This is a genomic window from Falsiroseomonas tokyonensis, from assembly GCF_019024325.1.
Classification (GTDB): domain Bacteria; phylum Pseudomonadota; class Alphaproteobacteria; order Acetobacterales; family Acetobacteraceae; genus Falsiroseomonas; species Falsiroseomonas tokyonensis.
In genome coordinates this window covers 559,873-614,615 of the sequence record NZ_JAFNJS010000004.1, presented here as the reverse complement: position 1 = coordinate 614,615, position 54,743 = coordinate 559,873, and the positions used below count along the sequence as shown (strand labels likewise).

53 protein-coding genes and 2 tRNA genes (2 of these 55 only partly in view) are annotated in these 54,743 nt (G+C 71.1%); 33 read left to right on the top strand and 22 right to left on the bottom strand.

Going from position 1 to position 54,743, the window contains the following annotated elements:
• The 4 genes from J3S20_RS16575 to J3S20_RS16560 all read left to right on the top strand — a co-directional run.
• Nucleotides 1-909, top strand: the 3' portion of a protein-coding gene (locus J3S20_RS16575) for a thioredoxin family protein (protein WP_216837590.1). Its footprint begins 42 nt before the window's first position; 909 of the gene's 951 nt are visible here — the last part of the coding sequence; the start codon falls outside the window, past its left edge; it ends in the stop codon at nt 907-909.
• A gap of 86 nt (nt 910-995) precedes the next feature.
• A complete protein-coding gene (locus J3S20_RS16570; protein ID WP_216837589.1) occupies nt 996-1,655 on the top strand; it encodes an LON peptidase substrate-binding domain-containing protein in 660 nt (219 codons plus the stop codon).
• A gap of 30 nt (nt 1,656-1,685) precedes the next feature.
• Nucleotides 1,686-1,889: a Trm112 family protein gene (locus J3S20_RS16565; protein ID WP_216837588.1), complete on the top strand. Its 204-nt coding sequence runs from the start codon at nt 1,686-1,688 to the stop codon at nt 1,887-1,889.
• Between the two features lie 14 nt (nt 1,890-1,903).
• On the top strand, nt 1,904-2,269 hold the full coding sequence (locus J3S20_RS16560) for a gamma-butyrobetaine hydroxylase-like domain-containing protein (RefSeq protein ID WP_216837587.1): 366 nt from the start codon (nt 1,904-1,906) through the stop codon (nt 2,267-2,269).
• Between the two features lie 187 nt (nt 2,270-2,456).
• On the opposite strand, the gene J3S20_RS16555 is transcribed toward J3S20_RS16560, so the two are convergent.
• Nucleotides 2,457-3,737: a UbiH/UbiF/VisC/COQ6 family ubiquinone biosynthesis hydroxylase gene (locus tag J3S20_RS16555; RefSeq protein ID WP_216837586.1), complete on the bottom strand. Its 1,281-nt coding sequence runs from the start codon at nt 3,735-3,737 to the stop codon at nt 2,457-2,459.
• A gap of 197 nt (nt 3,738-3,934) precedes the next feature.
• Here J3S20_RS16555 and J3S20_RS16550 point away from each other — a divergent pair, with 197 nt between their 5' ends.
• The 4 genes from J3S20_RS16550 to J3S20_RS16535 all read left to right on the top strand — a co-directional run bounded on the left by J3S20_RS16550 (nt 3,935) and on the right by J3S20_RS16535 (nt 6,560).
• Nucleotides 3,935-4,273: a P-II family nitrogen regulator gene (locus J3S20_RS16550; RefSeq protein WP_216837585.1), complete on the top strand. Its 339-nt coding sequence runs from the start codon at nt 3,935-3,937 to the stop codon at nt 4,271-4,273.
• 43 nt (nt 4,274-4,316) lie between these two features.
• Nucleotides 4,317-5,645: an ammonium transporter gene (locus J3S20_RS16545; RefSeq protein WP_379793690.1), complete on the top strand. Its 1,329-nt coding sequence runs from the start codon at nt 4,317-4,319 to the stop codon at nt 5,643-5,645.
• 93 nt (nt 5,646-5,738) lie between these two features.
• The gene (gene arfB / locus J3S20_RS16540; protein WP_216837584.1) at nt 5,739-6,152 is read left to right on the top strand and encodes an alternative ribosome rescue aminoacyl-tRNA hydrolase ArfB; all 414 of its coding nucleotides are present in this window, start codon (nt 5,739-5,741) and stop codon (nt 6,150-6,152) included.
• Between the two features lie 63 nt (nt 6,153-6,215).
• Nucleotides 6,216-6,560 (top strand): hypothetical protein, encoded by a 345-nt coding sequence (locus J3S20_RS16535; protein ID WP_216837583.1) that lies wholly within the window; start codon nt 6,216-6,218, stop codon nt 6,558-6,560.
• A gap of 53 nt (nt 6,561-6,613) precedes the next feature.
• Here the strand turns inward: J3S20_RS16535 and J3S20_RS16530 are convergent, their stop codons facing one another.
• On the bottom strand, nt 6,614-9,175 hold the full coding sequence (locus J3S20_RS16530; protein WP_379793689.1) for an FtsK/SpoIIIE family DNA translocase: 2,562 nt from the start codon (nt 9,173-9,175) through the stop codon (nt 6,614-6,616).
• A 294-nt stretch (nt 9,176-9,469) separates the two neighbouring features.
• Here J3S20_RS16530 and J3S20_RS16525 point away from each other — a divergent pair, with 294 nt between their 5' ends.
• Nucleotides 9,470-10,252, top strand: coding sequence for a glycosyltransferase family 2 protein (locus tag J3S20_RS16525; RefSeq protein ID WP_216837582.1), 783 nt, complete (start codon nt 9,470-9,472; stop codon nt 10,250-10,252).
• The gene (locus J3S20_RS16520; RefSeq protein WP_216837581.1) at nt 10,249-11,463 is read left to right on the top strand and encodes an O-antigen ligase family protein; all 1,215 of its coding nucleotides are present in this window, start codon (nt 10,249-10,251) and stop codon (nt 11,461-11,463) included. Before J3S20_RS16525 ends, J3S20_RS16520 begins: the two co-directional genes overlap by 4 nt.
• On the opposite strand, the gene J3S20_RS16515 is transcribed toward J3S20_RS16520, so the two are convergent.
• The 5 genes from J3S20_RS16515 to J3S20_RS16495 form a co-directional block, all read right to left on the bottom strand.
• Nucleotides 11,460-12,308, bottom strand: coding sequence for a S1C family serine protease (locus J3S20_RS16515; RefSeq protein WP_216837580.1), 849 nt, complete (start codon nt 12,306-12,308; stop codon nt 11,460-11,462). The genes J3S20_RS16520 and J3S20_RS16515 overlap by 4 nt on opposite strands.
• Nucleotides 12,309-12,362: 54 nt before the next feature.
• A complete protein-coding gene (radC, locus tag J3S20_RS16510; RefSeq protein WP_246602949.1) occupies nt 12,363-13,052 on the bottom strand; it encodes a RadC family protein in 690 nt (229 codons plus the stop codon).
• A 140-nt stretch (nt 13,053-13,192) separates the two neighbouring features.
• The gene (locus J3S20_RS16505; RefSeq protein ID WP_216837578.1) at nt 13,193-13,582 is read right to left on the bottom strand and encodes a DUF2306 domain-containing protein; all 390 of its coding nucleotides are present in this window, start codon (nt 13,580-13,582) and stop codon (nt 13,193-13,195) included.
• Between the two features lie 94 nt (nt 13,583-13,676).
• On the bottom strand, nt 13,677-14,480 hold the full coding sequence (gene map, locus J3S20_RS16500) for a type I methionyl aminopeptidase (protein ID WP_216837577.1): 804 nt from the start codon (nt 14,478-14,480) through the stop codon (nt 13,677-13,679).
• Nucleotides 14,481-14,575: 95 nt separating this feature from the next.
• Nucleotides 14,576-15,448 carry a methyltransferase domain-containing protein gene (locus tag J3S20_RS16495; protein ID WP_246602875.1) on the bottom strand — a complete coding sequence of 291 codons (873 nt, stop codon included), beginning with the start codon at nt 15,446-15,448 and terminating at the stop codon, nt 14,576-14,578.
• An 86-nt stretch (nt 15,449-15,534) separates the two neighbouring features.
• Here J3S20_RS16495 and J3S20_RS16490 point away from each other — a divergent pair, with 86 nt between their 5' ends.
• The 5 genes from J3S20_RS16490 to J3S20_RS16470 are packed head-to-tail and all read left to right on the top strand — an operon-like array spanning nt 15,535 to nt 19,409.
• Complete coding sequence (locus J3S20_RS16490; RefSeq protein WP_216837575.1) at nt 15,535-17,109, top strand: rhodanese-like domain-containing protein; 1,575 nt, start codon at nt 15,535-15,537, stop codon at nt 17,107-17,109.
• On the top strand, nt 17,081-17,863 hold the full coding sequence (locus J3S20_RS16485; protein WP_216837574.1) for a double zinc ribbon domain-containing protein: 783 nt from the start codon (nt 17,081-17,083) through the stop codon (nt 17,861-17,863). The genes J3S20_RS16490 and J3S20_RS16485 overlap by 29 nt, the downstream gene beginning before the upstream one ends.
• A 31-nt stretch (nt 17,864-17,894) precedes the next feature.
• The gene (grxC, locus tag J3S20_RS16480; protein ID WP_216837573.1) at nt 17,895-18,152 is read left to right on the top strand and encodes a glutaredoxin 3; all 258 of its coding nucleotides are present in this window, start codon (nt 17,895-17,897) and stop codon (nt 18,150-18,152) included.
• Between the two features lie 25 nt (nt 18,153-18,177).
• On the top strand, nt 18,178-18,696 hold the full coding sequence (locus J3S20_RS16475) for a DUF1178 family protein (protein ID WP_216837572.1): 519 nt from the start codon (nt 18,178-18,180) through the stop codon (nt 18,694-18,696).
• Nucleotides 18,697-18,713: 17 nt separating this feature from the next.
• On the top strand, nt 18,714-19,409 hold the full coding sequence (locus J3S20_RS16470; RefSeq protein ID WP_216837571.1) for a hypothetical protein: 696 nt from the start codon (nt 18,714-18,716) through the stop codon (nt 19,407-19,409).
• 505 nt (nt 19,410-19,914) lie between these two features.
• Here J3S20_RS16470 and ubiG read toward each other — a convergent pair.
• Nucleotides 19,915-20,616, bottom strand: coding sequence for a bifunctional 2-polyprenyl-6-hydroxyphenol methylase/3-demethylubiquinol 3-O-methyltransferase UbiG (gene ubiG, locus J3S20_RS16465; RefSeq protein WP_216837570.1), 702 nt, complete (start codon nt 20,614-20,616; stop codon nt 19,915-19,917).
• Between the two features lie 133 nt (nt 20,617-20,749).
• Between ubiG and J3S20_RS16460 the strand changes: the two genes are divergently transcribed.
• The 9 genes from J3S20_RS16460 to J3S20_RS31250 all read left to right on the top strand — a co-directional run bounded on the left by J3S20_RS16460 (nt 20,750) and on the right by J3S20_RS31250 (nt 30,239).
• Nucleotides 20,750-21,991 (top strand): aspartate kinase, encoded by a 1,242-nt coding sequence (locus J3S20_RS16460; RefSeq protein ID WP_216837569.1) that lies wholly within the window; start codon nt 20,750-20,752, stop codon nt 21,989-21,991.
• A gap of 4 nt (nt 21,992-21,995) precedes the next feature.
• Nucleotides 21,996-23,045 (top strand): NAD(P)H-dependent flavin oxidoreductase, encoded by a 1,050-nt coding sequence (locus J3S20_RS16455; RefSeq protein ID WP_216837568.1) that lies wholly within the window; start codon nt 21,996-21,998, stop codon nt 23,043-23,045.
• A 117-nt stretch (nt 23,046-23,162) separates the two neighbouring features.
• Complete coding sequence (locus J3S20_RS16450) at nt 23,163-24,209, top strand: helix-turn-helix domain-containing protein (RefSeq protein WP_216837567.1); 1,047 nt, start codon at nt 23,163-23,165, stop codon at nt 24,207-24,209.
• A 78-nt stretch (nt 24,210-24,287) separates the two neighbouring features.
• Entirely contained in the window at nt 24,288-25,433 is a 1,146-nt protein-coding gene (gene ispG / locus J3S20_RS16445; protein ID WP_216837566.1) for a flavodoxin-dependent (E)-4-hydroxy-3-methylbut-2-enyl-diphosphate synthase, read from the top strand.
• Between the two features lie 19 nt (nt 25,434-25,452).
• Nucleotides 25,453-26,130 (top strand): haloacid dehalogenase type II, encoded by a 678-nt coding sequence (locus tag J3S20_RS16440; protein WP_216837565.1) that lies wholly within the window; start codon nt 25,453-25,455, stop codon nt 26,128-26,130.
• A gap of 81 nt (nt 26,131-26,211) precedes the next feature.
• Nucleotides 26,212-27,459, top strand: coding sequence for a histidine--tRNA ligase (gene hisS / locus J3S20_RS16435; RefSeq protein ID WP_216837564.1), 1,248 nt, complete (start codon nt 26,212-26,214; stop codon nt 27,457-27,459).
• Nucleotides 27,456-28,511: a peptide chain release factor 1 gene (gene prfA, locus J3S20_RS16430; RefSeq protein WP_216837563.1), complete on the top strand. Its 1,056-nt coding sequence runs from the start codon at nt 27,456-27,458 to the stop codon at nt 28,509-28,511. Before hisS ends, prfA begins: the two co-directional genes overlap by 4 nt.
• The gene (gene prmC, locus J3S20_RS16425) at nt 28,508-29,401 is read left to right on the top strand and encodes a peptide chain release factor N(5)-glutamine methyltransferase (RefSeq protein WP_216837562.1); all 894 of its coding nucleotides are present in this window, start codon (nt 28,508-28,510) and stop codon (nt 29,399-29,401) included. The genes prfA and prmC overlap by 4 nt, the downstream gene beginning before the upstream one ends.
• A 322-nt stretch (nt 29,402-29,723) precedes the next feature.
• On the top strand, nt 29,724-30,239 hold the full coding sequence (locus J3S20_RS31250) for a DUF4167 domain-containing protein (protein ID WP_379793688.1): 516 nt from the start codon (nt 29,724-29,726) through the stop codon (nt 30,237-30,239).
• A 106-nt stretch (nt 30,240-30,345) separates the two neighbouring features.
• Here the strand turns inward: J3S20_RS31250 and J3S20_RS16415 are convergent, their stop codons facing one another.
• From J3S20_RS16415 to J3S20_RS16405, 3 genes are read right to left on the bottom strand one after another with little or no spacing between them, the layout of a single operon-like run.
• Nucleotides 30,346-31,035: an ABC transporter ATP-binding protein gene (locus tag J3S20_RS16415; RefSeq protein WP_216837561.1), complete on the bottom strand. Its 690-nt coding sequence runs from the start codon at nt 31,033-31,035 to the stop codon at nt 30,346-30,348.
• On the bottom strand, nt 31,032-32,276 hold the full coding sequence (locus J3S20_RS16410) for an ABC transporter permease (protein ID WP_216837560.1): 1,245 nt from the start codon (nt 32,274-32,276) through the stop codon (nt 31,032-31,034). The genes J3S20_RS16415 and J3S20_RS16410 overlap by 4 nt, the downstream gene beginning before the upstream one ends.
• Nucleotides 32,277-32,286: 10 nt before the next feature.
• The gene (locus J3S20_RS16405) at nt 32,287-33,357 is read right to left on the bottom strand and encodes an efflux RND transporter periplasmic adaptor subunit (RefSeq protein ID WP_216837559.1); all 1,071 of its coding nucleotides are present in this window, start codon (nt 33,355-33,357) and stop codon (nt 32,287-32,289) included.
• A 101-nt stretch (nt 33,358-33,458) separates the two neighbouring features.
• Between J3S20_RS16405 and J3S20_RS16400 the strand changes: the two genes are divergently transcribed.
• Nucleotides 33,459-33,533 (top strand) — tRNA-Thr (locus J3S20_RS16400).
• Between the two features lie 99 nt (nt 33,534-33,632).
• Here J3S20_RS16400 and J3S20_RS16395 read toward each other — a convergent pair.
• Nucleotides 33,633-34,529, bottom strand: a complete 897-nt coding sequence (locus J3S20_RS16395) for a LysR substrate-binding domain-containing protein (protein ID WP_216837558.1) — start codon at nt 34,527-34,529, stop codon at nt 33,633-33,635.
• A gap of 117 nt (nt 34,530-34,646) precedes the next feature.
• Here J3S20_RS16395 and J3S20_RS16390 point away from each other — a divergent pair, with 117 nt between their 5' ends.
• Nucleotides 34,647-38,216: an ABC transporter ATP-binding protein gene (locus tag J3S20_RS16390; protein ID WP_216837557.1), complete on the top strand. Its 3,570-nt coding sequence runs from the start codon at nt 34,647-34,649 to the stop codon at nt 38,214-38,216.
• Nucleotides 38,217-38,468: 252 nt separating this feature from the next.
• Nucleotides 38,469-38,846: a PH domain-containing protein gene (locus tag J3S20_RS16385; protein ID WP_216837556.1), complete on the top strand. Its 378-nt coding sequence runs from the start codon at nt 38,469-38,471 to the stop codon at nt 38,844-38,846.
• 44 nt (nt 38,847-38,890) lie between these two features.
• Here the strand turns inward: J3S20_RS16385 and J3S20_RS16380 are convergent, their stop codons facing one another.
• From J3S20_RS16380 to J3S20_RS16355, 6 genes are all read right to left on the bottom strand, one after another.
• Nucleotides 38,891-39,700 (bottom strand): aspartate dehydrogenase, encoded by an 810-nt coding sequence (locus J3S20_RS16380; protein WP_216837555.1) that lies wholly within the window; start codon nt 39,698-39,700, stop codon nt 38,891-38,893.
• Between the two features lie 79 nt (nt 39,701-39,779).
• Nucleotides 39,780-40,460 (bottom strand): zinc metallopeptidase, encoded by a 681-nt coding sequence (locus tag J3S20_RS16375; RefSeq protein ID WP_216837554.1) that lies wholly within the window; start codon nt 40,458-40,460, stop codon nt 39,780-39,782.
• A gap of 6 nt (nt 40,461-40,466) precedes the next feature.
• A complete protein-coding gene (locus J3S20_RS16370; protein WP_216837553.1) occupies nt 40,467-41,252 on the bottom strand; it encodes an SDR family NAD(P)-dependent oxidoreductase in 786 nt (261 codons plus the stop codon).
• Between the two features lie 29 nt (nt 41,253-41,281).
• Nucleotides 41,282-41,354 (bottom strand) — tRNA-His (locus J3S20_RS16365).
• Between the two features lie 61 nt (nt 41,355-41,415).
• Complete coding sequence (locus J3S20_RS16360; protein ID WP_216837552.1) at nt 41,416-41,820, bottom strand: cytidine deaminase; 405 nt, start codon at nt 41,818-41,820, stop codon at nt 41,416-41,418.
• Complete coding sequence (locus tag J3S20_RS16355; RefSeq protein ID WP_343215240.1) at nt 41,821-43,014, bottom strand: aminotransferase; 1,194 nt, start codon at nt 43,012-43,014, stop codon at nt 41,821-41,823.
• A 333-nt stretch (nt 43,015-43,347) separates the two neighbouring features.
• Between J3S20_RS16355 and J3S20_RS16350 the strand changes: the two genes are divergently transcribed.
• Both J3S20_RS16350 and glnA read left to right on the top strand, forming a co-directional pair.
• The gene (locus tag J3S20_RS16350; RefSeq protein ID WP_168045998.1) at nt 43,348-43,686 is read left to right on the top strand and encodes a P-II family nitrogen regulator; all 339 of its coding nucleotides are present in this window, start codon (nt 43,348-43,350) and stop codon (nt 43,684-43,686) included.
• Between the two features lie 242 nt (nt 43,687-43,928).
• Nucleotides 43,929-45,368 carry a type I glutamate--ammonia ligase gene (glnA, locus tag J3S20_RS16345; protein WP_216837550.1) on the top strand — a complete coding sequence of 480 codons (1,440 nt, stop codon included), beginning with the start codon at nt 43,929-43,931 and terminating at the stop codon, nt 45,366-45,368.
• Between the two features lie 96 nt (nt 45,369-45,464).
• Here the strand turns inward: glnA and J3S20_RS16340 are convergent, their stop codons facing one another.
• Genes J3S20_RS16340 through J3S20_RS16330 form a run of 3 tightly spaced genes read right to left on the bottom strand, consistent with a single transcriptional unit; the run spans nt 45,465 to nt 48,350 of the window.
• On the bottom strand, nt 45,465-46,445 hold the full coding sequence (locus J3S20_RS16340; RefSeq protein WP_216837549.1) for a Bug family tripartite tricarboxylate transporter substrate binding protein: 981 nt from the start codon (nt 46,443-46,445) through the stop codon (nt 45,465-45,467).
• A 29-nt stretch (nt 46,446-46,474) separates the two neighbouring features.
• Complete coding sequence (locus J3S20_RS16335; RefSeq protein WP_216837548.1) at nt 46,475-47,320, bottom strand: fumarylacetoacetate hydrolase family protein; 846 nt, start codon at nt 47,318-47,320, stop codon at nt 46,475-46,477.
• 31 nt (nt 47,321-47,351) lie between these two features.
• Complete coding sequence (locus tag J3S20_RS16330; protein ID WP_216837547.1) at nt 47,352-48,350, bottom strand: substrate-binding domain-containing protein; 999 nt, start codon at nt 48,348-48,350, stop codon at nt 47,352-47,354.
• Nucleotides 48,351-48,525: 175 nt separating this feature from the next.
• Between J3S20_RS16330 and J3S20_RS16325 the strand changes: the two genes are divergently transcribed.
• The 4 genes from J3S20_RS16325 (at nt 48,526) to J3S20_RS16310 (ending at nt 53,800) form a co-directional block, all read left to right on the top strand.
• Entirely contained in the window at nt 48,526-49,629 is a 1,104-nt protein-coding gene (locus tag J3S20_RS16325; protein ID WP_216837546.1) for a LacI family DNA-binding transcriptional regulator, read from the top strand.
• Nucleotides 49,630-49,651: 22 nt separating this feature from the next.
• Nucleotides 49,652-52,066 carry an ATP-binding protein gene (locus J3S20_RS16320; protein ID WP_216837545.1) on the top strand — a complete coding sequence of 805 codons (2,415 nt, stop codon included), beginning with the start codon at nt 49,652-49,654 and terminating at the stop codon, nt 52,064-52,066.
• Between the two features lie 94 nt (nt 52,067-52,160).
• Nucleotides 52,161-53,306, top strand: coding sequence for an Acg family FMN-binding oxidoreductase (locus J3S20_RS16315; protein WP_216837544.1), 1,146 nt, complete (start codon nt 52,161-52,163; stop codon nt 53,304-53,306).
• Nucleotides 53,303-53,800, top strand: a complete 498-nt coding sequence (locus J3S20_RS16310; RefSeq protein ID WP_216837543.1) for a MarR family winged helix-turn-helix transcriptional regulator — start codon at nt 53,303-53,305, stop codon at nt 53,798-53,800. Before J3S20_RS16315 ends, J3S20_RS16310 begins: the two co-directional genes overlap by 4 nt.
• Here the strand turns inward: J3S20_RS16310 and J3S20_RS16305 are convergent.
• A protein-coding gene (locus J3S20_RS16305) for an amidohydrolase family protein (protein WP_216837542.1) crosses the window boundary here: on the bottom strand, nt 53,791-54,743 show its 3' portion. Its footprint extends 481 nt past the window's final position; only the last 953 of its 1,434 coding nucleotides appear in the window; the start codon falls outside the window, past its right edge — the gene reads right to left on this strand; the stop codon is at nt 53,791-53,793. The genes J3S20_RS16310 and J3S20_RS16305 overlap by 10 nt on opposite strands.

The following is a 54,743-nucleotide window of genomic DNA, read 5'->3' as shown; positions in this document are numbered from 1 at the left end:
GGCCTTCCCGCCGGCACGCCGGACCCCGTGAAGGACGGCGACCAGCGCACCTTCATGGCCGATGTCATCGAGGCCAGCCGCGAAACCCCCGTGCTGGTGGACTTCTGGGCCACCTGGTGCGGCCCCTGCAAGACGCTGACGCCCACGCTGGAGAAGGTGGTGCGCGCCGCCGGCGGCCGGGTGAAGCTGGTGAAGATCGACATCGACAAGAACCGCCAGCTGGTCCAGCAGCTGGCGCAGATGGGCCTGCCGCTGCAATCCGTCCCCACCGTGGTCGGCTTCGCGCAAGGCCAGATCGCGGACCTGTTCCAGGGCGCCCTGCCGGAAGGCGAGGTGAAGAAGTTCATCGAGAACCTGCTGAAGGTCTCCGGCGGCCAGCTGCCCGGCGCCGACCTGCTGGCCGAGGCCAAGGCCCTGGTCGAGGCCGGCGACCATGCCGGCGCGGTGGAGCTGTTCGCCGCCCTCGCCCAGGCCGAGCCGGAGAACCCCGAGGCGATGGCCGGCCTCGCCCGCTGCCTGATGGCCCTCGGCGAGGAGGAGCAGGCGCAGGAGGTGCTGGATCAGGTGCCGGAGAAGATCGCGGGCCATGCCGAGATCGCCTCCGTCCGCAGCCAGCTGCAACTGGCGCGGGAGGGCCGGGAGGCGCGGGAGAAGCTGGGCGAATTCGAACGCCGACTGGAAGCCGACCCCGATGACCACGCCGCCCGCATCGACCTGGCCGTCGCGCTGAACGCCATGGACAAGCGGGCGGAGGCGGTGGACGCGCTGATGGTCGCCATCAAGCGCGACCGCACCTGGAACGAGGAGGCGGCGCGCAAGCAATTGCTGAAGTTCTTCGAGGCCTGGGGATTCGACGACCCCGCCACCCTTGCGGGACGCCGGAAGCTCTCCACCCTTCTGTTCCGATAAGCCGACCCGGCCGGAGGCGCGAGCCGCGCGGGGGTAACACGGTCCATCGGGCGCGCCCCTCGCGCCCGGTGGCTGAAACGGAGCCGATGCCCGCCTTTCACCCTGCCTTCGACGCCTTGCCATCGGAAATTCCGATCTTCCCGCTCGGCGGCGCGCTGCTGCTGCCGGGCGGCCGGCTGCCGCTGAACATCTTCGAGCCTCGCTACCTGGCGATGACCGAGGATGCGCTGGCGGCGGGACGCTTCCTGGGCATGGTGCAGCCTGACCCGGGCCTGCCGCGCACGGAACTCGGCAGCCAGACCTATCGCATCGGCTGTCTCGGGCGCATCTCCTCCTTCGCCGAGACGGAGGATGGGCGCTACCTGATCAGCCTGACCGGCGTGATCCGCTACCGCATCCTGGAGGAAGTGGAGCTGCGCCGCGGCTATCGGCGCGCGCGGGTGGAATATGGCGACTACGGCCCGGACTTGGTGCAGGAAGGCCCGCCGCCTTCCATCGACCGCGCCGGCCTGCTGGGCGCGCTCCGCCCCTATTTCCGCGCCCGCGGGATCGAGGCGAATTGGGAGGCGGTGGAGAATACCGGCGACGCCATGCTGGTGACCACGCTGTCCATGCTCTGCCCCTTCGAGGTGCGGGAGAAGCAGGCGCTGCTGGAGGCGGCCTCGGTGGAGGACCGGGCGGCGATGCTGGTGGCGCTGATGCAGATGGACAGCCATGGCATGGCGCCGGAGGGCCGGCCGAGCTAGATTTTCCCGGACGGATAAGGGATTTCGGCCATGGCGAGTGAGACGAATACGGGCGTTCCGGGCGCGGTGGACCCGCGGCTGCTGGAAATCCTGGTCTGCCCGGTGAGCAAGGGCCCGCTGCGCTACGACCGGGAGGCCGGCGAGCTGGTCAGTGAGAAGGCGGGCCTCGCCTATCCGGTGCGCGACGGCATCCCCATTATGCTGCCGGACGAGGCGCGCAAGCTGCCGGCCTGAAGGACAGGCGCCCGATGCCGAAGCTGACGGAAATCCGCCTCGCCCGGGCGGAGCAGGTTCTACACCTGGCCTGGGACGACGGCGTGACCTTCGCCCTGCCCGCCGAATACCTTCGCGTCGAAAGCCCCTCCGCCGAGGTGCAGGGGCATGGGCCGGGTCAGCGCGTGACGGTGCCGGGGCGGCGCCATGTCGGCATCATGCGGATCGAGCCGGTGGGGCACTACGCCGTGCGCCTGATCTTCGACGACCTGCATGACAGCGGCATCTACAGCTGGGACTTTTTCCGGGTGCTTGGCGAGCAACAGGCCGAGCGATGGGCGGCCTACGAGGCCGCGCTGGCCGCGAAGGGGCTTAGCCGGGATCCGCCGAAGCGGGGCTGAAAAGCCCTCCCCCGCTCTTCCGCGGGGGAGGGTTGGGTGGGGGCCGATCTCCCGCTTCGTAGAGCTTTCGCCCCCTATTCACCCCTGCGCCGCCGCCCGTTCCAGATTTCAGCGCCAGCAGCCGGGCAAGCGCATCATGCCGCCAGGGTGCCGAAGCGGCGCTTCGGCGTCCATGGGGCGTGCCGCCTCACCCCGGCGGCGTCATCAGCCCCTGGCCGCCCAGCAGCCCGCTGGCCCCCACCATGCCCATGGCCCGCTGCGCGAAGGCGCGCTTCAGCCGCGGCATGCGGTCCACCGCCGCGATGCCGAGCCGCCGCGCCAGGCGCACCGGGCCGAAGTCATTCCCAAAAAGCTTTTCCAGCACATGGGTCGCGCCCAGCATGATGGCCGCATCCGGCCGCGCCCGGCGGTCGTAGCGGCGCAGCACGGCCTGGCTGCCGGGATCCTCGCCGGCGGCGACCGCGGTGATGATCTCCTCCGCCAGCGCGGCGACATCGCGAAAACCGAGGTTCAGGCCCTGGCCGGCGATGGGGTGGATGCCGTGCGCGGCATCGCCCACCAAAGCCAGGCGCGTATCCACCTGCCGCTGCGCCCAGAGCGCGGTCAGCGGATAGGACCAGCGCCGCCCGATCGGCCGGATTTTTCCGAGATGGTCGCCGAGCCGGCGGGTCAGCTCGCGGCCGAAGGCGGCATCGTCCATGGCGAGAAAACGCTGCGCCAAATCGCGCCGGTCGGACCAGACGAAGGCGGAGGCATGCGGCATCTCCGCGCTGCCGAAGCCGCCGGGCCCGGCCAGCGGCAGCTGGGCGAAGGGGCCGTTGGGCAGGAACATCTCGAGCGCGGTGCCGTCATGCGGCCGCTCATGCGCGAAGGCGCCGACCATGCCGGTCTGGCCATAGTCATAGCGCGTCACGCCGATGCCGGCCTGCTGGCGCAGCGCGCTGTTGCGGCCCTCCGCTGCCACCACCAGGCGGGCGGTCAGCATCGTGCCGGCCTCCGGGCCGGAGGTGATGCGGATGCGGGCGCCTTCTGGCCCGCGCTCCACCGCGGCCTCGGCGGGCGCGAAGACGCGCAGGTTCGGCAGGTGCGGCAGGCGGGCATTCAGCGCGACGCGCAGCGCGCGGGCCTCCACCATCCAGCCGAAGGGGTCGGGGCCGACCTCGGCGCTGCGGAAATCCAGCTGCAGCGGGGAGGGGGGGTGGCCCGGCCGGCCATCCGCGACGCGGATATGGTGGATGGCCTGCGGCGTATCGGGCAGCCGGTCCCAGATGCCGGCCGCGGCCAGCAGGCGCTGGCTGGTGAGCGCGATGGCATAGGCCCTGCCGTCGAAATCCGGCAGTTCCATCGGCGGCAGCGGCGCGCGGTCCAGCACCGCGGTGGGGATGCCGGCGGCGGCCAGCGTGGCGGCGAGCGTCGCGCCGACGGGGCCGGCGCCGACGATGCAGATGGTGGTGGGGATCTCGGTCATGCGCTGAAAGTCGCCCCGGTGCGGGCTTTCAGCAAGTGCGAGGCAATTGCCCAGAAAACAGGCAGAGTTTTTGCAGCGCACATGCGCAACGGTTGCGCGCTCGGGCGGAGTCCCTGGCAGAACGGTCTACAAAGCGCTTGGCACGTTCCTTGGATTGGCTTGCCCTATACCGCCTTGGGAAGGGGATCTGCGGCGCGATGAAGCTGGTCATGGCCATCATCAAGCCTTTCAAGCTGGACGAGGTGCGCGATGCGCTCACCCCGCTCGGCGTACAGGGGCTTACGGTTACCGAGGTCAAGGGTTTCGGTCGGCAGAAGGGCCAGACCGAGATCTATCGCGGGGCCGAATATCACGTGAGCTTCCTGCCGAAGCTCAAGATCGAAGTCGCCGTGGCCGCCGAGATGGTGGATGCGGTGGTCGAGGCGATCGCGGGTGCCGCGCGCACCGGCAAGATCGGCGACGGCAAGATCTTCGTCCTGGATGTGGAACGCGCCCTGCGCATCCGCACCGGCGAAACCGACGGCCAGGCGCTGTAGCCGCATGCCGGGCAATGACACACCCATGATGAGGACCGGGGGAATGACGAGGATTGCGCGCGCCGCTGCCATGGCGCTGCCGGCGCTGCTCGTGTCGGGCGCGGCCTTCGCGCAGGATGCGACCATCGATACCGGCGATACCGCCTGGATGCTGATCAGCTCCGCCATCGTGCTGATGATGACGGTGCCGGGCCTGGCGCTGTTCTATGCGGGCATGGTCCGCAAGAAGAACGTGCTGGCCACCCTGATGCAGTCCTTCGCGATCTGCGGCCTGGTCGGCGTGCTGTGGATGGTGCTGGGCTACAGCCTCGCCTTCGGCGAGGGGAACGCCTACATCGGCGACGTCTCCCGCCTGCTGCTGTCCGGCATGGCGGAAAACTGGGACAAGCCCTTCACCCTGGGCTCGGGCGATGCGGCGGTGGCGACGACCATCCCGGAAAGCGTCTTCGTGATGTTCCAGATGACCTTCGCCATCATCACCGCGGCGCTGATCACCGGCGCGGTGGCGGACCGCATGAAGTTCTCCGCCCTGATGGTCTTCGTCACACTCTGGACGCTGCTGGTCTATTCCCCGGTGGCGCACTGGGTCTGGCACCCGAACGGCTGGATCTTCGCCCTCGGCGCGCTGGACTTCGCCGGCGGCACGGTGGTGCACATCAATGCCGGCGTGGCCGGCCTGGTGGCGGCCGTGGTGCTGGGCAAGCGGGTCGGCTACGGGACGGAGAACATGTCCCCCTACAACCTGGGCTTCGCCGTGATCGGCGCCAGCATGCTGTGGGTGGGCTGGTTCGGCTTCAATGCGGGCTCCGCCGTGGGCGCCGGGGCGCGCGCCGGCATGGCCATGCTGGTGACGCAGATCGCGGCCGCCGGCGCGGTGCTGGCCTGGCTGGTCGCGGAATGGGCCACCAAGGGCAAGCCTTCGGTCCTGGGTGCCATCTCCGGCGCCGTGGCGGGGCTGGTCGCCATTACCCCGGCGGCGGGCTTCGTGCTGCCGGGCTCCGCGCTGGTCATCGGCGTGGTCGCGGGCCTCGCCGGCTTCTGGGGCGCGACCGCGCTGAAGCACTGGTGCGGCTATGACGACAGCCTGGACGCCTTCGGCGTGCATGGCGTCTGCGGCATCGCCGGTGCGCTGCTGACCGGCATCTTCGCCTATGGCCCGCTGTCCGCCACCCCGGCCTCCCCGGACGGCATCAGCGGGTCCTTCGACCAGTTCATGCTGCAGGTCTATGCGGTGGCGGCGGTCTTCGTCTTCACGGCGGTGGCCACCTTCATCCTGCTCAAGATCGTGGACGCCATCGTCGGCCTCCGCGTGACCGAGGAGGAAGAGCGCGAGGGCCTGGACGTGACGCTGCACGGCGAGCGCCTGGGCTGAGCCATCCGGCTTCGATGGGAAGGGGCGCCGGGGGGAGACCTCCGGCGCCCTTTTCATTTGCGCCGCCCCGCGCGCCGCGTCATGAGGCGCCGCATGGCCCGCATCCCGGAAATCCCCGATGGCGCGCTGGAGGAACGCTTCGTCCGTTCCTCCGGCCCCGGCGGGCAGAACGTCAACAAGGTGGAGACGGCGGTGGAGCTGCGGCTCGACCTGAACCGGCTCGACCTGGGCGAGTACATGGCCCGCCGCCTGATGACCCTGGCCGGGCGGCGCATCACCCAGGATGGCGTGCTGGTGATCCAGGCGCAGCGCTTCCGCACCCAGGACCGCAACCGCGCCGATGCTCGCGCAAGGCTGGACGAACTGCTGGCCAAGGCGGCCGAGCCGCCGCCACCCGTGCGCCGCGCCACCAAACCCAGCTACGGGTCGCAGCTGCGGCGGCTGGAGGGCAAGAAGCTGCGCTCCGGCGTGAAGAAGCTGCGCAACACCCGGCCACCGGCCGACTGAGCGGCTTACCCGGACGCAAGGCTGGGGGCGCAGACTGCGGCATCCGAGCCAAGGTCCCCGCCGGTGCCCGACCCCCTGCGCAACCTGCCGATCGCAGCCAAGATCCTGCTGCCCGCCCTGCTGACCGCCTTCGTCGCCCTGGCCGCGGCCATCGCCGGCGGCTGGCACCTGGCCGGGCTGCAGCGCGGCTATGACGACCTGCTGTTCCGCGACGCCAAGGCCGCGATCTTCAGCGCCCGCATGGCCACCGCCAGCGCCGATCTCGGCCGGCTGGTGCAGGCCACGGCCGAGCCCGGCGCGGCCGAGGCGCTGCGCCGCCTGGTCTGGGTAGCGAGCTCGGCGCCTATCTGGCCAGGCTGCGCACCTAGGCCGCCGGCGGGCCCGACGGGCGCAGGCCGACCGAGGTAGGGCCCGATGCCCTGCGCGGAGGCAGGCGCATCAGTGTCGCGGCGCGGCCTCGGCTAGTCGCGCGGCCCCGGCGCCAGCACCTCGCGCTTGCCGACATGGTTGGCAGCCCCCACCACGCCGTTCTTCTCCATCTGCTCGATCAGCTTGGCGGCACGGTTGTAGCCGATGTTCAGGTGGCGCTGGACGAAGCTGGTGCTGGCCTTGCCCTCTCGCGTCACCAGGTCCACCGCCTGGTCATAGAGCGAAGCCTCGCCATCGGTATTGCCGCCGAGCATGCCGGAGAGATCCGGCCCGGCCGCATCCTCGTCCACCTCCGTCACCTCCTCGATATAGGAAGGCTCGGCCTGCTCGCGCAGGAAGGCGACCACGGCCTCCACCTCGTCATCCGTGACGAAGGGGCCGTGCACGCGGCTGATGCGGCCGCCGCCGGCCATGTGCAGCATGTCGCCCTGGCCCAGCAGCTGCTCGGCGCCCATTTCGCCGAGGATGGTGCGGCTGTCGATCTTCGACGTGACCTGGAAGCTGATGCGGGTCGGGAAGTTCGCCTTGATGGTGCCGGTGATGACATCCACGGACGGGCGCTGGGTGGCCATGATCACATGGATGCCGGCGGCGCGCGCCATCTGCGCCAGGCGCTGCACCGCGGCCTCGATATCCTTGCCGGCGACGATCATCAGGTCGGCCATCTCGTCGATGACGACCACGATCATCGGCAGCGGCTCCAGCGCCAAAGGCTGGTCCTCGAAGAGCGGCTTGTTGGTCTCGGGGTCGAAGCCGACCTGCACGCGGCGCGTCAGCACCTCGCCGCGCGCGCGGGCCGCTTCCGCCTTCTCGTTGTAGCCGCCGATATTGCGGACGCCGAGCTGGGACATGGCGCGGTAGCGCTTCTCCATCTCCCGCACCGTCCACTTCAAGGCGCCAATGGCCTTGGCCGGTTCGGTGACGACCGGGGCGAGAAGATGCGGGATGCGGTCATAGACCGACAGTTCCAGCATCTTCGGGTCGATCATGATGAAGCGGCACTCATCCGGCGTGAAGCGGTAGAGCAGCGACAGGATCATAGTGTTGATGCCGACCGACTTGCCCGAGCCGGTGGTGCCCGCGATCAGCAGATGCGGCATGCGGGCGAGGTCGGCGATCACCGGCGCGCCGCCGATATCCTTGCCCAAGGCCAGGGGCAGCTTCGCCTGGTGGCGATGCCAGTCCTCCGCCATCATCATCTCGGAGAAATAGACCATCTCCCGCTTGCTGTTCGGCAGCTCGATGCCGATCACGTTGCGGCCCGGCACGGTCGCGATGCGCACGGCGGTGACGGACATGGATCGGGCAATATCGTCCGCCAGGCCGATGACACGGGCGGACTTGGTGCCGGGGGCGGGTTCCAGCTCATACAGCGTCACCACCGGGCCGGGGCGGATCTCGGCGATGCGGCCGCGCACGCCGTAATCCTCCAGCACCGTCTCCAGCATCCGCGCATTGCCCTGCAGCGCCTCCTCCGAAGGGCCGGTGGCGCGGCGGGCGGGTGGCGCGGCGAGCAGCGACAGCGGTGGGAAGCGCCAGCTGCCATCGGGCAGATCCAGCATGCCCTGGCGCGCATTGGCCACCGGCTTGGGCGGCGCGGCGCGGTCCGCCACGCGCGGCGCGGCGGGCTTGCCCCGCGTCGCGGCGGGGGCGGCCGGCGCGGCGGCGCGGGGTGCCGGCTGCGGGGCGGCCTCCGCGGCACCTCCCTCGAAGGAGGGTTCGCGCCGGCGCGGCGCGGCAGCCGGCGCATCCTCGACCAGCGCATCGGCATTGCGCAGCATCTCGGCCAGCGGTGTCTCCCGCTCCCGCCGCCGCCGCACGGCGCCGCCCACGGCCCGGCCTACTGCCAGGAAGGGCCAGGACAGGACGCGGGCGACCAGGCCGGGCGGCACATGCTCCCCCACCTGCCGGGCGCGGGCGGCCGCGGTCCGCGCGGTGGCGCTTGCGGCGCTGCCGGCCACCGATCCGGCGCGGCGCCATTCGCCCAGCGAAAGCCCCAGCGCGACGAAGGCGATCAGCCCGGTCAGCACAGCCAGCACGATATGCGCGATGCCGGCGCCGACCGGGCCCAGCAGGTCGCGCAGCAGCCCCAGAACCGCCTGCGCCACCACAGGGCCCGCGGCGCCGCCCGGCCCGGCCGCGGCCGGCGCTTCGCTGGGCAGCGGCAGCAGGATCAGCGTCGCCGCCAGCAGCGGCAGCGCCGCCAGCAGGCAGGCCAGCCGCAGCGCGAAGGGAGACAGGCCCCTATGCGTCGCCAGCCGCCAGGCCCAGGTCATCAGGCAAGCCACCAGCAGGAAGGCGGCATAGCCGAAGCCCTGCAGCAGCAGATCCGCCGCATGCGCGCCGATCGGCCCGGCCAGGTTGGTGGTCAGCTGGCTGGTGGCGGTGGAGAAGGAGGGATCGGCCGGGTCATAGCTGGCCAGCGCCAGGCCCAGCACCAGGCCGAACAGGACCAGCACCAGCGCCACCAGCTCCGCCAGCCGCCGCTTCATGGCGGCCTTGACGGCGGGCGAGGCGAAGCGGCGGCCGGCCGCGGCGATCCGGTCGCCCACGGCCGGATTGCTGCCGCCCGGATTGCTGACCATGCGGGCCATGGAGGTGCGTCCTGAAGCTTTGCCGCAACTCTACACCGGAAGCCGTTCGGATTGAAGCAGAAGGGCGGGGGCGGGAGGGGAAGGTGCGGGCCCTTGCAGGTTCCAGGGCTCGAAGCCCATGAGGTCCTGGGGGGGCAGCCGTCGCCATGGCCGCCATGCTGATCGGATGGATCTCGGTGAGGCTGCAGCCTCATGGGATTCCGGGAAACCCCCTTTCCCTTCGGCGGGGGTGCAGGGGGCAGCGCCGCCTGCCATAACCCGCGCCACCTTCACGCCCTGCCGAGGCCGACCCCGATGTCCCACCCCCGCCTGTCCGCGCTGATCGTCGCGCGGAATGAGGAGCAGCGACTGCCGGCGTGTCTGGCGTCGGTGGCCTTTGCGGATGAGGTGGTGGTGGTGCTGGATCGCAGCACGGATGGGTCTGCGGCATTGGCGCGAGCCGCGGGAGCGCGGGTCCTGGAGGGGGCCTGGGAGCTGGAGGGGGAGCGTCGCAATGCGGGGATTGCGGCGTGTGGCGGGGACTGGGTGCTGGAGGTGGATGCGGATGAGCGGGTCAGTCCGGATCTGGCGGAGGCGGTGCGGCGGGTGATCGGTGAGTCCCGCTTCGCCTGGCATCAGGTGATGGTCGACAACTATGTGGGTGACCGGCTGATCCGCCATGGTTGGGCCGGGAGTTTCGGCACGACCTCGGTGCCGCGGCTGTTCCTGCGGGGTGCCAAGCGGTGGCGGGCGCAGCGGGTGCATCCGGGGCTGGACTGGGTGGGGGAGCAGGGGCCGCGGATCGAGCAGGGGGCGCTGGTGCATCTGGTCGACCGGGATGTGTCGGACATGCTGCGGCGGCTGGACAAGTATTCCTCGGCCAAGGCGGCGGATCTGTTGGCGAGCGGAGAGATCGGGTCCCTGGCCGGCAATCTGCGGCGTTTCGTCTCCCGCGCCTTCAAGTCCTATGTCAGCCGCAAGGGGTATCGGGAGGGCGCCTGGGGCGTGCTGCTGGCCTTCTGCACGGGGGCCTTCCCCTTGCTGTCCTATCTGAAGGCGCGGCTGGAGCCGGAGCGGCATGGGGGGCGCCGTTCATGAAGGCTGAGGTGATGTCCTGGCGGCGGAGCGCGGCCACGCCGGTGGCGGTGCTGCTGGCGGTGGCGCCGGGCATTGCGGTGCTGCAGTTCCGGACGATGGCGCTGGCGGTGACGCTGGCGCTGGTGGCGGCGGTGGCGACGCATCGGCTGGTGCGCGGGGTGTGGCCCTGGCCGCGGATGGGGCTGGTGGCCTGGCTGGCAGTGGCCTTGCTGGGCTGGTGCGGCGTGGCGGCGCTGTGGTCGCCGGAGCCTGCGCGCGCCCTGCAGACGATCGGCGGTTTGGCGGCGCTGCTGGGCCTGGCACTGATGACGGCGCGCGCCTTGGCGGAGGAGCCCGCGGCCGGGCGACGGCTGGCCTTGGCGCTGGCGGGCGGGCTGGCGGTGGGGATCCTGCTGGCGGCGCTGGATCATGCGAGCGGCAATTGGCTGCGGCTGGCGGTGCGCGGCTTTCCGGACATGCCGGCCATTAGCTTCGGCTTGAAGCCGGCCGTGTCGCTGATGGTGCTGCTGCTGCCGCTGGTGCTGGCGGTGCCGATGGCCTGGGCGCTGCGGGCCGTGCTGGTGTCGGCGGGGCTGGCGGTGGCGCTGTGGCTGCCGGCGGATTCGGCGAAGATTGCAGCCGTGGCGGGGATCCTGGCGGCGGGCGCCGTGGCGCTGCTGCCGCGCGCGGCACCGCGCCTGGCCGCGCTGGCCTTTGCCGCCTTCAGCCTGGCGGCGCCGCTGGTCTTTGCCCTGGCGCTGGAGCGGGCGCCCTCGCTGGAGCCGATTCCGCGTTCCGCCGCGCATCGGGTGCTGATCTGGGATTTCGTGGTGGACCGCATCGCCGAGAAGCCGCTGCTCGGCTGGGGCATGGAATCCAGCCGGTCCATTCCCGGCGGCAGCGAGAATTTCCCGGCCGACAAGCTGGCGCAGTATGGGCTGAACTCGCCGGAGGCGCGCCAGTGGTTCGGCGTGCCGGCGGCGCGGCGCCTGCCGCTGCATACGCATAACGCGGCGCTGCAGATCTGGCTGGAGCTGGGCCTGGTGGGCGCGGTGCTGGCGGCGGCGCTGGGGGCGGCGGCGCTGCTGGCGGCCGGCGCCAGCCCGGCCGGCTTCGGCATGGCGATCTCGGCCGTGGTGACGGGGCAGCTGTCCTTCGGCGTCTGGCAGCCGTGGTGGGTGGCCTCGGTGCTGCTGGCTGCGGTGGTCGCGGGGGCGGTGCGGAAACGCTAGCCCATGCAGCGCATGAAGAGGGTGGAGGGATGGGCGATCTCGCCCACCTCCGCGGCCGTGCGCGGCGGGCCGTCGCGCAGCGTGGGCGTCACCCCGGCGCCCCGCAGGAATTCCACCGCCTCATTCCCCTTCACCGCGAAGTTCACGTTCTGCGGAATGTCGCCGGTGCGCTGCGCCACGCGGGCGGCGTTGAGCTTGGAGACGATCACCCCCACCACCTGGCCGGACAGGTCCAGCAGCGGCCCGCCCGAATTGCCGGGCTGCACGGGGGCGGAGATCTGGAACTGCCGCTGGTCGTCGGCCAGGCCGGCCAGGGCCGAGACCTCCCCGGTGGTCAGGGTGGGGCCGGAGGAGAGCATGCCGGCCAGCGGGAAGCCGTAGGTCACCACGCCCTCGCCGCGGCGGATGTTCATCTCCCGCCGGAAGGCCAGTGGCGGGCCGGCGTCGTTCGGCACCTCGATCAGCGCCAGGTCGCGCTGGCGGTCGGCGCGCAGCACGCGGGCGGTGACATCCTGGCCCGAGGCGGTGCGTACGCGGATGGCGCGGCAGCGCTCCACAACATGGGCATTGGTCAGTGCCCGCCCCTGCGCCACCACGAAGCCGGTGCCGGAGGAGACCATGCGCCCGGTGCCGGCGGCGGGCGGGCCGCCGGGCTTGCCGGAATTGCCAGCCTGCGGTCCTGGCGCCCCCACCGGCGGCAGGGCAGGCGGCTTGGTGGTGGGCAGCGGCGGGAAGCCGGACCTGGCGCCCGGTTGCCCCGGCGATGGCTTCCCCTGCCCGAGCGCGTCGCCGCCGACGAGCAGGCCGAGCAGCAGGGCGGGGATCAGCGTGAGGGAGCGGTGCATGTGCGTGCAGTGTGCCGAAGCCTGGCCCGGGCGGTCAATCGCGGGGGGCGTGCGCTACAGCAGCCCCTCCCGCCGGAAGGACAGGTGGCGGCCATTGCCGACGATCAGATGATCGTGCAGGGCGATGCCGAGCACGCTGGCGGCGGCCTTCACCTCCCGCGTCATCTCGATATCGGCGCGGGAGGGGGTGGGATCGCCGGAGGGGTGGTTGTGCACCAGGATCAGCGCCGTGGCCTGCAGCTCCAGCGCGCGCTTCACCACCTCCCGCGGGTAAACGGGCGTGTGGTTGACGGTGCCGCGCGCCTGCGCCTCGTCGGCGATCAGGCGGTTTTTCGAATCCAAGAAGAGCAGGCGGAACTGCTCGATGGAATCGCGGGCCAGGGCGGCGTTGAGGTAGGCGATCAGCCGGTCCCAGTTGTTCAGCACCGGCTGGTCGCGGATTTCCGCCCGCATCAGCCGCAGCGCCGCGCCGTGGACGGTCTTCAGCGCCGCCGCGCCGGCCTCCCCCATGCCTTCGACCTCAGTCAATTCGCGCACCGGCGCGGCGATGGCATTGGCAAAACTGCCGAAGCGGGTGAGCAGGGCGCGGGCGATGGGCTTGGTGTCGCGGCGCGGCAGGGCCTGGAACAGCAGCATTTCCAGCATCTCGTGGTCCAGCAGGCTGTCCGGCCCGGCATTCAACAGCCGGGCGCGCATGCGGGCGCGATGGCCGAGATGACCAGGCGGCGGCGCCTCCTCCGCCATGGGCGTGGGCGTGAAGAGCCCGGCGAAGCCGGCGCTGGCCTCGGAGAATTGCGGCGCGAATTGCGGCTTGCGGGCCATCCTGTCCCCCTGCACCCCGAGAGGATGGTGCAACGAGGGGGCGGGATATTCAACCGTTGCGGTCACCAGCCGAAGACCACGGCGCCCATGATGCGGCCGGGCAGCAGGGTGAAGCCGCCGGCGATGATGAGTCCGCCCAGGAAGAGCGAGGCCATGGCCCGCCGATGCGACCGGATCCGGCCGCGCCGGGCGGCCAGCACCGCGATCGGCAGCAGCAGCAGGACCCAGCCCGAGATGAGATGAATCCAGGAGAGATGCCCGCGCGTGGCGATCCAGAAGGAGGAGAGGGCGACGACGGCCATCAGCGCCACCCAGACCCAGCCCATGGCACGGTGGCGGCCGCCGCCCTTGGGCGCCAGCAGCTGGATGCCGCCGAGGGCCAGGGCGCCGAGGGCGGCGAAGGCATGCAGCTGGATGACGGGGGCGGCGGAGAGCAGGGGGGCAAGGGTCACGGCTGGCTATGCAAATGTGATGAACATTCACATACCGTCGACGCAACGGCGCCGTCAAGCCAGTTTCCTGGCCCGACGGCGCCTGGCAGGGGGTTCAGGCGTAGGGTGGGCGGTGCTGGCCGATGGGGGAGATGGTGAAGATCTCCACCCCGTCCTCGGTGACGCCGACCATGTGCTCGAACTGGGCCGAGAGGCTGCGGTCGCGGGTCACGGCGGTCCAGCCATCGTCCAGCACCTTCACCTCCGGCCGTCCGGCATTCACCATCGGCTCCACGGTGAAGAACATGCCGGGCCGCAGCACCGGGCCTTCGCCGGGGCGGCCGAAATGCAGCACGTTCGGCGGCTCATGGAAGCGCCGGCCGATGCCATGGCCGCAGAAATCCCGCACCACGGAGAAGCGGTTGCGCTCCACATAGGCCTGGATGGCGTGGCCGATATCGCCCAGCGTGGCGCCCGGCTTGATGGCGCCGATGCCGCGCATCATGGATTCGTAGGTGACATCCATCAGCAGCCGCGCCTTGGTGGACGGCGTGCCGGCGACGTACATGCGGCTGGTATCGCCGTGCCAGCCATCCAGGATGACGGTCACGTCGATATTGACGATGTCGCCCTCCAGCAGCACGCGCTCACCCGGGATGCCGTGGCAGACCACGTGGTTGATCGAGGTGCAGGAGGATTTGGTGTAGCCGCGATAGCCCAGCGTCGCCGGGATCGCGTCATGCGCCAGGATGAAGTCGTGGATCAGCCGGTCGATCGCCTCGGTGGTGATCCCCGGCTGCACATGCGGGGTGATCATGTCGAGGGTTTCGGCCGCCAGGCGGCCGGCGCGACGCATCCCCTCGAAATCCGCGGGGCTGTGGATCGTGATGCGACGGCTTTCGCCGCCCTGCTGCTCCATGATGCTTTGGACCGCCCGAGACTGCTGCAAACAAGGCCCTGAATGTGCGCTGCGCCCCCCGGGGATGCAAGGCGCGGCGCTGCAGGGCTGGGCTGCTAGTTGGGGACCTCGCCCGCCTTGCGCTCCACCGTGCCCAGCGCATCCGCCAGTCGATGCGTGGCGCTGCCGGGGCGGGCGGGCTTCTGCTGGCTGTCATGCGGCGCCCAGCCGGTCAGCATCAGCAGGCGCAGGCTGGGCGCGATGCCCTGCGGGCCATCCGGCATGGCCGCGGCCGCCATGGGGAACAGGGCCCGCGGCGGGGTGCGCTTGTCGCGCGCCAGCACGGCATTGCCCTCGCCGGCTGCGCGCAGATCGGCCAGCAGGGCGAAGGGGGTGCGATAGGCGATTGCCACCTCCTCCATATCCGCCACCGGCAGGGCGAAGCCGGCGCGCTGCAGCAGGCCGGCGGCATCGCGCAGCTCCGGGAAGGGTGAGATGCGGGGCGAAAGGCCGCCGCGCAGGGTGCTTTCCGCCTCTGCCAAGGCCTGGCGCAGCGGCTGCAAGGTACCGAGGCCGGGAAGGGAGGCCAGGAACAACCCATCCGGCGCCAGCGCCCGCCGGATTTGGATCAGCGCCCCCGGCAGATCGTTCACCCAATGCAGGGACAGGGAGGCCACGATCAGGTCGAAGCTTTCGGGGGCAAAGGGCAGGAATTCCTCATCCGACGCCACTGCCAGGCCGCCGGCCTTCGCCGCCATGGCGGGCGAGAGGTCGGCGGAGATCACCGAGGAAATGCCGCGCGCCTGCAGCATCGGCGCCACCACGCCGCGGCCACCGATCTCCAGCGCCCGGCTGAAGCGGCGCGTCGTATCGTCCAGCCGATCCAGCAGCCGCTCCGCGCAATCCGCCAGGATCGGCGCCACCTGATCCACCGTGGCCACCGCCCGGTCGCGCCGGCGGCGCACCAGCCGGCGGTCGAAAACCTGCATCGCATCCATCCCCGGCAGATGCGCCCGCTTCGCCCCGGCGGCAAGCGGGTCTAGCCTTTTGCCCAGGGATCAAGGACTCGCCGCGCATGACGCCAGACATCGCCCCCGCCACCCTGAAGGCCTGGCTGCGGGACGGGCAGGAACTCGCCATCCTGGATGCGCGGGAGGAAGGGGAGTTCGGCGCCTCCCACCTCTTCTGGGCGGTGCCTTGTCCGTTGTCCCAGGCGGAACTGCGTGCGCCCCTGCTGCTGCCGCGCCGCGATGTGCGCGTGGTCTGCACCGATGGCGGTGAGGGCCTGGCCGAGCGCCTGGCGGCCGTTCTGCAAAGCCTTGGCTGCACGGATGTCGCGGTGCTGGAGGGCGGCGCGCCCGGCTGGGCGGCGGCGGGCTACGAGCTGTTTTCCGGCGTCAACGTGCCCTCCAAGGCTTTTGGCGAGTGGGTGGAGCACCATTACGCAACCCCCTCGGTCGATGCGGCGGAACTCGCCGCCATGCAGGCGGCGGGCGCGGACCTGCTGGTGGTGGACAGCCGTCCGCTGGCGGAATTCCGCGCCATGTCCATCCCCGGCGCCACCTGCGTGCCGGGGGCGGAGCTGGCCTATCGGGTGCCCTCCATGCTGGCCCGGCCCGAAACCACCGTCGTGGTGAACTGCGCCGGCCGCACCCGCTCCATTTTGGGCGCCGAGACCCTGCGCCGCGCCGGCCTGCCGAACCGCGTGGTGGCGCTGCGCAACGGCACCATGGGCTGGGAGCTGGCCGGTTTTTCGTGCCGCCGCGGCCGCGAGGACCGCTACGCCGAGGGCACGCCCGCCGATGCCGCCGCGACTTTTGCGCGGGCCCAGATATTTGCCGAGGGGGTGGGGGTGCGCTGGACCGATCGCGCCGGCCTGGCGGCGATGCAGGCCGAGGCCGGGCGCAGCACCTACCTGCTGGATGTGCGCGACCCCGCCGAATTCGTGGCGGGACACCTGCCGGGCGCGGTCAGCGCGCCGGGCGGGCAGCTGGTGCAGGCGTCGGATGGCTTTGTCGCGGTGCGCGGCGCCCGCCTGGTACTGGTGGACGATACCGGCACCCGCGCCGCCATGACCGCCGGCTGGCTGCGCCAGCTGGGCGGTTGGGAGGTTTTTGTGCTGGCCGGCGGGCTGGAAGGACCGCTCGAGGCCGGCGCCATGGTGCCGCGCCTACCCGAACCCCTGCGACCCGAGATGCCGCGCGTGGCGCCGGATGCGGTGCGGGGCGGGCGGGTGGCGGTGGTCGATCTCGCCCGCTCGCTGGCTTTCCGGGCCGGGCATATTCCCGGCGCCCTCTGGGGCGTGCGGACCCGGCTCGCCGCCCTGCTGCCGCGGCTGCCGGCCGGGCGGCCCGTCGCCGTCGCGGCCCCCTCCGACGACCTCGCCGCGCTGGGGGCGGCGGAGCTGCGCGGGCTCGGCCTGGCGGAGGTCGCGGTGCTGGAAGGCGGCACGGCGGCCTGGCAGGCGGCCGGCTTCCCATTGGCCTCGGACCGCCAAACCCCGCCGGATGAGGCCTGCATCGACGCCCATCTGCGGCCCTATGACCGCAACAGCGGCATCGAGGCGGCCATGCGCGCCTACCTCGCCTGGGAAATCGACCTGGTCCATGCGGTGGAACGCGATGGCGATGCCCCCTTCGGCGCCTGGTAGCAGGCTGGTCCGGCGGCTCGGCCGCGGCGTGCTGGATGCGCTGCTGCCGCCGCATTGCCTGACCTGCGAACAACCGGTCGAGCGCCAGGGCACGCAATGCGGCGACTGCTTCCGCGGGCTGAACCGCATCACCGCCCCCTTCTGCCCGCGCTGCGGCGTGCCCTTCATCCATGCCGGCCAGGCGGGGCCCGGCGGGCTCTGCCCCGGCTGCCTGGCACGGCCGCCGGCCTTCGAAGCCGCCCGCGCGGCGCTGCGCTACGATGCGGGCGCGCAGCGGCTGATCCTGCCCTTCAAGCATGCGGACCGGCCGGAACTCGCCACCGCTTTGGCGGCCATGATGGCGCAATCCGGCGCCGCGCTGCTGGCCCGCGCCGATCTGCTGGCCCCCGTGCCGCTGCATTGGCGCCGGCTGCTGGCCCGCCGGTACAACCAATCGGCGCTGCTGGCCCGCCGGCTGGCGGCGCTGTCCCAGAAGCCCTGCATCCCGGACCTGCTGCGCCGGCCGCGCGCCACGCCGCCGCTCGGCGATCGCGGCGCGGCGGAGCGCGCGGCGCTGCTGGCCGGCGCCTTCCGCCTGACCGCCGCCGGGTCGCGGCTTGTGACGGGGCGCCGGGTGCTGCTGGTGGATGACGTGATGACCAGCGGCGCCACGGCGGAGGCCTGCGCCCGGGCCCTGTTGGAAGCCGGGGCCGCGGCCGTGGATGTGCTGGCCGCCGCCCGGGTGCCCGACCCCCGCCTGCAGGCAGAGGCTTGACCGCGGCCCCGCGCGGCCCGATTTCAGCACCATGGCCAAGATCGAGATCTACACCCAGGATTTCTGCCCCTACTGCGCCCGCGCGCTGGCCCTGCTGACGCGCAAGGGCGTGGAGTTCGAGGAGAAGTACGCCCCGAACGGCTCCGAGGCGCGGCGGGAGGCAAATGCCCGCTCCGGCGGGCGCACCTCCGTGCCGCAGATCTTCATCGACGGCCGGCATATCGGCGGCTGCGACGACCTGATGGCGCTGGACCGCCAGGGCGGGCTCGACCCGCTGCTGGCGCGCTGATGCCGGGCAGAAGGGGCGGCGCGGCATGATCCACTACCAGCTGCGCTGCAGCAGCCCCCACGAATTCGATGGCTGGTTCCAGGACAGTGCCGGCTTCGAGAAGCTGGCCGCCGCCGGCCTGGTGGAATGCCCGCATTGCGGCAATACCCAGGTGACGCGCGCCCTGATGGCGCCGGCCGTCCGCAAGTCCCGCCGCAAGGCGGCGCCCGTGCCGCAGGAAGCGCCGGAGGCCAAGCCCGCCGAGGCGCCGGCCGCCGCACCGTCCGCACCGCCGGCGGAGTCGGGCGGCGGCATGTCCCAGCGAGTCGCCGCCGGGCCGATCCCGGCCCAGCTTCTGGCGATGCTGCAGCGGATGCGGGCCGAGGTGGAGAAGTCCTGCGACTATGTCGGCGACGGTTTCGCCGAGGAAGCGCGCAAGATCCATAATGGCGAGGTCGAGGCCCGCGGCATCTATGGCGAGGCGACGGAGGCCGAGGCCGAGGCCCTGGCCGAGGACGGGATCGACATCGCCCGCCTGCCCTGGGTGCCGCGCGCCGACGGCTGAGGACGGGGGGGGGCGCCATGCTCGTCTTCAGCTACGGCATCCCCAAATCCGGCAGCACGCTCGCCTTCGAACTGGCCAAAGGCGTGGCGCGGCTCGGTGGGCATCGCCAGCCGAAGCTGCCGGCGGCGCTGCTGCCCGGCGGGCATAAGGTCAATTTCGCGCAGGAGCTGACGGCGGAGGCGCTGCGCGGGCTGGTCTCGGCGGCAGGGTCGCGCATCCTGGTGGTGAAGACCCATGCCTGCCCCGGGCCGGACTGGGTGGCGGAATACCGAGCGCTGGCGGCGCAGGGGCTGGTCTCGGCGCATGTGAACTGGCGCGACCCGCGCGATATCTGCCTCTCCCTGCTCGATGCCGGGCGGCTGGCCCGCAGCCGGGGCGAGCGGGCCTTTTCCGAATTCGAGACGCTGGAGGATGCGGCGGCAGGCGTCCGGCGCTACCTGGGCGAGCACGCAATCTGGGCCGGGCTGCCGGCCACCCTGAAGCTGGACTATGCCACCTGCGCCTTCCGCACCGATGCGGCCATTGCCGCCATCAAGGCCGATTTCGGCATCGCCTGCCCCAGCTGGCTGGTGCGGGTCTGGGTGCAGCGCTTCGCCTTCACCTATCGCAACAAGGCGGTGCCCGCCCGGCATGAGGCGGAGCTGATGCCTGAGCAGGCGGAGCAGCTGCGGCAGGCTTTTGCGGGATGGCTGCCCGGCCAAGAGACCGTTTGAGAACACCGGACGGGTCGGTTCCGTGGCGCTTTTCCGCCCCTGCGGCGTTGGGCGGCTTGCCGATGCACCCAGCATCGGCCGCACCGCCCGCCTTGCGGGGACGAAAAATCGCCTGCGGTCCCTCAGCCGCCGGCATTCTCGAACGGTCTCTCAGCGGCCCGCCCCTGCCATTGGCAGTTCGAAATATCACCGTGCCGTGGGATTGAACGCCGCGCAGGACGCCTTGGCGTTTCGGCAAGCTCTGCGAGTCAAGTCGCCGCGGCGTCAATCGAAGCTGAACTTTCCGGGCCCCTTCTCCACAGCTTTACCCCCGCGAATGGGGATAAGTCTCGCTGTTGCTTATTGGATACAGGGTGTGGCTGCTTTATATTTTCGCGGTGCGCGCGAACATTGGAAGAACCTCGCGGCGAGGGAAGCTGACGCCAGGGATCCCACAGCGCCATCCTCGACTTGTCCACAGCTCCATCCACCGCTTCGGGGGATAAGCGTGGCTTGACGCCACCCGTCAGGTCGGAAGGGCCATCGCCAGGTAGTTCACGGCGAGGTCCCGCGTCTCCCGCCACTGGCCGCCGGGGGTCATGGCCATGCCGGTCAGCTCCGTGATGCGGTAGCCGGCAGGGCGCAGCGCGGCGCCGAGCTCCCCGGGCGAGACGAACATCCGCCAGTCATGCGTGCCGATGGGCAGCAGCCGCAGCAGGTATTCGGCGCCGAGCTTGGCCATCAGGAAGGATTTCGCCGTGCGGTTGAGCGTCGAGAGGAAGATCGGCGCGCCCGGCTTGGCCAGGGTGGCCAGCGCGGCCAGGAACTGGGCGCGGTCCTCCACATGCTCGATCACCTCCAGCGCCACCACGGCATCGAAGCGCGCACCCTCGGCCAGCAGGTCCTCCGGCCCGCCCTGGCGGTAGTCGATGGTCAGCCCCCCGGCCACCGCATGGGCACGGGCGGCTGCCAGCGCCGCGCCGGCGGCGTCCAGCCCCGTCACGCTGGCGCCCATCCGGGCAAAGGCTTCGGAGGCGAGGCCGGCGCCGCAGCCGACATCCAGGATGGTTTTGCCCGCCAGGTTCCGCCCGCCCAGGCGGTCCGCGATCCAACCGGTGCGCAGCGGGTTCATCCGGTGCAGCGGCTTCATCGGGCCGTCCGGGTCCCACCAGCGGTCCGCCAGCGCGTCGAACTTGGCCCGCTCCGCCGCCAGCGTCGTGCCACTCATGGCTGCAATCCCCCGCCTGGAGGCCGGGACATGGTTGCCCGCCGGCCCTGCCCCCGTTATCTGTCCGCGCCCCGGCGAGGCGCAACAGGGGTTGCCTCGCCCGATCCCTTGGACCCACCCCCCGGACCCGAGCATGGCCCGCATCGTGATGAAGTTCGGCGGCACCTCCGTCGCCGATCTCGACCGTATCCGCAACGTGGCCGGCCGCGTGAAGCGCGAGGTGGAGGCCGGCCATGAGGTCGCCGTGGTGGTCTCCGCCATGTCCGGCGTGACCAACCAGCTGGTGAAATGGTGCCAGGAGCTGTCGCCGCTGCATGATGCGCGGGAATACGACACGGTGGTCGCCACGGGTGAGCAGGTGACCATCGGCCTGCTGGCCATCGCGCTGCAGACCATCGGCGTGGATGCGCGCTCCTGGCAGGGCTGGCAGGTGCCGATCCGCACCGACAATGCGCATGGCAAGGCCCGCGTCGACACCATCGAGGGTGCGCTGCTGATCGAGCGGATGAAGATGGGCCAGGTGCCGGTCGTCGCCGGCTTCCAGGGCATCGGCCCGGACAACCGCGTCACCACGCTGGGCCGCGGCGGGTCCGACCTTTCGGCGGTCGCCATCGCCGCGGCGGTCAAGGCCGACCGTTGCGACATCTACACCGATGTCGACGGGGTCTATACCACCGACCCGCGCATCGTCCCCCGCGCCCGCAAGCTGGAGAAGATTTCCTACGAGGAAATGCTGGAACTGGCCTCGGTGGGCGCCAAGGTGTTGCAGACCCGTTCCGTCGAACTCGCCATGAAGCAGCGGGTGCGGGTGCAGGTGCTGTCGAGCTTCGAGGACAAGCCAGGCTCGCTTGTCGTGGATGAGGATGAGATCGTGGAACAGCCCATCGTGTCCGGCATCGCCTATTCGCGGGACGAGGCCAAGGTGACGTTGCGCCGCGTGCCGGACCGGCCCGGCATCGCCGCCTCCGTCTTCGGCCCGCTTTCGGCAGCCAATGTGAATGTGGACATGATCGTCCAGAACCTGGGCGCCGATGGCACCACGGACATGACCTTCACCCTCGGCCGCACCGACCTGCCGCGGGCGCGCGACCTGCTGGAGAAGGAGCAGGCGCAGATCGGCTTCGAGGCGCTGGTCGCCGATCCGGATGTCGCCAAGATCTCCGTCGTCGGCATTGGCATGCGCACCCATGCGGGCGTGGCGTCGACCATGTTCAAGACGCTGTCGGAGAAGGGCATCAATATCCAGGTGATCTCCACCAGCGAGATCAAGGTCAGCGTGCTGGTGGCCGCCGACTATACGGAGCTGGCGGTGCGCGCCCTGCACACCGCCTATGGGCTGGACGGGCCCGAGCCCGCCCGCCGCGGCGAGGGCTGAGGCGATGGATGCGCTGACCCAGGCCACCGCCCCCCCGCCGGCCGAGGCGCTGGCCGCGATCGATGCGCTGATGGCGCGCGGTGCCGCCTTCTTCGGCAGCCGCTATGCCATCATGGGCGGCGCCATGTCCTGGGTCAGCGAGCGCAACCTGGTGGCGGCGCTGTCCAATGCCGGCGCCTTCGGCGTCATCGCCTGCGGCGCAATGGAGCCGCCGCGGTTGGCGGAGGAAATCGCCGCCACCCAGGCGCTGACCCAAAAACCTTTCGGCGTGAACCTGATCACGATGCACCCGCGGCTGGAACAACTCGTCCAGACCTGCATCGACCACAAGGTGGGTCACATCGTCTTCGCCGGCGGCATCCCGCCCGGTTCCGCCATCAAGGCGGCCAAGGATGGCGGCGCCAAGGTGGTCTGCTTCGCCCCGGCCCTGGCATTGGCGAAAAAGCTGGTGCGATCGGGCGCCGATGCGCTGGTGATCGAGGGCAGCGAGGCCGGCGGGCATATCGGCCCCGTCTCGCTGACCGTGCTGGCGCAGGAAATCCTGCCGCATATCCGCGATGTCCCGGTCTTCGTCGCCGGCGGCATCGGGCGGGGGGAGGCGATCCTCTCCTACCTGGAGATGGGGGCGGCAGGTGCGCAGCTCGGCACGCGCTTCGTCTGCGCCACCGAATCCATCGCCCATCCGAACTTCAAGAAGGCCTTCATCCGCGGCGCGGCGCGGGATGCGCTGCCCACGGTGCAGCTGGACGAACGCTTCCCCGTGATCCCGGTGCGCGCCTTGCAGAATGGCGGCACGCGCCGCTTCCTGGAGCATCAGGCGGAAACCATCCGCCGCTTCCTGGCGGGCGAGGTGGAGAAGGGCGCGGCGCAGCTCGAGATCGAGCATTTCTGGGCCGGCGCGCTGCGCCGCGCGGTGATCGACGGCGATGTCGAGAACGGGTCGCTGATGGCGGGCCAGAGCGTCGGGCTGGTGACGCGGGAACAGCCGGTGGCGGAGATCGTGCAGGAACTCGTCACACAAGCCGCCATGGCCTTGGCGGCCCGGCAAGGTTAAAACCCTCCGGTGGCAGACGGGTGCGGCGCCTGGCCGAAGGCAGGCGACTGAGATTCCGGACCGGGGCCACCGGAATCGCTTTGCGGGCCAAGTGGCCGCGCGGTAGGTGTCACAACCGTGGCTTATGACCTGAAACGCACCCCCCGTCAGAACGAGACAAGCGGCGCCGAGGCGGCCCGTGTGGGCGAGGAGCTGCGCGATTCGCGCCTCTCGCTCGGCCTTTCCGTCGAGGAGATGGCGCAGCGCCTGCGCATCCGAAGGCCGTATCTGGAGGCGCTGGAGGAAGGCCGCATCCGCGACCTGCCGGGGCCGGCCTATGCGGTGGGCTTCGTGCGCGCCTATTCGGTGGCGCTGGGCCTCGACGCGGATGAGATGGTGCGGCGCTTCCGCGACCTTTCGGGCGCCGCGGTGAACCGCAAGACCAACCTGGTCTTCCCCGAGCCGGTGCCGGAACGCGGCGTGCCGGCGGGTGCCGTGGTGGTGGTGGGCGCGGTGCTGGCGATCGGCGCCTATGTCGCCTGGTACAATGTCTCGGGATCGGGCAATCGCACGGTGGATGTGGTGCCGCCGGTGCCGCAGCGGCTGGAGGCCGCGGTGGAGCAGGGCCGCAGCCAGCTGCCGGGGCGCGAGCCCGCCCGTCCCTCCACCCCAACCGGTGCATCGCCTGTGGGCGCGCTGCCGATGGGCGCGCTGCCGCCGCCGGGCGGGCTGGCCGCGACGTCGTCGGGACCTGCCGCCAATACCTCCGCCCAGGCCGCCACCGTGCCGCCGCCGCCCGTGGTGCCGCCCGCGCCCGTGGCGGCCGCGCCGGCCCCGGCGGCGGAGCCGGCCGTCGTCATCCCCGGCCTGCCCGAAGGCACCCGCGTCGCGCTGCGCGCCCGGTCCGACAGTCCGGACGGGTCCTGGGTGCAGGTGCGGGATGCGCGCAGCGGCCAGGTGCTGCTGAACCGCGTGCTGCGCCCGGGCGAGGCCTGGGGCGTGCCGCTGCGGGACAATCTGCTGCTGGATACCGGCCGCGCCCAGGGGCTGGATATCGTGGTCGATGGCGTCGTCTCCGAGGTGCTGGAGGGGCAGGTGGGCGTCCGCCGCAACATCTCCCTGGCCCCGGACCGGCTGCGCCAGCGGCCGAACGGCGCCACCGCCGCCGTCACGCCGGCGCGATAGCTGGGCGCGCAACCCCTGTGAGAGGGGGCCTCGGCACCTTATGCTGAGGGGGAACACGGCAGAGATCAGGGAAAGCCCATGTCCTACCGCCCCTACCAGGAGATCACCCGCCGCAAGTCGCGGTTGATCCATGTCGGCCGGGTCCCGGTGGGCGGCGACAGCCCGATCACCGTGCAGACCATGACCAATACGCCGACCGAGGATGCGGCGGCGACCATCGCGCAGATCCGCAAGTCGGAGCTGGCGGGTGTGGACATCGTCCGCGTCTCCGTCCCGACCGAGGAGGCGACCGCGGCACTCGCCGAGATCGTGCGGGAGGTGAATGTCCCGGTCGTCGCCGATGTGCATTTCCACTACCGCCGCGCCATCGAGGCGGCGGAGGCCGGCGCCGCCTGCCTGCGCATCAACCCGGGCAATATCGGCAGCAAGGAACGGGTGAAGGAGGTGGTGAAGGCCGCCCGCGACCATGGCTGTTCCATCCGCATCGGCGTGAATGCCGGCAGCCTGGAAAAGCACCTGCTGGAGAAATACGGCGAGCCGAACCCGGAGGCGCTGGTGGAATCCGCCCTGTGGCACGCCGACCACCTGCTGCAGGAGGGGTTCGACGAGTTCAAGATCAGCGTGAAGGCCTCCGACGTCTTCCTGGCCGTGGCCGCCTATCAGCAGTTGGCCGAGGCCTGCGACCATCCGCTGCATATCGGCATCACCGAGGCTGGTGGGCGCCGGGCGGGGACTGTGAAATCCGCCATCGGGCTGGGCTCGCTGCTCTGGGCCGGGATTGGCGATACGCTGCGGGTTTCGCTGAGTGCCGAGCCCGAGGAAGAAGTCGCGGTGGGCTGGGACCTGCTGAAGTCGCTGCACATCCGGCATCGCGGGGTGAAGGTGATCTCCTGCCCCTCCTGCGCCCGGCAGGGGTTCGACGTGATCCGCACGGTGGAGAAGCTGGAGGACCGGCTGGCCCATATCGACCAGCCGATCAGCCTGTCCATCATCGGCTGCGTGGTGAACGGGCCGGGGGAGGCGCTGATGACCGATATCGGCCTGACCGGCGGCGGGGCGGGCACCCACATGGTCTATGGCATGGGCAAGACCAGCCATACGGTGAAGACCGAGGAGATGGTCGAGCACATCGTGCAGCTGGTGGAAGCACGGGCGGCCAAGATGAAGGCCGAGAAGGCGGCGGAAGTGGCGGCGGCGGCCGAGCCGGCACAGGCGGCGGAATGATGCCCCGGCAGGTCCTGGCATGCTGACGGGCATCCGCGCCTGCGTCTTCGATGCCTATGGCACGCTGTTCGACTTTGCCTCCGCCGCATCCGGCTGCACCGCGTCCCTGGGTGACAAGGCCGGCGCGCTGACGGCGCTGTGGCGCGACAAGCAGCTTCAGTATTCCTGGCTCCGCGGCCTGCAGCGCCGCTACGTGCCCTTCTGGCAGGTGACCGGGGACGCGCTGGACCATGCGCTTGATGCGCTGGACCTGGCAGGACAGCCGGGCCTGCGGGACAGGCTGATGGATTTGTACCGGACATTGGGCGCCTTCCCGGAGGTGCCGGCCACGCTCGCCGCCCTGCGGCAGGGCGGCTTCCGGGCTGCCGTCCTGTCCAACGGTTCGCCGGACATGCTGGCGAGCGCGGTCTCCGCCGCCGGACTGGACGCGGACTTCGAGGCGGTGCTGTCCGTGGATGCGGTGCAGTCCTTCAAGCCGGACCCGCTTGTCTATCAGCTGGCGCTGGATCGCCTCGGCCTGCCGGAACAGGCGGTGGCCTTCATCTCCTCCAATGCCTGGGACGCGCATGCGGCGGCGGCCTTCGGCATGCAGGCGGTCTGGTGCAACCGGCAGGGGCAGCCCCCCGAGCGGCTGCCCGGCACCCCCGCGCGCATGATCCATTCGCTGGACGAATTGCCGGGGTTGCTGCGGGGCTGAAGGGCGCTCTGCGGGGACGGCCGGCCGGCACCGCCTGCTGGCCCCTTGCCGTCGCCCGCGCGGCGTTCTACCCGCCTCGCCATGGCAAACCCTGCGCTTCAGCCCGTCCGTGGCACCCGTGACCTCATCGGCGAGGATTTCCGGGCGCATCACCACGTGATCTCGGCCGCAAGGCGCGTCACCGCGCTGTATGGCTATGAGGAATGGGCGACGCCGATCTTCGAGGCGACCGGCGTCTTCGCCCGCAGCCTGGGCGAGACCTCCGACGTCGTCTCCAAGGAGATGTATTCCTTCGAGGATCGCGGCGGCGATTCCATCACCCTGCGGCCCGAAAATACCGCCGGCATCTGCCGCGCCTTGGTCTCCAACGGCCTCACCCAGTCCAACCTGCCGCGCAAGGTCTTCTACGCCGGCCCGATGTTCCGCTACGAGCGCCCCCAGAAGGGCCGCTACCGGCAGTTCCACCAGATCGGCGCCGAGGTGCTGGGGGCGGCGGAGCCGCTGGCCGATGCCGAGGTAATCGCCGCCGGCTGGCACATCCTGTGTGAACTTGGCATCAGCGAGGGCGTGGTGCTGGAGATCAATACGCTGGGTGACGCGGAAAGCCGCGACGCCTATCGCGCCGCGCTGGTCGCCCACTTCACCGCGCACCAGGACAGCCTCTCGGCCGACAGCAAGATCCGGCTGGACAAGAACCCGATGCGGATCCTGGACAGCAAGGATGAGGGCGACCGGCGCATCGTCGCCACCGCGCCGACCATCGAGCCCTTCCTGACCGAAAAAGCCTCGGCCTTCTTCGATTCCGTGTTGAAGCACCTGGGCACGCTCGGCGTGCCAACTCGGAAAAATCCGCGGATCGTGCGGGGGCTGGACTACTACAGCCACACCGCCTTCGAATTCGTCACGGACCGGCTCGGCGCCCAGGGCACCGTGATGGCGGGCGGCCGCTATGACGGGCTGGTCGAGGAGATGGGCGGCCCCGCGACCCCCTGCGTCGGCTGGGCGGCGGGGGTGGAGCGGCTGTCCATGCTGCTGGCCGCGGCACCTCCGGCGCCGCGCCCCGTGGCGGTGATTCCGGTGGGGGAGGCGCAGGAGGCTGCGGCGCTGGGCCTGCTGCAGGACCTCCGCTGCGCCGGGGTGGTGGCGGAGATTGCCTATAAGGGCAATCTCAAGCGGCGGATGGAGCGTGCGAACAAGCTCTCGGCCCGCGCCGCGCTGATCCTGGGCGAGGATGAGCTGGCGCAGGGCCAGGTGCAGCTGCGCGACCTCGATGCCGGCAGCCAGGAAACGGTGCCGTTGGCGGAGGCGGTCGCCCGCCTGTCCGCATGAGCCTGCCGCAAAAACTCGACCGGTTGCTGAGCCGGGCGGACGAGCTGCGGCACGCGCTGAACACCGCGGATGGGGCGCAGATCGGCGCGCTGTCCAAGGAACTGTCCGAGCTGGAGCCGCTGGTGGCCAAGGTCTCGGAATACCGCGCCGCCGAAAAGGCGCGCGACGAGGCGGAGGCCATGCTGGCGGATCCCGAGATGCGGGAACTGGCCGAGGCCGAATTCTACCAGCTGCGCGACAGCCTGCCGCAGATGGAGCGCGAGATCCGCCTGATGCTGCTGCCGCGCGATGCCGCGGACAGCCGCAGCGCCATCCTGGAAATCCGCCCCGCCGCCGGCGGTGACGAGGCCGCGCTGTTCGCGGCGGAGCTGTTCGGCGCCTATCAGCGGTATGCGGCGACGCAGGGCTGGCGCTTCGAGATCCTGGACTACGACGCCAGCGACCTGGGCGGCGTGAAGGGCGCGACCGCCGGCATCGAGGGCCGCGGGGTCTTTGCGAAGTTGAAGTTCGAATCCGGCGTGCACCGGGTGCAGCGGGTACCGGCGACCGAGACCCAGGGGCGCATCCATACTTCCACCGTCACCGTCGCCGTGCTGCCGGAGGCGGAGGAGGTCGACGTGCACATCAACGAATCCGACCTGCGCATCGACACCTACCGCGCCTCCGGTGCAGGCGGGCAGCATGTGAACAAGACCGACAGCGCCGTCCGCATCACCCACATCCCCTCCGGCGTGGTGGTGGCGATGCAGGAGGAGAAGTCGCAGCACAAGAACAAGGCCAAGGCCATGAAGGTGCTGCGCGCCCGGCTGTACGAGGCGGAGCGCGCCCGCGTCGCCGGCGTGCGCGCCGCGGACCGCAAGGGCCAGGTCGGCACCGGCGACCGCTCCGAGCGCATCCGCACCTACAATTTTCCTCAAGGGCGCGTGACCGACCACCGCATCGGCCTGACCCTGCACAAGATCGACCGCGTGATGCTGGGCGAGTTCGAGGAGATCATCGGCGCCCTGACCGCGGAGGACGAGGCCGCCCGCCTGGCCGCCGAGGGCGAATGAGCGCCTGCGAGCCGGGCGAGTCGGTCGGCGCCTTCCTCTGCCAGGCCGGGCAGATGCTGCGCGCGGCCGCCATCGAAAGTCCGCGCCTGGAAGCCCGGCTGCTGCTGGGCCATGCCATGGGCGCGACGCCGGAGCAGCTTCTGCGCGACAGCCGCGCCGCCGTGCCGCCGGAGGCCGTGGCGCGCTTCCGGGCTGGGCTGGCCGCCCGGCTGGCGCATGTGCCCATGGCGCATATCCTCGGCCGGCAGGGGTTCTGGACGCTGGACCTGGCGGTCTCCCCGGCCAGCCTGATCCCGCGCCCCGATTCCGAATCGCTGGTCGAGGCGGCGCTGGAGGCCTTTCCGGACGTCGCCGCCCCGCTGCACATCCTGGACCTCGGCACCGGCACGGGCTGCCTGCTGCTGGCGGTGCTGTCCGAGCGTCCGCGCGCCTTCGGCATCGGCCTGGACCGGGCCCCGGCCGCCGCCGCCCTGGCCGCGGCCAATGCGGCGGCGAATGGCCTAGCCGGGCGCAGCGCCTTCCTGGCCGGCGACTGGGCCACCGCCCTGGACGGGCGCTTCGACCTGGTCCTCTCCAACCCCCCCTATATCGAATCCGCCGCCATTCCCGGCCTGATGCCGGAGGTGGCGCGCTACGAGCCGGCGCTGGCGCTAGATGGCGGGGCGGATGGGCTGGCTGCCTACCGCGCTTTGGCCCAGGCCTTGCCGGGGCTGCTGGCGCCGGGCGGCGTCGCGGTGCTGGAACTGGGCCAGGGGCAGCGCCAGACGGTGGAAGGGCTGGCCCTGGCGGCGGGACTGGCGCCGCTTTCCTGCCGCCGGGACCTCGGCGGCGTGGAACGTGCGCTGGTTCTCGCAAAAAAACCGGTTGGCGGTCCGGCCATAGCGGATTAAGCTATGCAGGCGGCGTGGGGCCTGCGATGCGGCCCCCCTCCGCCGGCAGAAGCGGCCGGGCGTAGGCGATGCGGGGCCATTGGCCCTTTTCGCATGCCGGCCAGCCGCGACGACGCAACCCGATAATCCAGCGTTTCCGGTGGGGCCTGCCCCGTTCCGGCGGCGCGATTGCGAGACGGCGAACGCCATCACGATGAACATGAAACGCATGCGCGGCCGTGGCGGCAATCGCCACGGCGGCGGGGGCGGCGGCGGCGGTGGGCCGTATCGCCAGGGCGGTGGCGGCGGGGGCGGCGGCGGAGGTGGCGGTGGCCACCAGCCGATGAACCGCAACCACATCTTCGACAGCAACGGCCCGGATATGCGCCTGCGCGGCACGGCGCAGCAGCTGTTCGAGAAGTATCTGCAGCTGGGCCGCGACGCGACCGGCGCCAGCGACCGGGTGATGGCGGAAAGCTACTTCCAGCACGCCGAGCACTATTTCCGCATCCTGAACGCCATGAGCCAGGCGCAGCAGCAGCAGGGCGGCCAGCCCTATCCGCCGCAGCGCCGCTACCCGAATGGCACCGAGCAGGAGGGCGGGGAGGCCGGCGCGCCGCAGGGCGAAGGCGGCGAGGGGGCCGTGCAGGTCACCCAGTCCGCACCCTATGGCCACCAGAATGGCAATGGCCAGGACCGTGAGCGGCATGCGGAGCGCGGCCCCGAGCGCAGCGCCGATCGGGGCGGGGACCGCGGTGGCGACCGCGGCCTGGACCGGGCGCTCGACCGGGCGATGGACCGGGACCGCGAGGATAGCGGCACGGACGACCGCGAGGACCGGGACGAGCGCGACTCCTGACCGTCAGGTCTGGTCGCCTGCCCCATAAGGTCGGTGGCTGAGGGCCGGTCGCGGATGTTTCGTCCCGGCCAGGAGGGGAACGCCGCCGATCTTCCGGGCCAGGCTCTCAGCCCTGCGCCTGGTCGCTGACCACCACGCCGTCCATCAGCCGGATCTGGCGCGTCGCGCGCCGGGCCAGGCTGGCGTCGTGGGTCACCACCACGATCGAACGCCCCTCCTCCCGCGTCAGCCTCTCGAAGATGTCGAAGACGCCGGCGGCATTCGCGCTGTCCAGATTGCCCGTCGGCTCATCCGCCAGGATCAGCGCCGGGTCATTGGCCAGGGCGCGGGCGATGGCGCAGCGCTGGCGCATGCCGCCCGAAAGCTGCTCCGGCAGTTTTTGCCATGCATCCGCCAGGCCGAAGGCCGCCAGCAGTCCCATGGCGCGGTCCCGCGCGGCGGCGCCGTGCAGGCGGCCGAGCCGCCGGATGGGGATCAGCACATTATCCAGTGCGGTGAATTCCGGCAGCAGGAAGTGGAACTGGAAGACGAAGCCGAGCTTCGCCAGGCGCAGCCCGGCCAGCTCCGCCGCTGGCAGACGGGCCGTGTCGCGCCCTTCCAGCATCACCTCGCCCCGGCTCGGCCGGTCGAGCAGGCCGAGCAAATAGAGCAGCGAGGATTTTCCCGAACCCGAGGGGCCGGTGACCGCGATGAACTCGCCGGGCTGTATGGCCAGCGACACATCCCGCACCAGCACCACGCCCTCCGCCAGCTGGCGGGTGGCGGCGCGCGCTTCCAGCAGCGGGGGGCCGCTCACGCCGCGCCCCGCACCACCTGCACCGGATCCAGCCGGCTGGCCCGCCGCGCCGGAATGACGGAGGCCAGCGCCGCGGCGATCAGCGCAAACAGGCTGGCCAGCAGATAGACCCGGACATCCCGGTCCAGCAGGAACTGCCCCTGGCCGGAGGGCGTCTGCACGCCGAAGCGAACCAGCGCCAGGCCCTCGATCATCAGCGCCCCCAGCACGCAGCCCAGCGCCGCGCCCATCAGCCCGGCGACGATGCCCTGCACCAGGAACAGCAGCTGGATATCGCCCTCGGTGAAGCCGAGCGACTTCAGGATGGCGATGTCGCGCGTCTTCTCGATCACCACCGTGGAGATCACGTTGTAGATGCCGAAGGCGGCGACCAGCAGGATGGCGCCGGTGACCGAGAACATGATGGCGTTCTGGATGACGAAGACGGTGAGGATATTGGCCGACTGCTCCTCCCAGCTCTCCGTCCGGTCGCCGAAGCGGGATTCGATCTGCCGCGCCAGGGGTTCGGCCTGGGTGACGTCGGCCAGGCGGACCAGGATCTGGTTCACCACATTCGGCCGGTCCGCCAGCACCTGCGCCACCTTCAGCAGCGCGAAGGCATGGCCCTGGTCCACCGCCTGGATGCCGGTGCGGAACAGGCCGACCACCTTCATCGACAGCACCGTGCCGCTGGGCGCCACGGCGGAGAGCGTGTCGCCCAGGCCGATGCCGAGCCGCCAGGCCAGCGCCTCCCCCAGGATGATGCCATTGGCGGAGCGGCGCAGATCCTCCAGCCGGCCGGCGATCATGTCCTTCTCGATATTGGAGACGCGGCGATGCCGCTCCGGCTCCAGCCCCGTCAGCACGGCGGAGACATCCCGCGATCCGTAGCGAAGCAGGGATTGCGCCTGCAGCACCGGGGCGGCGGCCACACCCTCCATAGCCTCCAGGATCGCCACCTTCTGGCCGGCATTGCGGATGCCGCGTACCCGGTCCCGCGGCTTGACCCCATGCACCAGCACCGCGCCGTCCGGATGGGCAAGCTCCGCCGCCTGGGCGGCGGGGCGGCGGGTCTCGTCCTTGATGGTGATATGCGGCGAGACGTCGATGATCTGGGTGACGAAATAGGTCTGGAAGCCGCGCATGATGGCGGCGGTGGCGATGAAGAAGGCGACGCCGAGGGCGATGCCGGTGACCGAGACCAGGGTCTGCCGCAACCGCCGCGTCAGCATGCCGCGCGCCAGGTCCAGCAGCAGTCTCATGCCCCTTGGCTCATGGTGCGGTTTCGGCCTCCAGCCGCACCGGCATGCCGTCCCGCAGCCCCTCCGGCGGGTTCAGCACCACCGCTTCGCCGGCGGCCAGGCCGCGCCGGATCTCGATGCTGCGCGGCGCCTGCACGCCGATCTCCACCTCCCGCCGCTGCGCCACCTCCTTCTCCACCACCCAGAGATGGGCGCGGCGGGTCGCACCTGGCGGCGGGGCGGGCGGTGCGGTCGGGGAGGCATCGCGCGGCGCCGGCGGCAGCACCACGGCGGCGGGCGGCACCAGCACGGCCTCCGGCGCCTCCCGCAGCACGATATTGGCCTCCACCGTCATGCCGATCAGCAGGGGCGTGTCTTCGGGCAGGGAGATGCGCACGCGATAGGCCTTGCGCACCGTGTCGCCCTTGGGCGTGATCTGGGCGACCTCTCCGGTCATGGCGCGGCCCGGAAAGGCATCGGCGCGCAGCAGGGCGCGCTGGCCGAGACGGATGCGGGCGATATCCTCCTCATCCACCTCCGCCGTCAGGCGCAGCGGCCGCGGTTCGCCGACCCAGAAGAGCGAGGCGGGGGTGTCCACCACCTCGCCCACCTCGGCGTCCCGGCGCAGCACCACGCCCTCCATCGGCGCGCGCACCACATAGTCATCGAGGCGCTGGCGGGCGGCGCGGGCGGTGGCCTCGGCGGCCTGGGCGTCGCGCTCGGCGCGTTCCAGGCTGGTGCGGGCGGTGATGTCGCGGGCGACCAGGGTGCGGGTGCGGGCCAGGTCCTCCACCGCGAAGCGGGCGCGGGCCTCGGCCTCCGCCGCCAGCGAACGGGCCTGGCGGTCATCGAGGCGGGCCATGGGCTGGCCTTCCGCGACCCTTTCGCCTTCCTGCACCAGCACCTCGGTCAGCCGGGCGCGGGTGGCGGGGCCGATGCGGGCCAAGTTCACCGGCTCCACATTGCCGGTGGCATAGACGGCCTCCAGCGCCATGCCTTGCGTCGCCAGCGCGATCGCCACGCGCGGCGGCAGCCCGTACCGGACCCAGGCCGCCGCCCCCGCCGCGGCGAGGAGGACGAGGAGGAGAAGAAGCCGACGCATCTGCCCAAGGGTCTAGCAGCTTGGCGCGGCGCGGTCATGGGAGGCTTCGGAGGCGGGTTGTCCCCCGGCGCGCGGAAGGCTATAGGCGCCGCTATTGGTGCGCCGACATAGCTCAGCGGTAGAGCAACTGATTCGTAATCAGTAGGTCCCCGGTTCAATCCCGGGTGTCGGCACCATTTGCCCGATCATTGCCCCAAATCATGACCACCGGATCGGGTGGTGGCCGCGGCTGCCTTCCGACGCGCGGCTTCCGAAGCGAGAGGACGGGCCCTCGTTCAGCCCCCGGTCAGCAAGAAGTCCCGCAGCTGCGCCACATGCGGGTCCCTCGCCAGCCCCGGTCTTGTGTGCAGCACGAAGGCCCAGGACCCCGGCAGTTGGCGTGGTGCGAAAAGCCGCACCAGGCGGCCGGCGGCCAGTTCCGCATCCAGCAGCGGCACGCGGCCCAGCGCCACGCCGGCACCCGCCAGCGCCGCCGCGATCACCTGGTTGAAGCTGCTGAAGCGGATGATCCGACCCTGCGCCGGCGGCAGGCCGAGCAGGCCCAGCCAGTGGCGCCAGTCCATTTCCGGATTGGCGCCATGCGCTTCCTCCAGCAGGCTCTGGCCCAGCAGTTTCTCCGGCGTGTCGATCCCGGCCAGGGCCGGGCTGCAGACCGGGAACATCACCTCCTCGAACAGGATCTGGTCCGGCGGCCGCACCGTGCCGGTGCGCAGGCGCAGGATGGCCAGGTCGATACCCTCCCGCTGAAGGTCGGGCCTTTCCTCCTCCACCGAGCGCATGGTCCAGGCGGTGCTCGGATGGCGCCCGGCGAAGGCGGCCAGGCGCGGGGCCAGCCAGAGCGAGGCGAAGGATCCATTGGCCGCCACCGTCAGCCGCGGGCGGGCCTGGTGGGCGCGACCGCGGATGGAGTCGCAGGTCTCACCGAGCCGCGCCAGCGCCGCCTCCACCGCGCCAAGCAGTTCGGTGCCCTCGGCCGTGGGCTCGGTCTGGCCAGCACCATTGCGGGCGCGGGTCAGCAGCGGCGTGCCGAGCTCCGCCTCCAGCGCGCGGATCTGGTGGCTGATGGCGCTGGTGCTGACGTTCAGCGCGGCCGCGGCGCGGGCGAAGCCGCCCTGGCGGGCGACGGCGGCGAAGGCGCGCAGCGCGGCGAGGGGCGGGAGGCGGGGAGGCATCGCCGTGCAACATTGCTCAACAGCGAATGAGAAACCAGCATTTGCGGGCACGCCCGCGCGGGGCCAGCCTGCCGCCGGGGCCCAGGCGGAGTCGACCGCGGCCCAGGGATGCGCCGCATGTATTTCGATCTTCGCCTCTGGAAGCTGACGGCCGGGCTGCGGCTGGGCCTGGCGTGCGGTGTGCTGCTCGGCCTGCTGGCGCTGGCCGCCGGCATCGCCCGCTTCGCCTTCCTGGGCGTGGCGCTGGCGCAGGTTTTCGGCGGCGGGACTCTGGCCAGCATCGCCTGGCCGCTGGCCGGCGCGGTGGCGGCGGTGCTGGTCCGCGCGGCGCTGGACCATGCGCGGGCGGTGCAGGCGAACCGCATGGCAGCCGCCGTGCAGGGCCGGCTGCGCGGCCTGCTGTTCGACCGCATCGCGGCGCTCGGCCCGGCCTGGTTCGCCGGGGAACGGACGGGCGGCGTGATGCTCTCCATGGTCGATGGCGTGGAGCAGTTGCAGACCTTCTTCGGCCAGTATGTGCCGCAACTCGCCATCGCCGCCTGCGCGCCGGTGGCGATCTTCGTCTTCATCGCCTTCTGGGACGTGCCGGTGGCGCTGGTGCTGCTGGCCGCGGCGCTGCTGACGCTGGTGCTGCCGGCGCTGGTGCATCGCTGGGACAAGCGCGCGGCGCTGGCGCGCCAGCAAGCGTTCAAGGCTTTTGGCAGCGAGTTCCTGGACGCGGTGCAGGGCCTGCCTACCCTGCAGGCCTTCGGCCAGAGCCGGTCCTATGGCCAGAAGCTCGCGGACAAGGCGCGCGCGCTGTATCGCAGCACCTTCTGGGTGCTGGCCATGGGCGTGCTGACGCGCGGCATCACCGATACGGGCATGGCCCTCGGCGCGGCCCTGGCGCTGATCCTCGGCGCGCAGCGCGTCGGGGCGGGCGAGATGAGCCTGGAGGCGCTGCTGGTGGTGCTGATGGCGGGCACGGAGATCTTCCGACCGTTGCGCGACCTGCGATCGGTGCTGCACCAGGGCATGATCGGGCAGTCCGCCGCCATCGGCATCAATGCGCTGCTGGAGGCCAAGCCGGCGGTGGCGCCGGGCGGGGCGGTGCTGCGGCTGGGCGGCGAGGGCCCGGCCCCCTCCATCACATTCCACGACGTGCGCTTCGCCTATCCCGGCGGCCGCGCGCCGGCGCATGACGGGCTGGATTTCGCCATCGCGGCCGGGGAGCGTGTGGGCATCGTCGGGCCGAGCGGCGCGGGCAAGTCCTCCATCCTGCGGCTGCTGCTGCGCCAGCACGATCCCCAATCCGGGCGCATCACCATCGGCGGGCAGGATGTGGCGGGGCTCGATCCCGCCGGCATCGCGGCGCAGGTGGCGATCGTGGCGCAGGACGCCACGCTGTTCCACGGCACCATCGCGGAGAACCTGCGTCTCGGAAGGCCGCAGGCGAGCCAGGTGGAGCTGGAGGCGGCCTGCCGCGCCGCCAATGCGCATGACTTCATCGCGGCCCTGCCCGGCGGCTACCAGGCGGTGATCGGGGAGCGTGGCGCGCGCCTGTCCGGCGGCCAGCGCCAGCGCCTGGCCATCGCGCGGGCGCTGCTGCGCGATGCGCCGATCCTGATCCTGGATGAGGCGCTGTCCTCGGTGGATGCGGAGAACGAGGCGGTGATCCAGCAGGCGCTGGACCGGCTGATGCAGGGCCGCACCACGCTGATCCTGGCGCATCGCCTGTCCAGCGTCATCGGCGCGGACCGCATCCTGGTGCTGGACCAGGGACGCGTGGTGGAAAGCGGCAGCCATGCCGCGCTGATCCGCCAGGACGGCATCTATCGCCGCCTGATGGCCGGCCAGGCGGCGGAGCGCGGCGCGGCCGCGCCGGAGCGGCTGCTGGCGCCGGAGGAAGCGGCGGCCACCGCGCCCGAAGCGCAGGCCGCGGCGCCGGCGGATCTCGGCGCGGAGGCGGCGGCGATCGGCTGGGGCGAGACGCTTTCCAGCCTGCTGCGCACCATCCTGCCCTGGCGCTGGCAGATGCTGCTGGTGGTGCTGCTGGGCATCCTGCGCGTCACCGCCTTCATCGGCGTCGGCGTGCTCGGCGCCCTGCTGATTGCGGCGCTGCGGGACGGCGCGCCGCTGCAGGGGCTGACCCTCGCCTTGCTGCTGGTGGCGCCGCTGGCCGGGCTGCTGCACTGGCTGGAATCCTGGCTGGCGCATGACATCGCCTATCGCCTGCTGGCGGAGATGCGGATCGACCTGTTTGCCCGGCTGGATGCGCTGGGCCCGGCCTATCTGATGCGCCGGCGCAGCGGCGACCTGGTGGCGCTGGCGACGACGGATGTGGAGACGGTGGAGTATTTCTATGCCCATACCGTCGCCCCCGCCCTGGTGGCTCTGTTGGTGCCGCTGACCGTGCTGGCGGTGCTGGCCGCCATCGCCTGGCCGGTGGCGCTGGCATTGCTGCCCTTCCTGGCCTTCGCCGCCCTTTCGCCGCTGCGCGGCCGGGCGCGGATCGACCGCATGGGCTCCGCGGCGCGGGAGGCGCTGGGCGCGCTGGGGGCGCATGTGACGGAGACCATCCAGGGCCTCGGCGACCTGCTGGCCTTCCGCGCCGTGCCGGCGCGGCGGGAGGGGTTCCTGGCGCGCATCGCCGCCTATCAGCGCCAGCGCCTGGCGCTGCTGGACGACCAGTCCCGCGCGGCGGCGGAGCTGGAGGCGGCGACCGGCCTCGGCGGCATCGCGGTGGCCGCGGTGGGCGCGGTGCTGGTGGCGCAGGGAACGCTGGCAGCGGGGCTGCTGCCGGTGCTGATCCTGCTGGCCATCGCCGCCTTCCTCCCAGTCTCGGAGATCGCGCAGGTCGGCCGCCAGCTGGCCGATACCATCGCCTCCACCCGCCGCCTGCGCGTGGTGGAGCGCGAGGTGCCCCTGGTTGCGGATGGCACGCAGCGGCCGGCGCGCCGCCCCGGCGGTTCCACCCTGGCCTTCGAGCGCGTGGGCTTCACCTATCCCGGCCGGTCGCGGCCGGCGCTGGAGGGGGTGGAGCTGGTGCTGGAGGCCGGGCGCACGGTCGCGCTGGTCGGCCCCTCCGGCGCCGGCAAATCCACCGTGGCCAGCCTGGTGCTGCGCTTCTGGGACCCGGGCTCCGGCCGCGTCACCCTGGACGGCACCGATCTGCGCGCGCTGTCGCTGGAGGCGCTGCGCCAGAATGTCGCCCTGGTGGCGCAGGATACCTATCTGTTCAACGACACGCTGGAGGCGAATATCCGCCTGGCCCGGCCGGAGGCGACGGCCGGGGAGCTGGACCTCGCCCTGCAGCGCGCCGCGCTGTCCGACTTCGTCGCCAGCCTGCCGCAGGGCCTGGCGACGCCGGTGGGCGAGCGTGGCGTGCAGCTATCCGGCGGCCAGCGCCAGCGCATCGCCATCGCCCGCGCCTTCCTGAAGGACGCGCCGGTGCTGGTGCTGGACGAGGCGACCTCGCATCTCGACACCATCAGCGAGGCGCTGGTGCGCCAGGCGCTGGAGGCGCTGATGGCGGACCGCACCGTGCTGGTCATCGCCCATCGCCTGTCCACCATCCGCAATGCCGACCGGATCGTGGTGATGGAGCAGGGAAGGGTGGTGGAAAGCGGCTCGCATGCCGCGCTGCTGGCGCGTGGCGGCGCCTATGCCAGGTTGGTCGCCTGGCAGGGCGCGGCCGCGGCGGAGTGAGGGGGGCGTCCAGAGCATGATCTCTCCGAACAGACGTATCTCGCGATCTCGAAGTAATTTAGCCTGGAGCAGCGCAACGGATAACGCATCGTGCTGTTGACGCTGCGGCTAAAGCACTAGCCGATAACACTGAATCAGCGCTACGGATTTCGTGATTTAGAAACAATAATTTCTAGAGCCCGAGGTCCGTCCGAGAGGACGGATCGCGTGCTCTAGCCGAGGCGATCCGCCGTCAAATTGAGGGAGAAACAGGTGAGCATCTTCGATGCCCTGATGGGCAATTCCTCCAAGGTGGACCTTGTGAAGCTCGCGGAGGAGTTCTCTCCGCTGCTGGTTGCAGGCGAGGAGCTCAAGGGCGCTTATCGCCTGGTACGCGACATGTTCGTCTTCACGAACAAGCGGTGCATCCTTGTGGATCGGCAGGGCGTCACCGGCCGGAAGACCGAGTATCTCAGCATCCCTTACCAGGACATCGCGCGCTACTCCGTCGAGTCCGCTGGGAGCTTCGACATGGATGCGGAGCTGAAGATCTGGCTGCGCGGGGAGGCGCAGCCGATCGTCAAGAGCTTCCCCAAAGGCAGCGAATACCTTTCCGTACATCGCATGCTGTCGGAAGGCGTTCTCAAGTAAGCCCCACGCCGCGCTGCTTCAGCTAAGCCCCACGCCGCGCTGTTTCAGCTGCCGACCTTCAGCGTGCTGGTCAGGCCACGCAGGCAGGCCAGGATCGACAGGGGCGTGATCTTGCCGGTCCGGGGATTTTCCTCGCTCGGCACGTTCTCGATCGTCATGGTCAGCCGCGCGCTGGCGGCCTCCACGCGGATGGTGTGGGTGTTGCGCGTCACGGTGGTGTCGGCCCAGATCTGCACCGTGGTGCGCTCCGGCCCGATGCCGGCGAGTGCCAGCGCGGCGGCGACATTCACATTGGCCGGAAAGCCCTGTGCGGCGTCGAAGGCATTGCCCTTGAAGATCAGGGTCGGCGTGGTGATGCTGGTCACGTCGATCTTGTGCTGGTCGAGATACGGCGCGCCCACCAGGCCGCGCGGCGGCTTGCGCGTCTCGATGGTGACGGAGGCGACCTCGCCTTCCGCCGCGGCGCGCACCGCATCCAGGCCGAGCAGCGCGCCGGTCGGCACGATGATGCGCGCGCCGGTCGCCCGCGCCCGCTCCACCAGATGCATGCGCGGCAGCAGCGCGCCGACGCTGCTGGGGACGAAGATGCGGCCGGCCTCGATGGCAGCGACCGCCACCTCCTCGAAGACGGCGGCCGGGGCGGCTTCCACCACCACATCGGCCTGGGCGAGCTCGGCCAGCCCCACCAGGGCCGGCTGGCTGCGGAAGCCGGCGAGATTGGCGCGGGCCTTGTCCTGGTCGCGGGCGGAGACGGCGACCAGCCGCAGGCCTTCCACGCCGGCATCCAGCGCGCGCGCCAGGTGCAGGCCAATGGCGCCGAGGCCAGCGATTGCGACGGTCAGTTCACGAGCCATGTGCGGCGCCCCCGGATGAAATCAGTGGTCGGGCTACAGCAGGATGCCGGCGGAGGAAAGCGGGCGGCGCGGCGGAAGTTCAGGGCCGGAACCAGCGCAGCGCGTTGATCAGCGTGATCAGCCCCGCCGCCACATAGGTCAGCGCCGCGGCGCGCAGCACGCGGCGCGCCTGCGGCAGGTCGGCGGGTTTCAGGTAGCCGCCCTGTTCCAGCACCGGCAGCGCCTTGCGGAAGCTGGCATCCAGCTCCACCGGCAGGGTCACCGCATGCACCGCCAGCCGGCCGGCAAACAGCACCACCACCAGCGCCAGCTGAACCATTAGCAGGGCCGGGGACCGCACCGCGGCGAAGACCAGCGGCATGGAGACCAGCACCAGCTGGGCGATGCGGTCCAGCGGCGTGATGAGGCGGATCAGCGCGACGCGACGCCGAAACCCGGGCTCGCCCCGGGCATGCTGCACGGCATGCGCCACCTCATGCGTCGCCACCGCCACCGCGGCGATGGAGCGGCCGTGGAAATGCGGCGCGGTCAGGCGGACCACGCCGGCCTCCGGGTCGTAATGGTCGCCCTGGTCGGTCTCCTCGACCTTCACTTGGCGGAGGTCGGCCTCATCCAGCAGGTGGCGCGCCAGCTCGGCCCCGGTGCCGGCGAGGTCTGGCCGCTCCGCCTGCGCCTGGGCCAGCACATGCTGCACCCAGAGCTGCGGCCCGAAGATCAGGGCCAGCAGCAGCAGGAAGCCGAGGATGCCGAGCAGGACCACCGCGGGTCAGACCACCGGGCTGCGCCCGCCATCGACATTGATGGCCGTGCCGGTGACATAGCCACCCTGCTCGGAGGCGAGGAAGGTGGCCATGGCGGCGAATTCCTCGGCCTTGCCGATGCGGCCCAACGGCACGCCCTTCCCCTGCTCGGCCTTCCAGTCTTCCCAGGAAATGCCGCGCGGGTCGGCGGCGTGGCGGCGCACCCATTGGTCGCTCTCGATGATGCCGACCAGCATGCCGTTCACCAGGATATTGTGGGGCGCACCCTCGCCGGCCAGGATTTTCGTCAATGCCATGCCGGCGGCGCGGGAGACGGCGGTGGGGGCGCCGCCGGCCGCCGGCGCCTTGGCGCCCACATTCAGCACATTGATGATGCGGCCCCAGCGGCGTTCTTGCATGCCGGGCCAGACGGCGCGGGTCAGCCGGATGGCGGCGAAGAGCTTCAGGTCGAGATCGGCCTGCCAGAGGGCGTCGTCCACCTCCATGAAGGGGCCGCGCTGGCTGGTGCCGGCATTGTTCACCAGGATGTCGATGGGGCCGAGCTCCGCCGCGGCCTGCTGGGCGGCGCGGGCGCAGCCCTCCGCCGTGCCGACATCGGCGGCGATGGTGGCCACCCGGGCGCCCTGGAATTTTCCGGCGATGCGGGCCTTTGCGGCGGCCAGCGCCTCCGCCCCGCGGGCGACCAGCGCCACGGCGGCGCCCGATTCAACGAAATTTTCGGCAATGGCGAGGCCGAGACCCTTGGAGCCGCCCGTGATCAGGGCGGTGCGGCCATCGAGGCGGATCTGCATGATTTATGGCTTCCTGGGACGTGTGGATGGGCGATCGACGGGGCTCGAACCCGCGACATCCAAGACCACAACCTGGCGCTCTACCAGCTGAGCTACGACCGCCACACGTCCCACATCCGAGCTGCCCCGGGCTGCGCGTGATAGGGCGAGGCGGCCGGTCGCGTCAACCGGGGCGAAGCTGGGCGGGACCAAAGCTATCGGGCAACAGGGCGGCGATGGAGGCCTGGCGCAGGCGGCCCTCGGCGTCACGCATCGCGACCACCAGGCCGCCATCCGGCGAAAACTCGGAGATCACCTGCCGGCAGAGGCCGCAGGGCGAGAGGGCCACGCCCGCCGGGCCGGCCACCGCGATGGCCCGGAAGCGGCGCTGGCCGCGGGCGATGGCCGCACCCAGGGCCACGCGCTCGGCGCAGATGGTGGCCCCAAAGCTGGCGTTTTCCATGTTGCAGCCGGTCTGGATGCTGCCGTCCTCGCAGAGCAGGGCGGCGCCCACCTGGAAGCGGGAATAGGGCGCATAGGCCTGGGCGCGGGCCGCCTCCGCCCGTTCCATCAGGGCGGCGAGGTCCATTCAGCCGGCGGCCGCGCGGGCTTCGCCGGTGCGGGTGGCGAGCCAGGCCTCGATCCGCGCCAGCGCCTCGTCCAGCACCGCATCGCCCTTGCAGAAGGCGAAGCGGGCGTAATGGCTGGGCGCATCGGCGGAAGCGTAGAAGGCGGTGACGGGGATGGCCGTGACCTTCGCCTCGGTGGTCAATGTCCGGCAGAAGGCCACGTCATCCCCGTTGAAGCCAAGCGGCCGGAAATCGGTGGTGACGAAGTAGCTGCCTTGGGTCGGCAGCACGCCGAAGCCGAGTCGGGCGAGCCCCGCCGCCAGCCGGTCCCGCTTCGCCTCCAGGCTGCTGGACAGGCCGGCGAAATAGGAATCGTCCTTGGCCAGGCCCACCGCGATGCCGCGCTGCAGATTGGGCGCGGTGGTGAAGGTCAGGTTCTGGTGCGCCTTGGTGACATTGCCGGCCAGCGAGCGGTCGCAGGTGACATAGCCGATCTTCCAGCCGGTCAGGCTGAAGGTCTTGCCGGCCGAGCCGATGCGCATGCAGCGTTCGCGCATGCCCGGCAGGGTCATCAGCGGCACATGCTTCCAGCCGTCGAAGGTCAGGTGTTCGTAGACCTCGTCGCAGATCGCGTAGCAGTCGTGCCGCTCCAGCAGATCCGCGATGAAGGCCAGCTCGGCGTTGGTAAAGACCTTGCCGGTGGGGTTCATCGGCGTGTTGAGCAGGATGGCCTTGGTCTTCGGCCCGAAGGCGGCCGCGAGCTCGGCGCGCGGCAGTTCCCACTTCGGCGGGGTCAGGCGCACCAGCTTCGGGATGGCGCCCAGCAGCTTCACCACCGGCAGGTAGGTGTCATAGAGCGGCTCGATCAGCACGCATTCGTCGCCGGGGTTCAGCACGGCCATCAGGCAGGCGGTGATCGCCTCCGTCGCGCCGGAGGTCACGATGACCTCGGCGTTCGCATCCACCTCCAGCCCGTAGAAGCGGCGGTTGTGGGCTGCGACCGCCTGGCGCAGGTCCGGGTGGCCGCTCATAGGCGGGTATTGGTTGCGGCCGTCCTTCAGGGCGGCGGCGGCGGCCTCGATGACATCCTCCGGCCCGTCATAGTCCGGAAAGCCCTGGCCGAGATTGATCGCGCCGTGTTCCACGGCAAGCGCCGACATCACCGTGAAGATGGTGGTCCCGGTGGCGGAAAGCAGGTTGTTCTGGGGCTTCACGGGGGGTCTCTCGGCAGGGCTGGCGAGGCGGGGTCGGGGCGCGGCGGAAGATGATGGGGCGAGAGGGTTGCAGGCGCAACCGGCCCTCATCCATCTGCCTGTTTTCTGTGCTATCTGCATGAGATATGATCGTTCTGGGTGCTGGCCGTGCCAGAATCCCCGGCCTGCGCCGTTGCCGGCATGGCATGCGCCATGCAACAGGAGGGGCGGCAGACGGGGCGGCAACCCTGCTGCCCGTCATCGACCGGTCCGCCGGTCGCGTGGCGGAATGAGGCCGGGGGGAATCAGCGCTTGCGTCAGGCCATCCGGCCGGCATGCGGAGCGACGGAGCCGATGAAAAAGATCGAGGCGATCATCAAGCCCTTCAAACTCGATGAGGTGAAGGACGCGCTGCACGAGATCGGCCTGCAAGGGCTGACCGTGGTCGAGGCGAAGGGGTTCGGGCGGCAGAAGGGCCATACCGAGCTGTATCGCGGCGCCGAATACGTCGTGGACTTCCTGCCGAAGGTGAAGATCGAGGTGGTCTGCCCGGATGAGTTGATGGAACGCGCGATCGAGGCGATCACGGCCGCGGCCCGCACGGGGCGCATCGGCGATGGCAAGATCTTCGTCAGCGACGTGCAGGAAGTGATCCGCATCCGCACCGGCGAAAGGGGCGACGACGCGGTCTGAGGACCGGGCGCAGGAAGTGGCCCACGGGCGCTTCGCTTGCTCCAAGTGGAATTCTCGCCTTGCCCGGCATGACGCCGGATGGGCGAAGACGGGCCGGACCGGCGATGCGCCGGGGAAGGCTGACCGGATGGCCGGGGCACCCCCTTCGCGGGGGTGGCGGCACCATCCGGGCGCGTGGCGGGGACCGGTCCCCGTCGCGCGGCAATGGGACCGGGACGAACAAAGGCACAGGACCGCACACGATGGCGAAGAAGCCGGCAGCCGGTGGCAGCAACGCCGCCGTCTCCAAGGTCATGGAAATGATCAAGGAGCACAGCGTCGAATACGTCGATTTCCGTTTCACCGATCCGCGCGGCAAGTGGCAGCACACCGCGCAGCACGTCTCCACCATCGATGAGGACGTGTTCGCGGACGGCATCATGTTCGACGGCTCCTCGATCGCCGGCTGGAAGGCGATCAACGAGTCCGACATGATCCTGATGCCGGACCCGGCGACGGCGGTGATGGATCCCTTCGCGGCCAAGCCGCAGATGATCCTGTTCTGCGACATCGTGGAGCCGTCGACCGGCCAGATGTATTCGCGTGACCCGCGCAGCACGGCGAAGCGCGCCGAGGCCTATCTGAAGTCCACCGGGATCGGCGACACCGCCTTCTTCGGCCCCGAGGCCGAGTTCTTCGTCTTCGACAGCGTGAAGTTCGGCACGGGCGGCAACTACGGCATCTACCAGCTCGATTCCGTCGAGGGCCCGGGCGCCAGCCTGAAGGACTATCCGGAGGGCAACATGGGCCACCGCCCGGTGGTCAAGGGCGGCTACTTCCCGGTCCCGCCGGTGGACAGCGAGGGCGATCTGCGCGCCGAGATGCTGTCGACCATGGGCGAGATGGGCCTGGCGATCGAGAAGCACCACCACGAGGTGGCGCAGTCCCAGCATGAGCTGGGCACCAAGTTCGGCCCGCTGGTGCAGCAGGCCGACCACATGCAGATCTACAAGTACTGCGTGCACAACGTGGCGCACAGCTACGGCAAGACCGCGACCTTCATGCCGAAGCCGATCTACGGCGACAACGGCAGCGGCATGCATGTGCACCAGTCGATCTGGAAGGCCGGCAAGCCGGTGTTCGCCGGCAACGGCTATGCCGACCTGTCGGAGATGGCGCTGTACTACATCGGCGGCATCATCAAGCACGCCAAGGCGCTCAACGCCTTCACCAACCCGACCACCAACAGCTACAAGCGCCTGATCCCGGGCTTCGAGGCGCCCGTGCTGCTGGCCTATTCGGCCCGCAACCGCTCCGCCTCCTGCCGCATCCCCTATGCGACCAGCCCGAAGGCGAAGCGCGTCGAGGTCCGCTTCCCGGATCCGGGTGCGAACCCCTACCTGGCTTTCGCCGCCATGCTCATGGCCGGCCTCGATGGCATCAAGAACAAGATCCATCCGGGCGATGCCATGGACAAGGACCTGTACGACCTGCCGCCGGAGGAGCTGAAGGGCATCCCGACGGTGTGCGGTTCGCTGCGCGAGGCGCTGGGCGCGTTGGCCGCCGACCACGAGTTCCTGCTGGCCGGCGACGTCTTCACCAAGGACCAGATCGAGAGCTACATCGAGCTGAAGTGGGGCGAGGTGTACAAGTTCGAGCACACGCCGCACCCGGTCGAGTTCGAGATGTACTACTCCGTCTGACGTTCCTGCCGGATGGCCCGCGCCATCCGGCACCCGGACGACCTGGGGCCGGACCGCTGCGCGAGCAGGGGTCCGGCCCTTCGCGTTCCGGGGCGGTTATTCGAAACGCAGATTGGCCTGGGTCGCGATGCTGCGGTAGCGGTCGATCTCGAACCGGATCATCCGCGCCAGATCCTCGGAGGTGCCGGGCAGCACGGTCAGGCCGGCGGTGGCCATCCGATTGCGGAAGGCGGGCGATTCCGCAATCTCCCGCGCCACGGCCTGCAGGCGGTCGATCGCAGCGCGCGGCGTGCCGGCGGGGGCGGCGATGGCCTGGAACCAGGTGAGGTCGTAGCCGGCCAGCCCGGCCTCCGCCATGGTCGGCACCTGCGGCAGCCGCGGGTCGCGCTGCGATCCGGTGACGGCGAAGGCGCGCAGCTGCCCGGCCTCGATCTGCGAGACCACCTGGCTGTCCATGGTGCATTCGAGATTGCCCGCCACCACATCCTGGATGCCCTGGATCGGGTTGCGATAGGGCACGTGCAGCGTCTCCACGCCGGCCTTCCAGTTGAACAGCTCCAGCGCGAAGTGGTTGCCGGAGCCGACGCCGGCGGAGGAGACCCGCACCGCGCCCGGCCGCGCCTTCATATAGGCGATCAGCTCCTGCAGGTTCTGCGCCGGCACCAGGCGCGGATTGCAGACCAGCGTGATCTGGAACCAGGCAATCGGCGCGATCGGGTCGAAGTCGCGCACCGGGTCGTAGGGCAGGTTGCCGGCGGTGGTGGACAGCACGCCGAAGCCGATGGAATTGGCCCAGATCAGCGTATAGCCATCGGCCGGCGCGCGCGCCGCCGTCTCCGGCCCGATGCGGCCGCCGGCACCGGTGCGGTTGTCCGCGACCACGGGGGAGCCGAGGCGACGGCCCGCCTCCTCGGCAAAGATGCGGGCGGCGAGGTCGGTGGCGCTGCCGGGGCCGGAGGGTACGATCAGGCGGATCGGCCGGTTGGGATAGGTGTCGGCGCCCGGCGCAGGTTGCGCCACGGCAGCCGTCGCCAGCGCGCAGGCGACAAACCCCGCCACGAGAATCCTGAGCTTCATTGTTGTTTCCTCCCTTTGGTGGTGCGGCGTCAGTCCACGCCGATGGTCCTGTGCTGCTGCTCGCCGAGGCCCGCGATGCCGAAGCGCAGGGTCTGGCCCGGGCGCAGGAAGAGCTGCGGCTTGCGGCCGAAGCCGACGCCGGGCGGCGTGCCGGTGCTGATCACATCGCCGGGGTGCAGGGTGAAGAACTGGCTGACATAGCTGATCAGCGTCCGCACGCCGAAGATCATGGTGCGCGTATTGCCGTCCTGCATGCGCTGGCCGTCGAGGTCGAGGAAGATGTCCAGCGCCTGCGGATCCGGCACCTCGTCCTTGGTAACCAGCCAGGGGCCGAGCGGGCCGAAGGTGTCGAAGCCCTTGCCCTTGTCCCAGGCGCCGCCGCGATTGTTCTGCCAGTCGCGCTCGGAGACATCATTGGCCACCGCATAGCCCGCGACATGGTCCAGCGCCTGCGCTTCGCTGACGCGGGTGGTGACGCTGCCGATGACGATGGCGAGCTCCGTCTCCCAATCCGTGTGGCGTGAGCCGGGTGGGACGATGATGTCGTCCGTCGGGCCGCACAGCGCGCTGAGCGACTTCAGGAAGACGATCGGCTCCTTCGGCACCTGCGCGCCGGTCTCCGCCGCGTGGTCGGCGTAGTTCAGCCCGATGCAGACGAAGTTGCGCGTGCCGGCAAAGGGGATGCCGAGGCGCGGCTGGCCCTCGATGCGGGGCAGGGAGGCGGGGTCGAGCGCGGCCAGCCGTGCCAGCCCCTCGCGCGAGAGCGCGGCGCCGGAGAGATCGTCGATGATGCCGGAGAGGTCGCGGATCGCGCCCTCCGCATCCAGCATTCCCGGCTTCTCGGCGCCCGGCGGGCCGTATCGCAGCAGCTTCATGCGTGTTTCCTTCTGTCTTGTCGGGCGCGGGCTAGATCGCGAAAGCCTTGTCGGAGACATGCGGGAAGACGAGCTCCTCCGCCGTCACCGCGCGATGGATCAGCCCCTGTTCGCGCGCGTAGCGGATCAGGGTCTCCACGGTCTTCCGGTTGGGCTCCAGGCCATAGGGCCAGGGGTCCTCCCCCATGATGTCGCGAAGGCGCCGCGCCTCGTCGCCCAGCCAGGGATGGCTGGTGGTGAGGAAGCCCATTTCCCACATATTGCGCTGCGCCAGGGTCTTGGCCTGCAGGAAGGCCTTGAAGACGCTGCGCGGCAGCCAGCGATGCTGCTCCGCCAGGTCACGCCGCAGGCCGATGGCGTGGATGATCGGGAAGATGCCGGTGCGGCGGAACCAGTCCTCCTCCAGCGGCCGGTAGTCCTCGAACATGCGGATGATGTCGGGGTGGCCGTTGTCGTAGCAGGCGGGTGCACGGGCGGTGAGCAGCGCGTCGATCCGCCCATCCACCAGCGCATCGGACAGCGCCGTCGCGTCGCCGATCGGCCGAACGTCGAAGCCGGCGGGCAGGTCCAGCGCCATGCGTTCCTTGCGACCGCCCATATTCAGGCCGCCGGTGCGCCAGGCGATCTCCTCGGACCGCACGCCATAGTCGTCGGAGATGATGCCGCGGGTCCAGACCGCCGCCGTCATCTGGTATTCCGGCACGCCCATGACCTTGCCGCGCAGATCCGCCGGCGTGCGCAGGCCGCTGTCTTTTCGGATGTAGATGCAGGAATGGCGGAAGGCGCGGGAGATGAAGGCGGGCAAGGCGAGATAGGGCGATCCGCCGCGCGAGGTCGCCAGCAGATGGCTGCTGAGCGACATTTCCGTCACGTCGAAATCTGCGCCGTTGAAGGCGCGCGCATGGGCTTCCTCGGGCGCGATCGGCACGAAGTTCACCGCGCAGCCCTCGATCTCCACCTGGCCGGTCAGCAGGGGCAGGGAGCGGTCGTAGAGGTTGCAGGCCAGGGTGAGGGGCAGCTTGGCGGTCATCGGCGCGGGGCCGCTTCGGCCTGGGTCTGTGGACGCATCCTCGGGTCCCTTTATAAATGCCAACGTTGGCATTGCCTAGTTGGTTGTGCCAACGTTGGCACGATGATGGCCGGGCCCGGCGACCCGCGTCAAGGGGCGGTTTGCAGGCCCCCCGGCCCTGCGGCATCTTCGCCGCGTGACCACGATCAAGGACCTCGCCGGCATCGTCGGCGTCTCGCATTCCACGGTGGCGCGGGCGCTCAACGACCATCCGGCCATCACGCCCGCGGTGAAGGCGCGCGTGCGCGCGGCGGCGGAGGCGCATGGCTATATCGCCAATGCCGCCGCCCGCGCCCTGCGGGTGCAGAGCGGCGCGCTGGTCGGCTTCGTCGTTCCCGACATCGAGGAGAACGACATGGCGGCGATGGCCAAGGCGATCGCCGAATGCGTCAATGCCACGGGTCGCCAGCTCGTCGTCGCCTGCAGCGGCGATGCGCCGGAGCGGGAGCTGGCGCATGTCCGCGCGCTGGTTGGCGCGCGGGCCGCGGCGCTGGTGCTGATGCCGAGCGAGAACCCGCTGCCGGAGACCCTCGCGCTGCTCGGCCGGCTGCCGACGGTGCAGCTGGTACGGCGGGTGGCGGCGCTGGCGGCGGAGGCCTTCGTCTTTGACGACGAGGCGGGGATCCAGGAGGCCACGGCGCATCTCCTCGCCCTCGGCCATCGCCGGATCGGCTATGTCGGCGGTAGCGAGACGGTCAGCACCGGCGCGGCGCGGCTGGCCGGCTATCGCCGCGCGCTGCGCGAGGCGGGCCTGGCGGAGGATCCGGCCCTGGTCTCCACCGTGGCGCCGCATGGCCCGGCCGCCGCCGGCGCCTTCCGCCTTCTGTTCGAGGCGGCGCGGCCCAGCGCCATCGTGCTCGGCGGGCCGCGCATCACGCTCGGCGCGGCGGAGGCGGTGGCCGAGCTGCGCCTCAACGTCCCGGGCGAATTGTCCCTGGTGGGCTTCGGCGATCGCGCCTGGATGCGCTGGTGGGGCCCCGGCCTGAGCACGGTGGCGCTGCCGGCGCGCGAACTGGCGCAGGCTTGCGGCAGCCATCTGGTGGACCTGCTGCGCGCGGTGCCCCGCCAGGGGGAGGCTGAGGGTCAGGCCCATGCCGGGGCGCTGGCGCCGGGCCTGATGCTGCGCGGCAGCACCGCCCCGCCGCTGCGCGGCGCCACTGCCCCGCCGCTGCGCGGCGCCACCGCCCCACCGCCGGCGGGCCAGGCCGCCCGGAAGGTGCCGAGACCTCGCCCTGGCTGATGGATATGCCTAGGATCGCCGGATGCCGACACTTCCCGACTATGAGGATTCGCGGGGCGGCCGGCAGCCCGCGCCGGATCCGGCCGCGCCCAGCGACACCCTGCTGGACCAGGCGCTGCAACGGATCGCGCGGCTGGCGTGCAACAGCCTGGGCGTGGCGCGGGCCGGCATCTGCCAGGCCGCCAGCGCCACCGCGCCGCCGCAGGATGATCCGGCCGGCTTCGCCCTGGACACGCCGCTGCTGGGCCGCGACGGCACCCGGCTCGGCACGCTCTGGCTGCGCCATGACGGTCCGCGCGCGGCGCTGGGCGCGGCCGAGCAGGCGGTGCTGGCCGATCTCGCCGCCACGGCGGTGGAGGCGCTGGAACGGCACGCGGAATTCCTCGCACTCGCCTGGCGCGAGCAGCTGCTGCGGGTGGTGGCCGATGCGCCCAGCTTCGCCGTCGCCGTGGACAAGGCCATGGCCGCGGTGCGGGAGGCCACCTGCGGCATGCTCTGCCTGTTCTTCCGCCTGGCGCCGGATGGCGTGCATATGCAGCTGGTGGCGGGCCAGGCCAGCACGCCGGCGCTGACCGAGGCCTATCTCAGCCATCTGCGCCAGATCGACGTGCGCATCGACAATTCGCTGATCGGCCAGGTGGCAGTCAGCGGCGAGCAGCAGGTGATCACGCACATCGATGACGCGATGCAGCGGCGCTACCCGGCCATCAGCCTGTCGGTTTCGCAGCGCATCGGCGCGCAGGTCGTCACGCCGGTCTCGGTGGGCGGGGAACGCTATGCCTTCAGCATCGGCTTCGCCTCGGATGATCGCGACATGGCGGCGCTGGCGGAGAGGATGCGCGCTTTGGCCGGCACGCTGCGCCCGCTGCTGCGCCGGCTGCGCGATGCGGAGGAGATCGCGCTGAACGAGCAGCGCTTCCGCCTGGTGGCCCGCGCCACGGCGGAGATCGTCTGGGACCTGGACCTGGCCATCGACCGGCTCTGGCTGGGGGAGGAGTTCCGCGAGCAATTCGGCCATGCCCTGCCGGACCCGCCGCCCGGCCTCGGCTGGTGGGCGGCGCTGGTGGCGTCGGAGGATCGCGACCGCGTGCTGGCCAGCCGCCAGGCCGCCATCGCCGCCGGCCGGCCCTGGCGGGAGGAATACCGTCTGCGCCGCGCCGATGGCAGCCTGGCCCTGGTGCTGGACCGCGGCTTCCTGATCCAGGATGCGGAGGGTGCGGCGCTGCGCATGGTGGGCAGCATGGTGGATATCACCCGCCCGCGCGCCATGGAGGAACAGCTGCGCCAGTCGCAACGCCTGGATGCGCTGGGCAATCTGACCGGTGGCGTGGCGCATGACTTCAACAACCTGCTGGCCGTCATCATCGGCAATGTGGAGCTGATGGCGGAGGCCACGGTCCAGGACCCCGCCTTGCGCGGCTTCCTGGAGGTGATCCTGGCGGCGGCGGAACGCGGCGCGGCGCTGACCGCCAGGCTGCTGACCTTCGCGCGGCTGCACCCGCTGGCGCCGAAGGCGCTGGACGTGAACCGCCTGCTGCGGGAGGTGGAGGCGCTGGTGCGGCCGCTGATCGGCGCCGGCATCCAGCTGGCCTTCCTGCCCTGCCGCGGCCCGGCGCCGGTGGTGATCGACGGGCCGCAGCTGGAGAATGCGGTGCTCAACCTCTGCATCAATGCGCGCGACGCGATGCCCGAGGGCGGCCTGCTGCGGATCGAGACCGACCGGATCTCGGCCTCGGCGCTGGCCGCGGCGCAGGCGGATGTCCCGCTGGGCGACTACGTCACCATCACCGTCTCCGACACCGGCACGGGCATGCCGCCGGAGGTGGCGGAGCGAGCATTCGAGCCCTTCTTCACCACCAAGGCCTTCGGCAAGGGCAGTGGCCTCGGCCTTAGCATGGTCTTCGGCTTCGTCGGCCAGTCGCAGGGCCATGTCCGGATCCGCACCGCGCCCGGCCGCGGCACCGCCGTGACCCTGTATCTGCCGCAGGCCGCCGCGGTGCCGGAGCCGGAGGAGGCGGAGGCGCCGCCGATCGCGCTGGAAGGCGGCCGCGGCCGGGTGCTGCTGGTGGAGGATGATGCCACCCTGCGGCGGACCGGCCGGGCGCAGCTGCAGCGGCTGGGCTACCAGGTGCTGCTGGCCGAGGATGGGGAGGCCGCCATGGCGCTGCTGCAGGGCGGCGCGCCGGTCGACCTGCTCTTCACCGATATCGTCATGCCGGGGCGTCTCAACGGGCACCAGCTGGCGCGCCAGGCGATGGTGCTGCGGCCGCGGCTGCGGGTGCTTTTCACCTCCGGCTACCAGGAGGGCGTGGCGCCGGAGCCGGGCGACCTGGAGCAAGGCTTCCTACTGCTGCCGAAACCCTATCGGCTGGCCGATCTCGCCCGCGCGATCAGCCGCCTGATGGATGCGGCGCCGGGCGCCTCCGGCTCGGAATAGCTTCGACAAACAGGTGGTCGCCCGGTCCCGATTTTGGCCTTGCGGAATGTTCGACGTCGAACTACATAGTTCGACATCGAACAAGGAGCTTCCGATGTCCACCTCCCGTCGCCAGATCCTCCGCTCCGCCGGCGCCGCCGGCCTGGCCCTGCTGCCCCTCGGGGCGCGCGGCCAGCAGCTGCGCAGCGATCCCTCCGCCCCCTGGTCCGAGGCGCCGCTGGCCGCCGCGCATGCGGATCCGCGCATCCGCGCCCTGGCCTGGGCGGTGCTGGCGCCCAATCCGCACAACCGCCAGCCCTGGGTGGCGGAACTGCCGGCGGCGACGCCTGACACCATGCTGCTGTTCTGCGACCTGGACCGCCGCCTGCCGGTGACCGATCCGCTCGACCGGCAGATCACCATCGGCCTGGGCTGCTTCATCGAACTGTTCCGCATGGCCGCGGCCGCCGAAGGGCTGGACCTGGTGGTGACGCCCTTCCCCGATGGCGCGGCCCAGCCGCGGCTGGACGGCCGGCCGGTGGCGCGGCTGCGGCTGGTCCCCGGCGGGGTGGCGGATCCGCTTTTCGCCGTGGCGGATCGCCGACGCTCCGTGAAAGCGCCCTACGACATGGACCGCCCGGTGCCCGCCGCCGCGCTGCAGGCGGTGGCCAGCGCGGTGGCCCCGCCCGGACGCTGCCTGGTGACGGCTGAGGCGTCGCGCGTGGCCGCGCTGCGCGACCTGGTCTGGCGCGCCTGGATGGTGGAGGCGACGACGCCGGCGGCGCATTTGGAAAGCGTGGACCTGATGCGGCTGGGTCGCGAGGCGGTGACGGCGCAGCCGGACGGCATCAGCATCTACGGCCCCGGCCTGGACGCGGCGGTGGCCAGCGGCCAGATCACCCACGCGGCCATGCTGCCGGGCCAGCCGGGCTACGACTTTATGGTCTCCCGCTACCGTGCGATGATGACGGCGACGCCGGCCTTCGTCTGGACCACGACGCCGGGCGCCGGCCGGGCGGACCAGTTGCAGGCCGGCCGTGACTGGCTGCGCGTGAACCTGGCGGCGACGGCGGCGGGGCTGGCGCTGCAGCCGGTCAGCCAGGCCCTGCAGGAGTATCCGGAGATGGACGGTCCCTATCGCGAGGCGCAGCGGGAGCTCGGCGAGGGCGGCGTGGTGCAGATGATGGGGCGCCTCGGCTACGGCCCCGCCGTGCCGCCGACGCCGCGCTGGCCGGCCATGAGCCGCATCCGCACCGCGTGAACGGGACGGCCGATCCGGCGATCTTCGTGCTGTTGAACGAGATCGCCATCATCGAGCATCTGGCCCGCAACCAGGTGGAACGGGTGCTGCCCGACGGGCTGCGCCTGTCCCACTTCACCGTGCTGAACCATCTGGTGCGCCTGGGCGACGGGCGCAGCCTGGCCCGCATCGCCCGGGCCGTGCAAGTGGAGCGCCCGGCGATGACCAATACCATCCAGAAGCTGGAGGCGCGCGGCCTGGTGCGCAGCGCGCCGAACCCGCGGGACGGGCGCGGCAAGCTGGTCTTCCTGACGGAGGCAGGGCGCGCCATGCGCGGCCAGGCGGTGGCGGTCATGGCGACCGCCCTGGCGCCGGTGCCGCATGGGCTGACGGCGGAGGAGATCGCCGACCTGCTCGGGCCGCTGCGCCGCCTGCGCGGCGCGCTGGACCGCGCGCGGGACGCGACTGAGCACGCGCAGGACGCGACGGCGGACGAGACCGCGCCTCAGCCGTAGCGCGTCGATTTCCAGAAGCCGGGCGGCGTTGCCGTCATCGCCTGCAGGCCGGTGCGCTGCAGCGCCAGGCCGATCTCGCGCGTCGCCTCCGCCATCACCGTTGCCTCCTCGACATGCGCCAGCCTGCGGTCGCGCATCAGCACGCGGCCGCCGACCAGCACCGTGTCCACATCCGACCCCAGCGCGAAGCAGACCAGGCGATAGAGCGGCATGTCGCCGGGCCAGAGATGCGGCTTCCGCAGGTCAATGATGGCGATGTCGGCGCGCTTGCCCAACTCCAGGCTGCCGATCTCGTCCTGCAGTCCGAGCGCGGCGGCGGCGTCGCAGGTGATCATCTCCAGCGCCTTGCCGGGCGGCAGCACCTTCGCGTCGCGGAAGTGGCGGCGGTGGTAGTGCATGGCCTGGGTCATGTGGCGGAACATGTCGAAGCTGCGGTCGGGCGCCGTGCCGTCCGAGCAGATGGCAACGGTGGCGCCGGCCTCCATCAACTCGATCGCCGGGCAGCGGCCGATGATGGACATATTGGCGGAGGGGTTGTGCGCGATCTTCGTGCCGGTCTCCGCCACCATGCGGATCTCGTCCTCGGCCAGATCGATGCAGTGCGAGAGCAGCGCATCGGGGCCGAGGATGCCCTGCTCCATCGCATCCCGCACCGTGCCGCCCTTGTGCCCGTCCTGGGTGAAGCCGACGCCCTTGGCCCGCGACAGCGCGCGCACCTGCTTCGCGACCTCGGGGTAGATCTTTGCGGTTTCCGGCGTGACGCCGTGGCGGCCGGGATAGCCGACGGGGGCGCAGAGCATGATGCGGATCTGGCTGTCCCGCGTATCGTGCAGCCGCTCGATCAGCGTGGTGCAGACGGCGAGCTGGTCCTCCAGCCCGATCTGCCGCTCGCGATGCGTCGTGCCCTGCCATTCGAAAAAGCGGTTCGGATAGGGCGGCGGGG

Excerpts from the sequence above, each read along its gene's own strand:
- J3S20_RS16395 (WP_216837558.1), bottom strand. The coding sequence starts at position 34,529 with ATGCCTCCCCGCCTCCCGCCCCTCGCCGCGCTGCGCGCCTTCGCCGCC.
- J3S20_RS16515 (WP_216837580.1), bottom strand. The coding sequence starts at position 12,308 with ATGCACCGCTCCCTCACGCTGATCCCCGCCCTGCTGCTCGGCCTGCTC.
- J3S20_RS16530 (WP_379793689.1), bottom strand. The coding sequence starts at position 9,175 with ATGGCCCGCATGGTCAGCAATCCGGGCGGCAGCAATCCGGCCGTGGGC.
- prfA (WP_216837563.1), top strand. The coding sequence starts at position 27,456 with ATGAGCCTGCCGCAAAAACTCGACCGGTTGCTGAGCCGGGCGGACGAG.
- hisS (WP_216837564.1), top strand. The coding sequence starts at position 26,212 with ATGGCAAACCCTGCGCTTCAGCCCGTCCGTGGCACCCGTGACCTCATC.
- ispG (WP_216837566.1), top strand. The coding sequence starts at position 24,288 with ATGTCCTACCGCCCCTACCAGGAGATCACCCGCCGCAAGTCGCGGTTG.
- J3S20_RS16405 (WP_216837559.1), bottom strand. The coding sequence starts at position 33,357 with ATGCGTCGGCTTCTTCTCCTCCTCGTCCTCCTCGCCGCGGCGGGGGCG.
- J3S20_RS16410 (WP_216837560.1), bottom strand. The coding sequence starts at position 32,276 with ATGAGACTGCTGCTGGACCTGGCGCGCGGCATGCTGACGCGGCGGTTG.
- map (WP_216837577.1), bottom strand. The coding sequence starts at position 14,480 with ATGGAGCAGCAGGGCGGCGAAAGCCGTCGCATCACGATCCACAGCCCC.
- J3S20_RS16470 (WP_216837571.1), top strand. The coding sequence starts at position 18,714 with ATGCTCGTCTTCAGCTACGGCATCCCCAAATCCGGCAGCACGCTCGCC.
- J3S20_RS16455 (WP_216837568.1), top strand. The coding sequence starts at position 21,996 with ATGGATGCGCTGACCCAGGCCACCGCCCCCCCGCCGGCCGAGGCGCTG.
- J3S20_RS16340 (WP_216837549.1), bottom strand. The coding sequence starts at position 46,445 with ATGAAGCTCAGGATTCTCGTGGCGGGGTTTGTCGCCTGCGCGCTGGCG.
- J3S20_RS16360 (WP_216837552.1), bottom strand. The coding sequence starts at position 41,820 with ATGGACCTCGCCGCCCTGATGGAACGGGCGGAGGCGGCCCGCGCCCAG.
- arfB (WP_216837584.1), top strand. The coding sequence starts at position 5,739 with ATGGCCCGCATCCCGGAAATCCCCGATGGCGCGCTGGAGGAACGCTTC.
- J3S20_RS16570 (WP_216837589.1), top strand. The coding sequence starts at position 996 with ATGCCCGCCTTTCACCCTGCCTTCGACGCCTTGCCATCGGAAATTCCG.
- J3S20_RS16390 (WP_216837557.1), top strand. The coding sequence starts at position 34,647 with ATGTATTTCGATCTTCGCCTCTGGAAGCTGACGGCCGGGCTGCGGCTG.
- J3S20_RS16380 (WP_216837555.1), bottom strand. The coding sequence starts at position 39,700 with ATGGCTCGTGAACTGACCGTCGCAATCGCTGGCCTCGGCGCCATTGGC.
- J3S20_RS16565 (WP_216837588.1), top strand. The coding sequence starts at position 1,686 with ATGGCGAGTGAGACGAATACGGGCGTTCCGGGCGCGGTGGACCCGCGG.
- glnA (WP_216837550.1), top strand. The coding sequence starts at position 43,929 with ATGGCGAAGAAGCCGGCAGCCGGTGGCAGCAACGCCGCCGTCTCCAAG.
- J3S20_RS16555 (WP_216837586.1), bottom strand. The coding sequence starts at position 3,737 with ATGACCGAGATCCCCACCACCATCTGCATCGTCGGCGCCGGCCCCGTC.
- J3S20_RS16485 (WP_216837574.1), top strand. The coding sequence starts at position 17,081 with ATGGCGATGCCCCCTTCGGCGCCTGGTAGCAGGCTGGTCCGGCGGCTC.
- radC (WP_246602949.1), bottom strand. The coding sequence starts at position 13,052 with ATGGCGGAGGAGGCGCCGCCGCCTGGTCATCTCGGCCATCGCGCCCGC.
- J3S20_RS16475 (WP_216837572.1), top strand. The coding sequence starts at position 18,178 with ATGATCCACTACCAGCTGCGCTGCAGCAGCCCCCACGAATTCGATGGC.
- J3S20_RS16315 (WP_216837544.1), top strand. The coding sequence starts at position 52,161 with ATGTCCACCTCCCGTCGCCAGATCCTCCGCTCCGCCGGCGCCGCCGGC.
- J3S20_RS16350 (WP_168045998.1), top strand. The coding sequence starts at position 43,348 with ATGAAAAAGATCGAGGCGATCATCAAGCCCTTCAAACTCGATGAGGTG.
- J3S20_RS16330 (WP_216837547.1), bottom strand. The coding sequence starts at position 48,350 with ATGACCGCCAAGCTGCCCCTCACCCTGGCCTGCAACCTCTACGACCGC.
- J3S20_RS16320 (WP_216837545.1), top strand. The coding sequence starts at position 49,652 with ATGCCGACACTTCCCGACTATGAGGATTCGCGGGGCGGCCGGCAGCCC.
- J3S20_RS16545 (WP_379793690.1), top strand. The coding sequence starts at position 4,317 with ATGACGAGGATTGCGCGCGCCGCTGCCATGGCGCTGCCGGCGCTGCTC.
- J3S20_RS16440 (WP_216837565.1), top strand. The coding sequence starts at position 25,453 with ATGCTGACGGGCATCCGCGCCTGCGTCTTCGATGCCTATGGCACGCTG.
- J3S20_RS16550 (WP_216837585.1), top strand. The coding sequence starts at position 3,935 with ATGAAGCTGGTCATGGCCATCATCAAGCCTTTCAAGCTGGACGAGGTG.
- J3S20_RS16520 (WP_216837581.1), top strand. The coding sequence starts at position 10,249 with ATGAAGGCTGAGGTGATGTCCTGGCGGCGGAGCGCGGCCACGCCGGTG.
- J3S20_RS16525 (WP_216837582.1), top strand. The coding sequence starts at position 9,470 with ATGTCCCACCCCCGCCTGTCCGCGCTGATCGTCGCGCGGAATGAGGAG.
- J3S20_RS16495 (WP_246602875.1), bottom strand. The coding sequence starts at position 15,448 with ATGCAGGTTTTCGACCGCCGGCTGGTGCGCCGCCGGCGCGACCGGGCG.
- J3S20_RS16370 (WP_216837553.1), bottom strand. The coding sequence starts at position 41,252 with ATGCAGATCCGCCTCGATGGCCGCACCGCCCTGATCACGGGCGGCTCC.
- J3S20_RS16560 (WP_216837587.1), top strand. The coding sequence starts at position 1,904 with ATGCCGAAGCTGACGGAAATCCGCCTCGCCCGGGCGGAGCAGGTTCTA.
- J3S20_RS31250 (WP_379793688.1), top strand. The coding sequence starts at position 29,724 with ATGAACCGCAACCACATCTTCGACAGCAACGGCCCGGATATGCGCCTG.
- grxC (WP_216837573.1), top strand. The coding sequence starts at position 17,895 with ATGGCCAAGATCGAGATCTACACCCAGGATTTCTGCCCCTACTGCGCC.
- prmC (WP_216837562.1), top strand. The coding sequence starts at position 28,508 with ATGAGCGCCTGCGAGCCGGGCGAGTCGGTCGGCGCCTTCCTCTGCCAG.
- ubiG (WP_216837570.1), bottom strand. The coding sequence starts at position 20,616 with ATGAGTGGCACGACGCTGGCGGCGGAGCGGGCCAAGTTCGACGCGCTG.
- J3S20_RS16335 (WP_216837548.1), bottom strand. The coding sequence starts at position 47,320 with ATGAAGCTGCTGCGATACGGCCCGCCGGGCGCCGAGAAGCCGGGAATG.
- J3S20_RS16460 (WP_216837569.1), top strand. The coding sequence starts at position 20,750 with ATGGCCCGCATCGTGATGAAGTTCGGCGGCACCTCCGTCGCCGATCTC.
- J3S20_RS16490 (WP_216837575.1), top strand. The coding sequence starts at position 15,535 with ATGACGCCAGACATCGCCCCCGCCACCCTGAAGGCCTGGCTGCGGGAC.